This is a genomic window from Haloarcula sp. S1AR25-4, assembly GCF_031624555.1.
GTDB classification, from domain to species: Archaea; Halobacteriota; Halobacteria; order Halobacteriales; family Haloarculaceae; genus Haloarcula; species Haloarcula pellucida.
Genome location: NZ_JAMQOR010000003.1, coordinates 335,157 through 389,492, shown reverse-complemented (window position 1 = coordinate 389,492; position 54,336 = coordinate 335,157). Strand labels below are relative to the sequence as shown.

Sequence of the window (54,336 nt, the reverse complement as noted above, 5' to 3'; positions counted from 1 at the left end):
CGAGTTCCTCGCGACCGGTGTGTTAGACGAGTACCGCTACACCATGGCCAGCAAACTCGGGACCAGCGAGGGGTTCGACCTCTCGCGGATGCAGGCGACGATGGGGGAGTTCAACACCGCCAAACTGCTCGTCGACTCGGGCAACGACATCGAACCCGAGGTGGAACTCGGGTCCGGCCACTCCGTCGACTTCCGCGTCGAGGACACTCTCGTGGAGGTGACGCGTCCCCGTCCGCCGACTCGCCGGCAGGTCGACACCGCCATCGGCGCGCTGAAGGCCTCCGGCGACGCGAAGACCCGCGACCAACTGGCCGCTCATCCGGGGGCCGTACTGGTCGTCGACTGCACCTCCTTCCGCGACGACGAGTGGCACCGCGTCCACGCCGAGAAACCCGGCGTGGGCTACGAACCGCTCGTGGTGTTTCGCTACCGCCCCGACGGCCGCGTCGAGGGGTACTCCCGCGGGTCGGTACCGTTCCCGCTCCCGTTCTGACGTGCGCTCCCGTTTGTTTCATCGCTGTCCCGGTAAATGACGCCGCCCGACGGGAGAAAGGTTTCAACCCCCCGCGTCGAACGGTGGCCGTGGCCGAGCAATCGGCCGAGATACCATGGACGTCGATACATTCATCAACGCGAACCGACCGGACGAGGGCGGCGACACCTTCCAGCTAGAGAGCAGCAAGCTCCTCGACATCGCCGTCGACGGGACCGTACTGACGAAAGCCGGCGCGATGGTCGCCCACGACGGGGACCTCACCTTCACGGGGAAGTCCAACGCCGAGGGCGGCCTGACTGGCTTCATCAAGTCGAAGGCGACCAGCGAAGGTACCCCCGTGATGGAGGTCGAAGGCACCGGCCACCTCTACGTCGCCGATCAGGGGAAAGAGATACAGATAATGGACCTAAACGAGGACGAGTCCATCTCCGTCAACGGCAACGACGTACTCGCCTTCGAGTCGAGCATCGACTACAGCATCTCCACCATCGGCAGCCTCGCCGGGTCCGCCACCGGCGGCCTGACGAACGTCTTTCTCGAAGGCCCTGGCAGCGTCGCCATCACGACCCACGGCGACCCGCTGGTGCTCACCCCGCCGGTCAAGACCGACCCGGCGGCGACCGTCGCCTGGAGCGCCGACAACTCCCCCTCTAGCAGCGTCAACCGGAGCCTCTCGGACATGATCGGCCAGTCCTCCGGCGAGCAGTACCAACTGGAGTTTTCGAACCCCGACGGGTTCGTCATCGTCCAGCCCTTCGAAGAAGTCGGCCCGCAGCAGTAAGTCGGTGGGCCGCTTTTAGTCCCGGCCGTCGTACCTCGGGCCATGCCCCACATCGCGGACACGCACATCGTCAATCGCGAGCGAGTTCAGCCGACCCACGCCAACAACTACGAGAGCGCCCACGGAGGCATCGTCATGAAGTGGATGGACGAAATCGGCGCGATGTCCGCGATGCGGGCCGCTGAAGAGACCTGTGTCACCGCACAGATGTCCCGCGTCGACTTCGAGCGCCCCATCCCCATCGGCGACACCGCCCTCGTCGAGTCGTGGGCCTACGCCACCGGCCGGACGAGCGTCCGTGTTCGCATCGAAGTGTCGCGCGAGAACCCCCGAACCGGCGAGACCGAGGAGACCACGAGCGCCTACGCCACCTTCGTCGCCGTCGAGGACGGGACGCCGGTCCCGGTGCCCGAACTGACCGTGCACGGCGAGAAGTGCAAGGAGTTGCGGGACCGAGCGCTCGCCGAGGAACCCGAGCGGGAGTGAGCGGCGATTGACAGGGAGTCACATCCCGCGTACAGCTTTCGCTCCTCACGTCCGTTCGTCGCAGAAAGCCTAGGCCGGAATTTGAATCCGGGGTCTCGTCCTTACCAAGGACGCGCTTTACCGCTAAGCTACCCAGGCGCGTTTCGATGTACCCGGCAATTGTCTTTAGGCGTTTCGATTCGGTGCCGGCGTGGCGATTGTTCTCAGTGGTCGGCGGCGGCCTCGGTGCCGTCACTCGGAGGGTGGTCGGTCCGGGTGTGGGCCGTCAGCGCGTCCGCTATCTCGTCGCCGACGAGACGGCCGTTCTCGGGTAGCCCGTCGCTCCCGAGGTCGGTAGCGAACTCCCGCAGCGTCGGCGTGGGGTGGACGCCGCCGGCGGTGACGCCGGCGACGACGGCGAGTTCGCAGATGTCGACCTCGAGAGTGCCGTCGAGGCGCTCGTCGCCGGTGGTCCGCTGGACCGTCTGGTCGTGGCCGAACGAGCGGACGACCTGCACGGCGGCGTCGGCGGCCTCCGTGCGAGCCAGTAGGTAGAACCCCCGCGAGACGAGGATGTCGGCGATGAGGATGTCGAGGTCGGCGGCGTCGCGGTCGCCGCCCGCCCACGGGTCCTCGTGGGCGAGTTGGCGAGTGAGCCGGAGTCCCTCGTAGATGAGTTGTACGCCGGCGGCGCGGTCGGCGTCGCCGTCGGCGGGGTCGGTGGGATGCTCTCTGGCGGCGCTGGCGCTGACCAGCGTCAGCACGCCGGGCGAGAGCGAGGCGTCGTCGAGGCGTGCCGTGATGCGTTCGCGGAGACGTTCGGGCTCGACGTCGTCGACCGCCGCCAGCGCGGCTTGGCGGACCGCCGCCACTTCCTCCATTGGTGTGACCTAGCGGCGGCAAGGGCAAAGACCTTTGGAAACAGCGGAGTCAGACAGCGCATGGTCCGAACGACGGCCGAGGGTGACGTTCGGGTGCTGACACTCGACCGACCAGACCGACGCAACGCCCTCGACCGCGAGGCGCTCGGCGAGTTGGAGACGGCAGTCGCCGAAGCGACAGAACCGGTCGTCTACCTCCAGGGCGCTGGCGAGGCGTTCTGTGCCGGGGCGGACTTAGACGTAGTCGAGACGCTGGACGCCGAGGGTGCCGGCGAGTTCGCGGCGCTGGGACAGCGTGTCGCGACCACCATCGAGCAGTACGACGGCGCGGTCGTGGCCGGCGTCGACGGGGCGGCCCGCGGCGGCGGCGTCGAACTGGCGCTGGCCTGTGACCTCCGGGTGGCGACGCCGGATGCGACGTTCGCGGAGACGGGCGTCAAACTCGGTCTGTTCGGCGCGTGGGGCGGCACGGGACGGCTCCCCAGAATCGTCGGCGAGGGCGAGGCGCTGGACCTCGCGCTGTCGGGTCGCACCGTCGACGCCGAGACGGCTCTGCGGATGGGACTGGTCTCGCGCGTCGTCTCCGACCCACGAGCGGTCGCCGACGAGGTGGCCGCCGTCGACCGCGGGGCACTGAGAGAACTGAAGGCGCGAATGCGCGACGCGGCGGACCAGCGGACGTTAGAGGACCGCGAGCAGGCGGCGTTCGCGCGACTGGTCGAGACCGCCGACTTCGGAAGCGCCGCTGCCCACGACGGCGAGTAGCGCGTCGGCGGTCGGGACCCGCCCGCCGGAACGAGATTTATAGTCACGCATCACCTAGCGGGGTGCGTGAACCGCACGGCAGCGCTCGACGCCGTCGTCTTCGGGGTAGACATCCAGAGCGGCGACGTGCGCGGTGACGCCCCCTCCTACGCGTTGGTGGTGTTCGACGGCGAAGAGATAGAGCGGGACGTGGTGTCGCGGCGGAAGCTCCGGCGCCTCGTCGACGACGAGGAGCCGGACATCCTCGCGACGGACAACATGTACGAACTGGCGGCCGACAAGGACCAGTTGGTCCACTTGCTGGGCTCGCTCCCCGACGAGACGAAACTCGTACAGGTGACCGGCGACGAGCGCCCGGAACCGCTCTCGCGGGTCGCCAAGCGCCACGGCGTGCCCTACGGAAAGAAGCCCATGAAGGAAGCGGAGGCCGCGGCCCGACTCGCCGCCGCGAACGTCGGACAGGAGGTGTCGGCCTTTACCGACACGACCGAAGTGAAAGTCTCGCGCGGCCGCTCGACCGGAAAGGGTGGCTGGTCCGAGGACCGGTACACCCGCCGCATCCACGGCGCCGTCAAGAAGCAGGCCCGCGAGGTCGAGTCCGAACTCGACGGCGCAGGACTGGCGTACGAACGCGACGTCACCGAGAAGTACGGCGGCTTTTCGAGCGCCGTCTTCCGCGTCCAGGCCCGGCCACAGGACATCCCCGTCTCGACACACCGCTCGGGCGACACGCGCGTCGAGATAGAGCGGGTCCGCCGGGACGGCATCGAGTTCCGGCCGCTGGCGAAGCGCCGGGACCACGTCGTCGTCGGCGTCGACCCCGGGACGACGACGGCCGTCGCCATCGTCGGGTTAGACGGCGAGGTGCTGGACGTCTACTCCTCTCGCACCAACGACCGGGCGGACGTGGTCGAGTGGATAATCGAGCGCGGGCGCCCGGTCGTCGTCGCCGCCGACGTGACGCCGATGCCCGAGACAGTCGAGAAGTTCCGCCGGTCGTTCGACGCCGCCGGGTGGGAACCCGAACGCGACCTGCCCGTCGACGAGAAGAAACACCGGACCCGCGAGGAGGCCTACGACAACGACCACGAACGGGACGCGATGGCGGCGGCGCTGTACGCCTTCGACCACCACGAGAGCCAGTTCGACCGCGTGGCGGGGAAGGTCCCGCCACAGCACGAGGTCGGACCGGTCGTCGCCCGCGTCGTCGCCGGCGACGAGTCCGTCGAGTCGGTGCTTCGCGACATCGAGGGCGACGACGAGAGCGAAGCGGAGTCGACCAGCCACCAGCCACGCGAGTTGAGCGACGAGGAGAAGGAGATCAAACGGCTGGAGGCCCGCATCGACCGCCTCGAATCCCACGTCGACGACCTGAAAGACACGATCCAGCAGAAAGACGAGCAGTTACGCGAGAAGGACAAGCAACTGGAGAAGGCCAGACAGGAGGGCCGCCGGGAGGTCCGCAAGGACCGCGAGGTCACCAGACTCGAACGGCGTAACGAGGCCCTCGAACGGAAAGTCGAGGACGAACAGGCGAAACGCGAGGAACTGGCGGGGAAACTCGACCGCTTGAAGTCGCTGTGGAAACTCGACCACTCGAACTTCGCCGACGTCGCCGACGAACGGGACGGACTGGTGCCCGTCAAGGTCGTCGAGCAGTTCACCCGCGACGCCATCGAGGCCGCCGACGAGCAGTTCGGCCTCGTGGCCGGCGACGTCGTCATGCTCCGGGACGCCTCCGGCGCGGGGCGGTCGACGGCGAAGCGCCTCGCCGAGGCCGACCCCCGCGTCGTCCTGCGCGACGGCAACCTCTCGGACGCCGCCGACGAGGTGCTGTTCGACCACGACGTCCCGGTCGCGCCCGTCGAGATGGTCACCGTACAGGAGATAGACGAACTCGCCATCGCTCGCGAGGCAGAGGTCGAGGCCGCCATCGCCGACTGGGAGGACCGGGCGGAAGACCGGGAGCAAGCACAGAAGGCGGAGATGGTCGACCAGATAATCAGCGAACACCGGGCCGACAGGCCGGTGGAGGACTAGGGAGTGACTGAGCGAACGCGACGGGATGGTGCCGACGGACGTCGTCGAGGAATCCGACGACCGGCCGTCGAGACGGACGGCGGGGCGTGCTTCGCGTTCGGTTTGCGGGCCGCTTAGGGCATCCCGCCGCCCATCCCCATCCCGAAGGAGGCCAGCAGACTCGTGACGAGGCCGTAGACGACGAGGCCGAGGCCGCCGACGACGAGTGCGATACCGGCCGCTACGATCGGTTGCTTCCATGCGACGAGGCCGATACCACCGAACAGGACGACGACGCCCGCGATACCGGCGGCACCGAGTTTGTCGAGCATACCCGAGTTCGCCCGGCGGGCGGACAAAAGCCCGTCGGTCAGTACTCGAACTCGGTGTCGACGCCCTGTGCTGCGCCGACCATCTCCGCGACGGCGTCCTGTCGGCGCAGGAGCGTCATCGTATTGCCGGTCACGTCGAAGGTGCCGTTCATCACGGACTCGGAGACGTCGAGGTCACCCTGTAACATCGCCACCCAGGCCTCGTAGGGCCCGCGGAGCGCGAACTCGTAGTCGGCGTCGCCGTCGACGAGGTGAGCGTCCGTACAGACGCCGTCGCCGATAGTGACCAGGAACCGTATCGGGTCACCGTCGTAGACGTCGTCGGCCTGAATCTCGAAGCAGAACGTCGCGTCGAAGTCGGCAGCGGCCTCGGCGAAGGCGTCGCGGTCGTTGATCCGGTCGCGCCACGCCTGCGCCCAGTCGTCGGCCTCGGCGGGCAGCCTGAGAGTCATGCGCGGCGCTTACGGTGGCCAGACCTTGTGCCTTACCACTCGGGCGTCTCGCTTGGCGACGGGCAATCGTACAAAACTTAACCCTCCCGGGGCCGAACACTCAGCTATGAGCGACAACGAGGGCCGGAAAGACCTGCGGATGCCGGACGACGACGAGGTGTTCGCCGTCGTCACGAACATGCTCGGCGCGAATCGCGTGAAAGTACGCTGTATGGACGGCGTCGAACGCACAGCCCGGATTCCCGGCAAGATGCAAAAGCGTATCTGGATCCGCGAGGACGACGTCGTCCTCGTCGAACCGTGGGACTGGCAAGACGAGAAAGCAGACATCACGTGGCGCTACGAGAAGCAAGACGCTGACCAGCTCCGCGAGGAGGGCCACATCAAGGAGTAGCGCCGTAATGCACCGCGCCACAGCCTCGACGGAGGCCCAGACGTGAGCGACAGCGAGGCGGAGTTCGGGCTGCTCGAAACCGACGAGGCCGAGGGCGTCGGCGACGAGTGGGAGGAGATCGACGTCTCCGACACCGAGGCCGACCGCATCGCCAGAAAGCGGGACCGCGAGTTCAGCGAGTTCCGGAAACGCATCAAGGACGCCGACCAGTTCAAGGTCGAGGCCAGCGTCTTCGACGACGCCACCTACGGCGCGCTGTACAAACTGGTGCAGGACGGCCACATCGACGCCTTCGGCGGCCCCATCTCGACGGGGAAAGAAGCAAACGTCTACACCGCGCTCTCGGGCGACGAGGAGGTAGCGGTGAAGGTGTACCGCATCAACGCCTCCGATTTCAAGGACATGCGGGGGTATCTGGACGGCGACCCCCGGTTCGAGGGCATCGGCTCGGACAAGAAGAAAGTCGTCACCGCGTGGGTCCGCAAGGAGTCCTCGAACCTCAAGCGCGCCCGCCGCGCGGGCGTTCGCACGCCCGAACCCATCGCCGTCGAGCGCAACGTCCTCGTGATGGAGTATCTGGGCACCGAGGAGGGCCGGGCCAAACGGCTGAACGAAGTCCACATCGAGAACCCCGAGACGGCCTACGAGGTCGTCAAGGAGTACGTCCGCCGTCTCTACGACGCCGGCCTCGTCCACGGGGACCTCTCGGAGTACAACGTCGTCTTCCACGAGGGGCAACTGTACATCATCGATTTGGGGCAGGCGGTCACCATCCACCACCCCAACGCCGACGAGTTCCTCGAACGGGACTGCCGGAACGTCGCGAACTTCTTCGCCCGGCAGGGCGTCGACACCACGCCCGACGAGCTGCTCGCCTACGTCAAGGAGTACGCGACGCCGAAAGACGACGACGACACCGCACCCGGCAGCGACGACGACGCCGTCCCGCAGGGGACGCCCGAGGACCGACGCGAGGACTAACCGAGACGTTCTCCAGCGACCGCATGACGGCCCGGAGACGAGATACGGGTGGGACTGAAAGGGGCCGGACGCTCGTCGCCGCCCCGAGGAAGCAAGCACGCGAGCGAAGCGAGCGCGCACAGCGACTCGCGGCGGTACGAGCGTCCGGGGGCTTTCTGGTGGTTTGCAGTCGGCTGTTCGTCCGGAGACACCGCCGAGACTAGACGCCGAAGTCTTAAACAGGCAGAACCCCGTACTCCGAAGCATATTATGAAACACGTGAAGATTCCGCAGGACCGAATCGGCGTGCTGATCGGCGAAGGTGGTGAGACCATGCGCGAAATCGAAGAGCGGGCGGAAGTCCGTCTGGACATCGACTCCGAGGACGGGACCGTCAAGGTCGAGTCCGTCGGCGACCCCGTGACCGCGCTGAAGGGGCCGGACATCGTGAAGGCCATCGGCCGCGGGTTCGCGCCCGAGGACGCGCTGGCGCTGCTCGAAGACGACATGATGATGTTCGAGATGATCGACATCGAGGCCGCCGCCCGCAACAAGAACGACCTCCGTCGCCAGAAGGGCCGACTCATCGGCGAGGGCGGGCGGACCCGGGAACTCATGCAGGAACTGACCGGCGCCGCCGTCGTCATCTACGGGTCGACGCTGGGTATCATCGGCGGCCCCGAACAGGTCGACGCGGTCCGCGAGGCCGCCGAGATGCTGCTCGACGGCGCACCCCACGGCTCCGTCTACTCGTTCCTCGAACGCAAACACAACGAGATGAAACACAAGGGACTGGAGTACCACCAGTTCACCGGGTGAGCGGGCGACGCGGCTTTTTCCTCCCGTTCGGGCGTAACATATAACGCCGCGGGCCGTCAACGATAGCGGAGAACGACCGTGTCAGACGACAGCGACGGCGCCGGCGGGACCGACACCGGCCAGAGCGTCGGCGACGTGATGGACCGGCTGGAACGGCTTCGGGCCGAGGACGAAGAGCGCTCGGAGACGGTCTCGGAGGGCGTCCTGCTGGACCAGTTGCGCGAGGTCGAACAGCGTCTGCTGGCCTTCGGGGAGGCGCTCGGCGGCGACCCCGAGGACGTGACGGACCTCCCCTTTACCGAGGAGGCCGGCCTCGATCACATGCCCGAACCGCTGTACGTCCGCCACGACACGGCGATGCTGAATCAGGTCACCTCGTGGCTGTTACAAGACCAGCACATCGGCCTCGTGAGCCCCTACGGGACCGGGAAGTCGGCGTTCCGCGAAATCGTCCTGCGGGACCTCTCGAAGCACGACGACTTCGTCGTGACGCATCTGGACAATCCCCGAGAGACGACGGCGCGGGCGCTGTACCAGACGGTGCTCGAAGCGGCCTACGCCGCCGGCTTCTCCGTCGACTTCGGACACTACTCGCAGGTGCGCAACGGCATCCCGTGGGCGACGGCCGAGGCGAAGACGGCGGTCCGTGAAATCGTCGAGCGGGTGCGCGAACACGGGAAGACGCTCCTGCTGGTCGTCGACGAGATAGAGGTGCTGGAGGCTGACCTGCTCTCGCCGTTGCAGGTGGCCGGCGACGCCGGCGTCCGTCTGTTCCTGACCGGGACCCCCGAGGGGAAACGCCGGGTCGCAGAGATTCGCGGGACGCTCGACTCCCGACTGCGCTACTACGAGGGCATCGAACCGTTCTCCCCGGACGACGTCGCGGAGTACGTCGCTCGCTCGCTGGCGTACTTCCGCGGAGAACCGTACGACGGCGAGACCCCGGACCTGTTCACTCGGGCCGCGATAGCGGACATCCACGAGCGAACCGAGGGGGTCCCCCGAGAGGTGCGCATCGAGTGCCGCGAGTTGTTCACGCGGGCGGCGTTCGTCTGGTACCGCACCGGACAGGACGTCGACCGGATACAGGTGACGCCGGAACTGCGCCACCGGCGGTTCGGGATGGGGCACTGAGAAGCGCCGACGCCACGTCAGCCTGATCAGACGCGGGTGATGAACGTCACCGCCTCGACTTCGAACGCCGTGTCACAGCGGGACGTACCGACCGACTCCGATGCGAACAGGTCGGTGATGCTGTCGAGGACGCCCACGTGCCCTCCGTGCGTTCGTTCGGACGAACGCGTGAGGAATCCTCTCGACAGTTCACGCTTACCCGCCCAGACGTCCGAGAGAGACTATTTAAACACACCACGACAGACAGTGCCACACCGCCGAGAGCGATAGACAGTACGGTGATACATCGTCCGCCAGCAAAAGCATTATATAGAAGCACATTCAATCATCGTCTGACTATGGCTCAACAGCAGATGGGCAACCAGCCCATGATCGTACTTTCCGAGGAGTCCCAGCGCACCTCAGGGAAGGACGCCCAGTCGATGAACATCACGGCCGGCACGGCCGTGGCAGAGGCCGTTCGGACGACACTCGGCCCGAAGGGCATGGACAAGATGCTCGTCGACAACTCCGGGTCGGTCGTCGTCACGAACGACGGCGTGACCATCCTCGACGAGATGGACATCGAGCACCCGGCGGCCAACATGATCGTCGAAGTCGCCCAGACCCAGGAGGACGAGGTCGGGGACGGCACGACGACGGCCGTCGTCATCGCCGGTGAACTGCTGTCGAAGGCCGAGGAACTCCTCGATCAGGACATCCACGCCACCATCCTGGCGCAGGGGTACCGTCAGGCCGCCGAGAAGGCCAAGGAGATTCTCGAAGAGAACGCCATCGAGGTCGACGCCGACGACACCGAGACCCTAGAGAAGGTCGCCGGCACGGCCATGACCGGCAAGGGCGCCGAATCCTCGAAGGACGTCCTCGCCGACCTCGTCGTCCGCGCCGTCCAGTCCGTCGCCGAGGACGACGGCACGGTCGACACCGACAACATCCAGCTCGAGACCGTCGTCGGCGGCGCCACGGACGAGTCCGAACTCGTCGAGGGCGTCATCGTCGACAAGGAGCGCGTCCACGACAACATGCCGTTCGCCGTCGAGGACGCCGACGTCGCGCTGCTGGATACGGCCATCGAGGTCCCCGAGACGGAACTGGACACCGAGGTCAACGTCACCGACCCCGACCAGCTCCAGCAGTTCCTCGATCAGGAAGAGGCCCAGCTCAAGGAGATGGTCGACAAGCTCGTCGAGGCCGGCACGGACGTCGTCTTCTGCCAGAAGGGCATCGACGACATGGCCCAGCACTACCTCGCACAGGAGGGCATCCTCGCGGTCCGCCGCGCGAAGAAGTCCGACATCGAGGCCCTCTCGCGCTCGACGGGCGCCCGCATCGTCTCGAACATCGACGACGTCACCAGCGACGACCTCGGCTTTGCCGGCTCCGTCGCCCAGAAGGACATCGCCGGCGACGAGCGCATCTTCGTCGAGGACGTCGAAGACGCAAAGGCCGTGACGATGATCCTCCGCGGCGGCACCGAACACGTCGTCGACGAAGTCGAGCGCGCCATCGAGGACTCGCTCGGCGTCGTCGCCGCCACGCTGGAGGACGGCAAGGTCCTCCCCGGCGGCGGTGCCCCCGAGACCCAGCTCGCGCTGGGCCTGCGTGACTACGCCGACTCCGTCGGCGGGCGCGAACAGCTCGCCGTCGAGGCCTTCGCCGACGCCATCGACGTCATCCCGCGCACCCTCGCCGAGAACGCGGGTCACGACCCCATCGACTCGCTGGTCGACCTCCGCAGCAAGCACGACGGCGGCAACGTCACCTTCGGGCTGGACGCCTACTCCGGCGAAGTCGTCGACATGGAGGAAGACGGCGTCGTCGAGCCGCTCCGCGTCAAGACCCAGGCCATCGAGTCCGCCACCGAGGCGGCCGTCATGATCCTCCGCATCGACGACGTCATCGCCGCTGGCGACCTCAAGGGTGGCCAGGGCGACGACGACGACGAGGAAGGCGGCCCCGGCGGCCCCGGCGGCGCGCCCGGCGGTATGGGCGGCGGCATGGGCGGCATGGGCGGCGGCATGGGCGGCATGATGTAAGAGAGGCGAGCGTACGCGAGTCTCTTCGAACGGGCGAACGGGCCGTCGTCTCGTGAGCCGAGTGCGGGTCCGGGGCTCCAGACCCCTCGGGCGCGCACACGGTCAGTAGCCCGCGAGCCCCATCGAGCCATCCCCCGACCGCCTGCCGCTGTATCGCTTCCGAACGATTTTCTCTCCGTCCCTCGCGTCCGTAGCCGGTGGCCCGTCCAGTGACGAGGCCCCAGTCCCCTCCCGGACTCGACCGACGACGTCTCGACGCGCCGTCCGAGGCCGAGTCACACTGCCGGTCGGTTGGAACGACAGCACGGACACTGGTGTGTGACTGGGCACCATGCCAGACTCATCTACGCACTGTCAGTATCGATATGATAGGTATCCGGTGAGTAATCGACGATACGACGAAATCAGCTGGGATAGAGATCGCCATCGGCGAGGGGCGATGCTGTGATAGCTGGCACGCAAAAGTGTGTACCCGGTACATACAGTTTTTTCTCCGGGCTGGCTGCCTCCGCTATGGTCGGGTCAACAGTCGGCGGGGAACGGAGCGAGACACGATGTCTGTGGTGAAGTGGGTCACGCGAGTGTTACACGGGGCACAGTCCTGCATCCTCTATGAGTGTCGCATCTGCGGGTCGACGATGGACCAGCGACTGGACGCCTGCCGTGAGTGCGGGTCGCGAGAGATCGCACGGTACAAGCTCTGCTGACCATCGGCGGCCGACGGTAGCGAGCGAAGTCGAAAGGGTTCTTGCCGTCGCTACGAGAGTGTGCGCGTGTCACTGCTGAGTATCTTCGCGTCGGCCATCCTTCCCGTCGTCGGCGTCGCGGCCATCGGCTTCCTGCTGGGTCGCCACGAGGGCATAGAGGCAGACGGCCTCACCACCGTCACCGTGTACGTCCTCGCGCCGGCGCTCGTGGTCCACAGTCTGACCACCTCGGAACTGGCCGGCGGGACCATCCTACAGGTGGTGCTTGCCGTCTTCGGGTTCACCGCGGCGATGCTGTTCGTCGCCGAACTCGTCGGCCGCCTCTCGGGCCACTCGGAGCCGCTGTTGGGGGCGTTCGTCCTCGTCACCGTCTTCCCGAACACGGGCAACTACGGCATCCCGCTCGCCGACTTCGCGTTCGGGGAGACAGGGCGGAGCGTGGCGGTGCTGGTGACGGCGTTACAGGGCGTCCTCCTGTACACCCTCGGCATCTACGTCGCGGCCCGCGGGGGCGACAGCAACCCGCTGTCGGACATGCGCCGGGTGTTCGGCGTGCCGCTGGTGTACGCCGTCGTCGTCGCGCTGGCGGCCCGATGGCTCGGCGTCGTTCCGCCCGAGTCCTCGACACTGATGACGACGCTGGAACTGCTCGGCAACGCCTCCATCCCCGTGATGTTGCTCATCCTCGGCATCCAACTCTCGACTGTCGACGGGACGGACACGCTCCGCCCGGTCGGCACGGCGAGCGGGCTTCGCCTCCTGCTCGCGCCCGTCGTCGCCACCGGTGTCGTCCTGCTGGCCGGCTTCGCGAACCCCACCGTCGCCCGCGTCGTCGTCCTCCTGCTCGCGACGCCCACCGGCGTCACGACGCTCATCCTCGTCGGCGCGTTCAGCCGCGAGACGGACGGTGTCGCCCCCGGCGAGTTCACCAGCGCGACGGTGCTGGTGACGACGGTGGCGAGCGTGCTGACCGTGACGCTACTGGTCGCAGCGTTGCAGTCCGGGCAGGTGGTGTGAGATACGACAGTTATCGTTATGTCAACTCGTACCAAACAAATCCGGTATGGAGCGTGGCACCGACAGGGAACGGGCAGCGGTTCGGGACCGCTGGGAGGCCATGGAGCGCCAGCGGACGCTGACGACCGACCTGCTGGCCGGGCTCTCGCTCGTCGCGGCCGGCGCCATCGTGCTGGGTCTGGCTGCCGCTCGCAGCGTCTGTGAGACGAGCCTCAGGGGGCACGTCCTCGGGTGTACGCCCCTCGCCGGCAGCGAGTCGGCGCTCCTGTTGGTCGCCGTGGGTGTCGCTGCGCTGGTCGCCGGGCTGTGCCGTTTCTGGCGGGTCACCCGGACGTGACCGCCCCCTCGCTCGTCGCGGTTACAGCGACTGCACGAGTCGCCAACAGTCACGCCGCACTGCGGCGGCCGTCTCGTAGCGCCGGAGTTTGTCCTTGGCCGTCGCCTTCGTGACGATTTCGTCGACGGCCGCCGGGAGTCGCGGGTCCACCGACGTCGGGGCCGGCGGTCGCTCCTGAAGGACGCCGCGGCGAACCGCATCGTACTCGCCGGAAAACGGCGGGCGGCCGGTCAGCAGGCGGTAACACACCGTCCCCAGCGCGTACACGTCCGTCGCGGCGTCGATACCCCCGTACTCCCGCGAGAAGTACTCCGGAGCGGCGTAGCGGGGGTCTAAGTACGCCGACGGTTCGAAGTGTGCGCGCACGGTGTCCATCAGGCCGACGTTGTCGAGCCGTGGGGCCGGCACCCCCTCCAGCGACGACACGGGGTAGACGACAGTCTCGGGGTCGATACCGCCGTGGACGAGGCCGTTTCGGTGGCAGTTCGCGAGCGCGCCCGCGAGGTGAGCCACCTCGCGGAGGGCGCGTTCGGTGCTGGGCCGGCCCCGGTCGGCCAGCGAGCCGTCGAGGTACGGCGTCGCCACCCACGGCCGCGGATGGTCGCCCCAGTCGTGGACAGTCACCAACCCGTCGTGGTCGGCGACGCCGGCCCAGCGAGCCAGCGACTCGGCGACGCCGGCGGCGAACTCGGTGCGGGCGTCGGCCTCGTCGGGCAGGTCGAACAGGCGCAGGGCGACGCCGCGTTCCTCGCCGTCGAGGGTCGCACGTGTACGCAGGACAGACCCGTATCGAATCGCCTGCTCGGGTTCGACGACGGCGAGGTCGTCGAACTCGCCGAACAGTTTGATGGCCCGGAAGGCGCGGGACTGCTCGGCACGGGCCAGTCGGTCGCGTCTGTCGACGGCCGCCGGGTCGCCGCGGTGTGCCCGTTCGGCCGCGCGGTCCGCATCGGCGGCCGGCCCGTCGTCGGTACTCGCTCGTTGTGCCACGCCCGGCCCGGGGTCGCGCGTGTCGTCCGTCTCGACGACCTGCCGAACCGCGTCGGTGACGCTGCCGCCGTCGGCCCGTTCGGCGAACGACCAGCCGTCGGCCTCGTCGATAGCGGTCCGGACCCGGCGGGGCGCGTCGCAGTCGGCCAGCGCCGTCCGGACCGACTCCCGGTGGTCCGTGGCGAGAGTCGCCAGCGTCCGAACGAACGGGCGGCGGTCGTCGGCCGCCGAGAGGTGGTCGAGGAGTCGCGTCGCGAGCGGGCGCGAGAGCGACTCGTCGGCGTCGGCGAGCAGACAGAGTGCGCGGGCGGCCTCACGCGGGGCGTCGCCGTCGAGCGCCGCGAGCAGGGGCCGCCCGAACACCGCGAGCAGTCGCTCACCGTCCCGGTCCCCCGACTGTGCGCCGCTACTCATGCGTCGATGATTACGGGCGTTCCCCCATGAACGTACGTCAGACGGCCGTCACACGACGTGGCGCGGCAGACCGACCGTCGTCGGTATCTGCTCACGGGGTCGGCGAATACCGGGAAACGGCCACGGCAGTCCCCGTCAGTCGTCGGCGATAGCGACACCCTCGGCACGGGGGTCGGCCTCGCGCCACGTCCCGCGGAGGAACCACGCGGCGGCGATACCGGCCGCGAGGACGTTCGAGACGCTGAATGCCAGCCAGATGCCCTGTTCGGCCAGAGAGAAGGCGAAGGCGTCGACGACGGTCGGGCCGAGCCACGCCGGGACCACCACCGACCGAGAGGCGACCCACGCGACGGGCAAGCGAATGACGCCGAGCATCGTCACCGCGAGCGCCGCCGCGGTGAGCGTCTTGCCCGACCCGCGGAACCCGCCTGAGTACGAGCGGACGATGCCGATGAACCCGAAGGTGGGCGCGACCCACTGGAGGAACTCGGCGCCGATTTCGACGACCGCGGGGTCGTCGCTGAACACGCTGACGACGGTCGGCGCGGCGAAGATGGTGACGGCGCCGAGCGCGGTCAGGATGACGAAGGAGAACTTCGCGGCGAAGTGGTTGGCCTTCGCGGCGCGGTCGGGTCGGTCCGCGCCGAGGTTCTGGCCGGTCATCGTCTCGACGCCGCGGTCCATCGCGATGGCGGGCATAAACACCAGCGAGAACACGCGGATGCCGACGCCGAACGCGGCGACGACGGTCACGGAGAACGTCCCGACGATGAACAGCATCGCGTTGACCGACAGCGCTCGCCCGGTCCCCTCGACGGAGGCCGGGATGCCCAGTTCGAGCAGTTTCCGGAAGTACGTAAAGTCAGGCACCATGTCTCTCGGGTTGACGCGGATGCCACGGTTCCCGCGGAGCATGAGTGCCACGCCCACGGCGAACGCGAGCCCACGGGAGAAGACGGTGGCGACGGCCGCGCCGACGACGCCCAGTTCGGGGAGCGGCCCCCACCCGAAGATGAGGAACGGGTCGAGGGCGATGTTGAGGACGACCGTGCCGAACATCACGAGCATCGGCGTGACGGTGTCGCCGGCCCCGCGCATCAGCGAGATGAACACGAAGAAGCCGAACATCGTCGACAGGCCAAGCGAGACGACCTGCAGGTAGCCCGTCGCACCCGGCAGGACCTGCTGTGAGGCCCCGAGCAACGCGAGGAAGTCCTCGACGAAGAAGTAACCGACGGCGCCGAGGACGACCGAGGCCCCGACGGCGAAGGTGAGCGTCTGGGAGGCGGCGTACTCCGCCTCCTCGGGTTCGTCGGCCCCGGTGTGCTGGGCAACGAGGACGCTCCCGGCCACCGAGAGGCCCATCCCCAGCGATATGAGCAGGAATATCATCGGGAACGCGAAGGAGATGGCCGCCAGCGCCGTCGTGGAGTACTGCCCCAGCCAGAAGGTGTCCGCGAGGTTGTACGCGACCTGCAGGAGGTTGGTGATGACGATGGGAAAGGAGAGATACAGCAGGGGCTTGCCGATGGGGCCGCTGGTGAGTTCGAGGTCCTCTTGACCTTTGAACAGACCGCCCAGTCGCTCGCCGAGGGCGGCCATCCGGTCGCGGACGGTCACGCCTCGACCTCCCGTTCGGTCGCCAGCACGTGGGTCTCGACGTACTCGGCGAGCATCCGCCGCGTACACTCGACGGAGCGGCCGGACGTGACACGTTCGGTGGCCGCACCGGTCAGCACCGTGACGACGAACCGCGCGGTGTCCTTGGGATCCATCTCCGGGTCGAAGGTCCCGTCTTCGACGCCGGCTTCGAGGACGGTCGTGAGTTCGTCCGCGAGGTACTCGTCGAACCGCGTCAGCCGTTCGCGGAAGCGGGGTTCGTAGGGTGCCTGTGCCCGGATTTCGAGGATCGCCGTCCCGAACTGCTCGCTGTCGTCGTCGGGCTTGTCCAGCACCGCGTCGACGAGTTCGAGGAGGGTCTCGTGGTGGTCCTCCCCTCCGACGTCGGACGTTCGCTCGACGAACCCGTCGTAGAGGTAGTCGAGGAAGGCACACAGCAGGTCGTGCTTGCTGTCGTAGTGGTAGTGCAGCGCCGCCTTGCTCTTCTCGGACTCGTCGGCGATGTCCTGCATCGTCAGGTCGGCGTACCCGTGGGCACACAGCGCGCGGTAGGTCGCGCCCATGATCTCTTCGGAGGTGTCGCCGTCGCTCATTATCAGTAACTAACTGACCAGTCAGTCAAGAACCCATCGGTCTCACGGGTCCCCGGGCAGACGAACGGCAGAAAGGGTTACTCCTGAAGGTCCAGTTCGAACTGCTCGTGTTCGGTCGCCGTATTGAGGACGACCGACGTGTTGGACTCGTTTATCTCGGGGTCGGTGAGCAGTTCTTTGATCTGGGCGTTCATCCCATCGGTGTCCATGAACTTCCCGACGGCGATGATGTCGTAGTCACCGGTGACCTCGTACACCGATATCATCTGCTTGTGCTGTTTGAGACTCTCGGTCACGTCGGGGAGCGAGGACCCCTCTACCTTGAGTTGGATGATAGCCGTGACGTCGTATCCCAGCGCGTCGTAGTCGACCTTCGGTGTGTAGCCGTTGATGATGCCGTCCTCTTCGAGCGCGGAGAGGTGGTTCGAGACGGTCGTGACGGAGACGTCGAGGTCCTCACCGAGACTTCGGAGACTCGCCCGTCCGTCCCCCAGAAGCGCATTTACCAACTTGCGGTCGAGATTTTCGTACGTCATTACACCCACACACGTTCTCGGGGGATTAGAATTTTACGAATGTCCAACTGCTGGGCACAGCCTCGGAATCCTTGCGTAAAACGGCAGTATTTTAGTGGTAGCAATGTTCCTACCCGGTGTCCAAAGATGACAAGCGAACTCTCACCGGAAGCACAGGAGGTACTCGACGAGATCGAAGAAGAGAACGTCGACTTCCTGCGACTGCAGTTTACAGACATCCTCGGCACCGTCAAGAACGTCTCCATCACGGCCGATCAGGCCGAGAAGGCCTTCACCGAGGGCATCTACTTCGACGGGTCGTCCATCGACGGCTTCGTCCGCATTCAGGAGTCCGACATGCGACTCGACCCGGACCCGACGACGTTCGCGGTCCTGCCGTGGCGCGAGAGCGTCGAGGGCGGCTCCAGCGCTCGCCTCATCTGTGACGTCATCAACACGTCGACCGGCGAGCCGTTCTCGGGCGACCCGCGCGGAGTCCTGAAAGACGCCATCCAGCGCGCCAACGACCTCGGCTACGAAGTCAACGCCGCCCCCGAGCCGGAGTTCTTCCTCTTCGAGGAGGACGAGGACGGGCGCGCGACGACGAAGACCAACGACGCCGGCGGCTACTTCGACCTCGCGCCGAAGGACCTCGCCTCCGACGTCCGCCGTGACATCATCTACGGCCTCGAGGAGATGGGCTTCAACATCGAAGCGTCCCACCACGAGGTCGCACAGGGCCAGCACGAGATCAACTTCACGTACGACGACGCCCTGACCACGGCCGACAACGTCGCCACCTTCCGGTCCGTCGTTCGCGCCATCGCGGCCGAACACGACCTGCACGCGACGTTCATGCCAAAGCCCATCCCGCGCATCAACGGCTCCGGGATGCACACCCACATCTCGCTGTTCACCGAGGACGGCGAGAACGCGTTCCACGACGAGGACGACGAGTTCAACCTCAGCGAGGAGGCCAAGCAGTTCACCGCCGGCATCTTAGAGCACGCCCCCGCGCTCGCCGCGGTCACGAACCCGACCGTGAACTCCTACAAGCGACTCGTCCCCGGCTACGAGGCACCCGTCTACGTCGCGTGGTCCGACCGCAACCGCTCGGCGCTCATCCGCAAGCCGGCCGCCCGCACGCCGGCCGCCTCGCGTATCGAGGCTCGCTTCCCCGACCCGTCGTGTAACCCGTACCTCGCCCTCGCCGCGCTCATCCACGCGGGTCTCGACGGTATCGAGAAGGAGCTCGAGTGCGACGACCCGGTCCGCGAGAACATCTACGAGTTCGACGAGCAGAAGCGCGAGGAGTACGGCATCACCACGCTGCCGGAGAACCTCGGCGAGGCCGTCGACGCCCTCGAAGCGGACGAAGTCGTACAGGACGCACTGGGCGAACACGTCTTCGAGAACTTCGTCGAAGCCAAGCGCCAGGAGCACAAGGAGTACCTCGTCGACGTCTCCCAGTGGGAACTCGACCAGTACCTCGAGAAGTTCTAAGCGGGATCCGTCTTCACGTTTTTTTCGCGACGCGCTCGCCGACGAGCGGCAGCGCCAGCGACAGCGCCATCCCGGTACCTGCCAAGAGCGCGACCAGCGGCGGGACGGACTCGGCGGCGGCGATGCCGACCGCGAGCACCGCTATCGAGAGTGCGCCAAGCACGACCGTCACCACCGCACCCCGCCGGGTCGGTTCGGGGACGCTCGGCAGGAACGGCCACGCGAGCGCGCCGCCCGCCGCGAGCCCCAGTCCGGCGGCCATGTCGCGGGTCAGTCCGCCGGCCGCGACGCCGACGAGCGCCAGCGCCGCGGCGAACGCGAATACTCGGTCTGGCCGTCGCAGGTACGTCAGGACCACCCAGAGCGCCGTCCCCGCGATGGCCACGCCGGCCAGAACGTCGACCAGATAGTGGACGCCGATTACGAGTCGGGACAGAGAGACGAGCACGACGGCGACCCCGGCCACGGCGTAGCGGGCGCGGCGGGTGCCGGCTCGGAGCGTCGCGGCGAACCCGCCCCACACCAGCACGGCCGTCGTCGCGTGGCCGCTCGGGAAGCCGTAGCCGTCGCCGGTGGCCATCGACTCGTAGACGCCTCTGAGGACGGCTGGAACGAGGTGAGCGTTCGACGCCGTCCCCGCACCCGGCGGTCGTGGGAGGACGAACACCGCTTTCAGTCCGACGGCGAGCGCGACGGCACAGGAAAGCAGACCGAGGAGTCGCGCCGCTCGGTCGCGTGTCAAGCCCCGACCGAGCCATGGCGTCTGCGTGCCGACCCAGTAGGCGAGCAGACAGGCCGACGCGGCGAACCAGAAGTCGCCGAGTTGCGTGACCAGCGCGAAGCCCACGACGGCCACATCCGGAAGCTCCGAGAGGAGGTCCGTGACGCCGACGGTTCGGCTCATCTACGCCAGTCGCGGACCTTGTCGATGGCGATGCCGGGGAGCCCGGTCACGCGGAAGGTGACGCCGACGAGCAACATGACGACGTACAGACCGAGCGTCGAGAGCCAGATGACGAGCATCGCCAGTACGGCCCAGAGCCCCTGATCTTGCAGGTAGTAGAACGCCCCGAGAGTCATAATCGTGCCATAGAGGAGGACGACGTAGGGACCCCAGCCACGGGCGTGTCCCCGGCGCATCCGCCGACGGACGTACTGCTTCAGGTCGTCTTTGACGTCGTCCTGGTGGAGCGTGCGGTCCTCGATGTCGTCGCGGAACGACTCGAACTCCTCGCGTAACTGTTCGAGTTCCTCGTCGGTCAGGTCGTCGCCGGCACCGGTAGCGTCCGGCGGTGGCGTCTCGCCCGACGGCCTGTCGGCGTCCTCGCTCATCGCTTTGCTGGACCGTCGAAGCGGTTCCTGTTGTAGTTGCCGGTCCATATCGCCCAAGAGGACCTTGTTGAACGCCGCCCCGACGAGCAGAATCTGGCCGGCGAAGTAAAACCACGTCACCAGCAAGAGCGCGCCGCCGATGACGCCGTACAACTGGAAGCTCCCGGCCTGCGAGGCGTAGATGCTGAAGGCGGTCCCGAACACCGTCCAGGCGACGGCGGCGAGCAACGCCCCGGGCAGGGCCTCGCGGAGCGAGAGGTCCGCGTCCGGAAAGAGGTAGTACAGCGGCAGGAAGGCGACGGTGAGGACGGGGATCAGCGCCAGTCCGCCGAGAGCGACGGTGACGCCGAAGAACGCGCCGAGCGACCCGACGACGAACAGACCCGCGAGCGCCAGTCCGATACCCGCCAGTGCCGACGCGGCGTCGACCACCGTGCCGACGAAGGAGTCGTCCCCCGACGTACCGTAGATTTGCGAGAACGCGAGATCGAGTCCGCGGAACACCTTCAGCGCGCCCCAGACGGTCACTGCCAACCCGAACACCGTCGCACCGCCCCGTCCGACGGCGCTCGTCAGGGCGTCTTCGAGGAGGTCGGCGGCGGCGGGCGACAGCGCCGACCCGACGGCGCCGACGACGCTCTCGGCGAACGCCTCGCCGCCGACTATCGACCCGACGACCAGCGAGAGCAACAGGAGCGGGAAGACGGAGACGAACATGTAGTAGGCGATGCTGGCCGCCAGAAACGAGATCTGGTCCTCGCGAACCGTCTGGACGAGTTCGCTGACGACGGCGACGGCGCGTTTGCGGTCCACGTCGGTGTCTCGGGCGGCCGATACAAATATGTCGGCGCTACGCCACGGCGTCGCCGGTGAGACTCGCTAGTCGTCCAGCGCGGCGTCGGGCCGATAGGCCCGACTGACCACCCGCCACGTCCCGGAGTCGAACCGGTAGTAGGTGATGGCGGCGGGGACGGCCGTCTCCACGAGCAGGGAGGCGTACAGCGCGAACAGGCCGATTCGCGGGACGAGCACACCCACGTAGGCGACTGGGAGCGCAAAGAGGTACATCCCGGCGAGTTGGGAGTACAGCGGCCACCGGGTGTCGCCGCTGGCCCGGAGCGGTCCCGTCGCGCCGCCGTCGACGCCGCGGAAGACGACGCTGGCGCAGGCGACGGCGACGAACACCGTCACCAGTCCGATCACGGCCGGGTCGTCGACGAACAGACGGCTAATCTGGCGGGAGAAGGGCGTGAGCGCGGCGGCGACGAGGACGTAGACGCCGATGCCGAGACGGAGGACGGTCCGCGCCCACTCGGTCGCCTCGCGCTCGTCGTCCTCGCCCAGCGCCTGCCCGACGAGGCTACTGGAGGCCAAACTCAGCCCCCAGTTCGGCGTGTCGAGCAGCATTCGGACCCGCAGAGCGACGACGTACGCCGAGACGACGGTCGGGCCGAACAGGCCGACGATGAACAGGCGCGGAAACTGCGCGCCCGTCCGGGCGAGGTTCGTTCCGACGAGCGGCGTCCCCATCGACGCGAGGTCACGGGCCAGCGACGCATCGAGGAACGGTCGCGAGAGCGGAATCTGTACGGGGAACTCGACGCCGGGCAGACCGCCGCGGGCGAGGCCGACGGCGAAGGCGGCGGTGACGAGGACGTTCGCGACGACGGTGCCGACGGCGGCCCCGACCACGCCCATCCCCAACCCGAAGATGAGCGTGGCGTTGAACACGACGTTGACGACGGCGCCACCCCCGCGAACGAGCATGGGCGCGTAGGCGTCGTCGGCCCCGACGAGGGTGCGACTGCCGACGAGGTTCAGCGCGGCGAACGGGACGCCGATGGAGACGACTTTGAGGTAGCGTTCGCCGTAGCCGACGGCGGCGTCTCCGGAGCCGACGAGTTCGACCAGAAACCCGGGGTAGAGCCAGTACGCCGCCGTCACCGGGAGCGTGATGGCGAGGACGACGGCGGCGCTCGTCGTCACCGTCAACCCCAGTTCCTCGCGGGCGTCGGCGCCGAACCGTTGGGACACCATCCCGATGGTCCCGCCAGCGACGCCGCCGCCGAGCGCGAACGCCAGCCCCCAGAACGGCGAGGCGAACCCGACACCGGCGATGGCCGTCGGCCCGATAGCCAGCCCCACCATCGCCACGTCCGCCGTCGACTTCGACATCCGGGCGAGTCCCGTGACGATGCGGGGCCACGAGAGGTCCGTCGCCCGTGCGATTCGCTCGCGTTCGGCGAGGCCGGCGCGAGCGAGGAGGCCGCCGACGAACAGCAGGAGGGCACGGACGGGGTTGTAGCGGGACGACACGAACACCACCTTGTCGGTCGACCCTCAAATGGGTTAAGACCCGACCCGGCCACACAGGGTTTATACTCGGGCCGAGCGAGCACCGAGACATGGAGACGGAGATGGCCATCCGGTCGGCGACGATGCAGGTGACGATACTGTTGCTCGTCGCGGCCGGCCTGTTGCTCGCACTCGGCGTCGCCGGCGTGCCGGCGTCGCTCCCGCTGGTCGTCCTGTTGCTCGCGCTGGCCGGCGGCTTGTATCTCACCCGTCCCGACGAGGGCGAGGTCGGCTTCGTCGTCGGCATCGACGTCGACAGCCTGCTGGACTCGCTGTGGCTGGCGCCGGCTATCGCGGCCGCCCCGCTCGTCCTCGAACTGGGCGCGACGCCCGAAGAGGTACAGGCGCTCGGCGGGTTGCTCGGGTTGGCCGGGATGGCGAACTACTTCCTTCGACCGGTGTACCTGCTGGCCTACGGCCTCGTCCGATCGCTGACGGGCGATAGCGGCCGGCAGGTCAACGGGCGATAACCCGGCTACTCCGCCGTCGCGTCCCGAATCTCCGTCACGTCGGCGTCCGTCTTGAACGTCGTCCCGCCGTAGTGCGAGCGGGAGGCGTCGTAGCCCGCGTCTCGGAGTTTCTCGATGAACGTGTCCATCGCCTCGGCACCGCGACCCCACCGCTTGCAGAGGCGGTGCTGGTCGTAGTGGGTCGGCGTGTCGAGTTCGGCTCCGAGCGTCGCCAACAGCTCCTCGGCCTTCTCGGCGGTGCCCATGTCCTCGGTGAGGTGGTCGCTGACCGACGCCGCGAAGTCGGGGTCACAGGTCCGGCCCAGCCAGATGGGGCCGGCGGTCTGAAGGTGTTCGTCACAGACCGGGCAGGCGTCGGGCGCGTCGGCGATGAGGCCGTAGTCGTGGTCGCGCCACAGGCAGTGCTGGCAGTGGTGGACGTAGCCCAGTTCGTCGATGCAGTCGTTGGCGACCCGCGCGCCGTGTTCGAAGTCGAGGTACGTGCGAGCGTAGTGTTTCGTGGCGTGGCTGAGAATCGGCCGGGCCGCGATGTCGTAGCGGGCGGCGGTCCGCACCATCGCCGAGAGCAGGACGCGCATCCCCATCTCGGCGTGGAACTCGGTGTTTCGCGGGACGGCACCGTAACTCCGGACGCCGCTCTCGAAGTGAGCGCCACACAGCGGCGCGGTGTCGGTGGCCGTGACACAGAGCAGGTGTTTCGTCCCCTGCACGGCGGCGTCGGCGAATGGAATCGGCGTCCCGAACGGGTCGACGTCGACCACGTCGAACGCCTCCGAGTGCATGAGGACGTTGGCGTTCTGGTGGCGAACCTCGGCCGCGAGGTCGTTGCGATCGAGGTTGTCCTCACAGAGCGCGACGGCGTCGTCGTCGACGTCACACAGCGTCGTCTCCCACCCGTCGGCGGCCGCTCGCACCCCGCGGATGCCGCTGGCGGCGGTGGCGTCCAGATAGCGCTCGACGCGGTCGTCGCGCTCCCGGTAGGCCCGCAGCGCCGCCACGGTGAGGTCACGGTTCAGTTCCTGTACGGGGTTGAAGAACACGTCCGCTCCCTTGCCGGCATCCGGTTGTTCGGGGACCGAGACGGTGACCTGCCCCTCGCTGACGCGCATACCCGTCTCTCCGTGCGGGCGCCGTTAAGTCGTTCGAAGGTGGGTCAGGCCGCGGCGGGATCGCTGACGACGGCGCGTTCGCGCGGGAGTCGGACCGTCGCCGTCGTCCCGTCGCTCGTGTCGAAGGCGAGGTCGCCTTCGAGCGTCTGGACCGCCCAGTGAACCAGCCACAGACCGATGCCGCTTCCGTGGTCCAAATCCGTCTCCCGCCCCCGTTCGATCACCGACAGTTCGTGTTCGGGAACGCCGGGGCCGTTGTCGGCGACGGTGAGGACCACGTCGTCACCCTCGATGCGAGTACTCACTTCGACGGTCGCCTCGGGGACGTGCTGCAGCGCGTTCTCGACGAGGTTGGTGACGACGACGCCAAGTAACACTGGCTGGGTCCGGAGCGTGAGGCCGTCGGGTACCTCGACGTCGACGGTCCCCCCGTACTCCTCGGCGAGCGGTCTCACGGTGTCCTCGATGCGTTCACGGAGGGCGACCGGTTCGATATCCTCGGCGTCGACGCCGGCCGTCGAGAGCGTGCGGGCCTTATCGCCGGATTCGACGAGGCGGTCGACGGCCCGTTCGATGGTCGCGGCGTGGTCGGCCGGTTCGCCCTCCAGTTCCGCCGCCAGCAACTCGGCGCGGGCCTGAATGACGACGCTCTCGTTGCGGACGTTGTGGCGGAGAAAGCGGTTCAGCACCGCCAGTCTGCGCTCGCGCTGTATCTCGTCGGTGATGTCCTGAAAGACGGCGGTGTACCCCAGATGGGTGTCGCCCGCGTCGCGTAACTCCGTCTGCTGGACCTTGTAGACGTCCCGCCGGCCGCCGTTCTCGACGGCGAACCGGTCGTAGGCCTCGCCGACGGTAAACGTATCACCGACGAGCAGTCCGTCCAGCGGGTCGGTCAGCGCCGACCGCTTCTCGACGCCCAGCATCGACTCGGCGGCCGGATTGAGGTTGACGATGCGGCCGTCGACGTCGACGATGGCCACCGGCGTCGCGATGTCGTCGATGGCCGCCCGCTCGCCCGCCCGACGAGTCGCCGGGTGGAACTCGAACATACCGCTCCGAATGAAGGCATACGAGTCCAACGCGATGTGTGGGAGGAACGCGAGCGTCGTCAGGTTCGCCGTCGGGCCGATGCCCAGCGCCCACACCAGCACCGCGAGGCCGGGCGGGACCGGACTCAGTCCGACGGCGATGGCCTCGCGACGGTACAGCGGGCCGTAGCTGATGACGGTGTCGAACACCAGCACCGTCCCGAACACGACGAACAGCATGGCGACGAAGACGACGACGTACCCCAACGGCTGGAAGGTGTACTGGACGAGCGAGGCCCCATCGACCGCCAGCGGACGAAAGTCGTCCCACAGGAGCGTATGGAACGGATTCGTCAGCGCCAGTAGGGAGCCAGCGGCCGGGACGGCGGCCAAACCGGTGAACAGCCGACTCTCCAGTATCGTCGTCCGGCCGGTGTACCCCAGCGCGAACGCGAGAAAGAAGAACCCGATCCACACCAGACACACCCACGTCACCGCCTCCAGTCCCCGGCGGACGAGCGGCGTCGAGGCGAGGACGGCGACGCCGTAGGTGCCACACCAGACGGTGATGGTCGCGATGGTCGCGACGAACCACTTCGCACCCGGCTTGTCCCAGTGGTCGCGGAGTTGAGCCAACAGATACAGCGACCCCACCCCCGACGCGAACGATCCCAGTGCGAGCCAAGGGACAGCGCCGACCATGACACATCGTGGGTTCGCTCCCTGTTTATGGTTCCGGGGCCCTCGCGGACCGAGGGAGACGACGCTGTTTTGTCACACCTCTGCCTAGCCAGCGTGTGACCGCCGTCGACGACTGGGTTGCGCTGCTGGAATCCGAGGGGACACTCTCCCCGGAGGCAGTGACAGCTATCGTCGACGCCCACGGCGACCGCGGACAGCGCGCCATCGAGGCCGTCGGCGAGAGTCGCGTCAAAGGCTATCGCGATTTCACCGTCGTCGTCGGCTACGAGGACGAGTACATCGTCGAGGACGGCGGCTGTCCGTGTGCCGACGCCGAGTACAACCTCGACAGCGAGGACCCCGACGACCTGTGCTGGCACGCCATCGCCGTCCGCATCGCCGAGGCCATCGACGCCGTCGACGACCACGACATGTGGTACTCGGACGTCCGGGACTTCCTATAGTACCTTTTTCCGGCTCGGGTGTCCTCGGCCGCCTCCGGCGGCCTGTGGACACCACTCGCCGCAAAAATCTACGCTAAAAAGGCCGGAATCGCCGTCGGCGATTCCGGGGAAACCGCGCCGTCGGCGCGGTATGCTCGCCACTGACGAACGGCATCCCGGATACCGACAGCAGGCGTGTAGACCGAGGGAGCGTCGGCCACGGGGACGGTACGGTCCGGTACTTGACGACACTACTTTATTCGCACCTCGTGTGTTGGAAATATGCCCGGACTGCCACTCCTGTTCGGTCCGATGCCGAGCGAGTCGGATTTCCTCGTCACCGGACTGCTGACGATCGTGCCGGCAGTGACGCTAGCGTTGTTCGTCCGTGTGAGCGCGACCGAGAACGACGTTCCCCATTCGCTCGCCTGGCCGGTCGCAACGCTGTTTGCCGGCCTCAGCGACGCGCTCGCGTTCGGGAGTTGGGTCGTCCTCTTTCTCTATCTGACCGTCAGTGAGCGGGACTCCGAGCGGGAAGGGCCGATCAGTCGGTGGCTGATCCACCGAGGGCGAAACTGAGTCGGCCGTCCACTCCCGCTCGACCGTGTGGTTACCGCTGGTCGACGCAGTAGTCGACGTAGTTCCGCAGGATGCGCAGACCCGTCTCGCCGGACTTCTCGGGGTGGAACTGGGTGCCGAAGACGTTGCCGGCCTCGTTAGCGACGATGGAGGCGAAGTCGACGCCGTAGTCGGTGGTGGCGACGACGCTCTCCTCGTCGTCGGGGACGGCGTAGTACGAGTGGACGAAGTAGGCGTACTGGCCGTCGACGGAACCACGGGTTCCGTCTGCCCGTGGGGTCGAAGACCCCACGCTGTCGACGCCCTCGACGAGGGGGTGGTCGCGCTGGACGTGCAGTTCGTTCCAGCCCATGTGGGGCACCGTCTGGTCGCGGGAAAAGCGGACGTTCTTCCCGGGGACGAGGTCCAGTCCCTCGGCGTCGCCCTGTCCGGCGTGGTCGGCCTCCTCGCTGGTGGTCAGGAGCATCTGCATCCCGAGACAGATGCCGAACAGGGGTTTGCCGGCCTCGGCCTGTTCGACGAGTGCGTCGCGGAACGGCCCGGCGTTGTCCATGCCCTCGGAGAAGGCCCCGACGCCGGGGAGAACGATGCCGTCGGCGGCGTCGAAGTCGGCCGGGTCCTCCGAGAGCGTGACGCTCGCGCCGGCGCGTTCGAGGCCGCGCGTGACGCTCCGGAGGTTCCCCAGTCCGTAGTCGACGACGACCACCTCGGCGGCGGTCTGTCTGGTGTTCATGTGCGCGAGTAGGCCGAGGCGGGCTAAGTGCGTTCTCCTTCGGTCAGGTTTCGCGAGCGGTAGCGGTGTGGTGGCCAGGCGCGCGCTCCGTCGCGCGCCGGCGGGGAAGGGCAGGCCCGAAGTGTGAGCATCCCGCGCCGGCGGCACGGTTTCACGGGACCGAGCGAAGCGAGGTCCCGCCTTTTTCCCAGGTTTTTGCAAGGAGTGGTGCCCGCAGCGCGCTCGGAAAGCGCTCGGAGAGCGCGCGAGGACACCCGACGCAGCAAAAAGTGGTCTAGTAGTCCCCCAGCCGTCGCTGCCCGCTCTCGCCGTCCGTGAAGTCGGCGGCCTTCGCCAGCGTCGACGCGAACGTCTCCTTCTGACTCGGGTCGTACAGCGTCGCCGCCGGGTGGACACAGACCATCACGCGCCGCGGTTCGCCCTCGATTGTTACGTCGACCACGTCGCCGGCCTCGCCGGTGACCGCCACGTCCCGGCCAAGCAGGTGTTCGGCGGGCACCTTCCCGAGCGTGATTACGAGTTCCGGGTCGACGCGGTCGATTTCGGCCTCCAGGTACTCGCGGCAGTTGGCGAGTTCCCCCTTCCTCGGGTCGCGGTTCTCCGGCGGGCGACAGCGCACGCAGTTCGTGATGCGGACGTCGCCGCGGTCGAGTCCCACCTCGCGCAGGCCGTCGTCCAGCACGTCGCCGCTGCGGCCGACGAACGGTTCGCCCTGTTCGTCCTCGTTGGCGCCCGGCGCCTCGCCGACGAACAGCAGGTCCGCGTCGGCCGGGCCGACGCCGTTGACGATTCGGGACCGCGACGCACAGAGTTCCTCGCAGCGCTCGCAGGCGACCACGTCCAACCCGTCCATCTGCTCCATACTCGTCGTTCGGCCCGGGTCGTATCAAGACCGGCGGTTGTCGGTCACTCGGCGTCGACAAGCCCACGGGCGGCCAGTCTGGCGACACGCAGTGGTTCGGGCCGGCCGCCCTCCGGGGTGAACGCGCGGACCACGTCGGCGGCCGCGTCGTCCTCGATACCGACCGCCCGAACGTACACCGTCTCGCCGTTGACGGTGACCGGGCGGCGGTCTGGCTGGGCGCGGTACGTGTCGAGGCGGGCCGCGACGGCGTCGGGGTCGTCGAACGCCTCGCGGATGGCCCCCTCCAGTCCCGGCGAGGACTCGAACGTGACCGAGATGGTCGGCAGGTCGGTCCGGCCCTGAATCGCGTGCAAATCGAGGACGTTGAACCACGCCGGCGCGATGCCGGCGACCAAGAGATAGCGGACGTCCTCACGGTCCAGTCGGTCGACCATCGCACAAATAGTCTCGGTCGCGTCGCGCCCGCCGACGGTGCAGGTGTCGAAGACGAACCCGTCGACGACGCGGCTGGCGCGGACGACGGTGCCCGCGAGGTGGCTGGTCGACTCGCGATACGATTCGGCGACGCCGAGCGCACGGACGCCGGCTTTCACGTGTTCGTGTTCTCGTCCTCCTTGATGTCTTTCAGCCGGTCGAGTAGTTCGTCGTTCGACGCGGTAAATTCGTATTCGACGGCGCCCTCGTGGGCGTTCTCCTCGGCGTCAAGCCCATCCTCGTCGTCGAACTCTGTGTCGTACTCCTGATTGTCTTGTTCCGACTCGTCGTAGCTCCCGAACCCCATGGTACGTGTACAACTATGTAGTTCACCGTGAAAAATCACTCGCCGGTCGCACCCCCGCTCTATCTTTTCCGAGGTCTACGCGCGTGGGCGCGTAAGGCGGCCGTTTACGACCAGCTACCGAGGACGGGTTACAGCGACTCGCGCGGGTCGACGTTCCGGTTGCCGGCGTGGGCGTCGGCCCCCTCGTTCGGCGTGGCCCACCGGACGGCGTTGTCCAACACCTGCTGGACGTCCTCGCGGTGGTAGATGGGATACGTCTCGTGGCCCGGCCGGAAGTAGAAGATGTTCCCGCGGCCCCGCCGGTAGCAACACCCGCTCCGGAACACCTCGCCGCCCTCGAACCACGAGGTGAACACGAGCCTGTCGGGTTCCGGGACGCCGAACGGCTCGCCGTACATCTCGGCCTCCTCGATGACCAGCGAGTCGTCCAGGCCGTCGGTGATGGGGTGTCCGGGGTCGACGACCCAGCACCGTTCGCGCTCACCCTCCTCACGCCACGTCAGGTCACAGGGCGTCCCGAGCAGTCGCTTGAACGGCTTAGAGGCGTGTGCCGAGTGGAGGACGAGCAGGCCCATCCCGTCGTAGACGCGTTCGGCGACCCGCTCGACGACGTCGTCGTCGACCTCGTCGTGGGCGACGTGGCCCCACCACACCAACACGTCCGTCTCGTCGAGTACCGACTCGGTGAGGCCGTGCTCCGGGTCGTCGAGCGTCGCCGTGCGGGTGTCGTGACCCCGTTGGTCGAGCGCCTCGGCGATGGTCGCGTGGATGCCGTCGGGGTACACCTCGGCGGCGTCCCCGCCTTCGCGTTCGTGGACGAACTCGTTCCAGACCGTGACGGATGCCATGTGGTGACCCTCCGCCTCTCGACGTATAGCTTCGGCGACTGGCACGGCCCGACGGCGACGCCACCGCGCCGCCACAAACACTCAAGCGACTCCCGCCACACGGCACGGACATGGAGGTCCACAACGTCACCGCCGACGCCGAGACGTTCACCTGTAACGCCTACCTCGCCATCGGCGAGCGCACCACACTCGTCGACGCGGGCGCGATGGAGGGCGTGGTCGACGCGATTCGAGACCACACCGACTCGCTGGACGCCGTCGTCCTGACCCACCAGCACGGCGACCACGTCGAGCGACTGGACGCGGTGCTCGATGCGTTCGACGCGCCGCTGTACGCCTACGGCGACCACGCGCGCCGGGACCACGCCATCGAGGACGGCGACGAACTGCTCGTCGGCGACGAGGCCTGCGACGTGGTGTACACGCCCGGCCACGCCGACGACCACGTCTCGCTGGTCTCGGCGAACTCGCTGTTCTCGGGCGACGTGGTGGTCCACGACGACGGCGCGTTCGACGACGGGTCGTTCGGCCGCACGGACTACCCCGGCCAGTCCCGCGAGCGACTCATCGAGAGCATCCGAGAACTGTTAGACCGGATGCCCGACGGCGTCGAGCACATGTACTCGGGTCACGGGAGCGTCTTCCACGGTGACGTGCGTGAAGTGGTCGAACGGGCCTTAGATCGGGCCGAGCGCCGCGAGCCGAAGTACCCCGACGAGTGAGAGTCGGTAGAGAGCGCCGTCGCTGGTCGACTCGCGGCGAGTGAGAAGTGAGACTGTCTCAGGCGCTGCGCGTCTCCTTCGCCTTCGGGCGAAGGTTCCCGTAGCCGCACTTCCGGCACTGCTGTGCGCGCTGGGGGTTCCGGGCGTTACAGCGCATGCAAATCTGTTTGTTCAGGATTCGATCTGATGCTTCCTCGAAGCTAGCCATGCGAGTCGGTTGCCAGCGTGGCCGTTTAAGCTTTGAGTTTCCGACCGGCGCGGTTTTCAGGCGGGCGGCCCTCCTGCCTCCATGTACGACCGAGTCGCGGACCTCCCGCTACACGTCGAGGACTGTGCGTTCGAGTTGCGCGAGCGAGCCACCTCCAGCGGCTTCGATAGAGCGACGACCACCGTCGTACTCTCCGGCGGCGGCGAGACCGGCCGGGGCGAGGACGTCACCTACACGAACGAGGCCCACTACGCGCTGGCCGACCACGCGGTCGACCTGTCGGGCGAGTACACGCTCGATTCGTTCTCGGCGGTACTCGACGACGCCGACCTCTGGCCGGAGCCCCCGGACGAAGAGCGGTTCTACCACTACCGCCGGTGGGCGTTCGAGAGCGCCGCGCTCGATTTGGCGCTGAAGCAGGCCGACACCAGCCTCGGGGCCGCGCTCGGCCGCGAGTACGACCCCGTCTCGTTCGTCGTCTCGACGCGCCTCGCCGAGTCCGAGGACGACGACCCGCCGACGACCGACCGACTGGACGCACTGCTCGACGTCCACGGCGAGTTGGCGTTCAAACTCGACCCGACGCCGGACTGGAGCGACGACCTGTTGACCGCACTCGCAGCGTACGACGTCCGCGTCCTCGACCTGAAAGGGTTGTACGAGACGGAGGGCGTCGAGGTGACCGTCGACGCCGACTTCTACCGCCGCGTGGTCGACGCCCTGCCCGACGCACTAATCGAGGACCCGAACCTGACCGACGAGACGCGGCCAGTGTTCGACGGGCGAGAGGACCGGGTGACGTGGGACGTGCCCATCACCGGCGTCGAGAGCGTCGAGGCGCTGCCGTTCGAACCCGAGTGGCTCAACATGAAACCGTCGCGGTGTGGCACCGTCGAGTCGGTGCTGGAGACGGTCGCACACTGTGAGACGCGGGGCATTCGACTCTACGGCGGCGGTCAGTTCGAACTGGGCGTCGGCCGCGAACACATCCAGGCGCTGGCGTCGCTGTGCTACGCCGACGCGCCCAACGACGTGGCACCGGGCGGGTACAACGACCCGGACCCGTCGCCCGACGTGCCGGCCAGTCCACTCGCCCCGCCGTCGGACCCGTCGGGTATCGGCGTCGGGTTCGGCGACCCTGATAAATGATGGGGAATCTACAAGACCGTCGGCGTGGTAGCTCGTAACATGCGCTGTCCGAACTGCCGCGAACGAATCGACGACGTCATCGAGGCAGAGACCCGCAAAGCGTGCCCGCACTGCGACGCGTCGCTTCGTGACCCGGTAATCAGTTGACTCACTCCTCGGCCAGATAGTCGTCCTGCACGGCGACGACGGCCGAGGAGTCCGCACAGTCGGCGTAGCGGGCGAGGGGTTCCTCGTTGAGTTCGAGGAAGGTGTGGCCCCACGAGAACTTCGAGAGAATCTCCTCGGCGTGGTCGCGTTCGCCGAGGATACACAGCGCCCCGGCGAAGGCCTCGACGGTGTTCAACTGGAACGCCGTCCCGTAGTTGACGGGGTTACCGGCGACGAGGAACGGAAGGGAGCGGTGGACGCCCTGTAAGTCGAACGCCTCGCGTTCGGCCGTCTCCCACGAACAGTCGAGTGCCACCAGTCTGCTGTGGCGGGCGCCGTCGCCGGCCGTCGGTGCGTCCGCCGGCGAGAGGGCTTGCTCGGCGAAGGGGTTGAGGACGATACCCGGTGGTGTCGAGCGGGTCGCCCGGTGCAGTTCGGCGAGGTCGAAGCGTGCGAGTTTCCGGGCGCTACACTTATCAGGGTCGTCGTCACCCTCGTAGCGAACGTGCAGTTCCACACCGTCAGTTCCACCTCAGCGGGCAAAAGCGGCTCGTTCGCCGGGTCGATGTCAACCACCCTTAAGTATCGGTAGGTATAGATGCAACTGTGATTGGGGAGGGGACGGTAGCGCCGACGTTCGAGTTACCGGCGCTCGTCGACGGTGAGCGCCGACGGGTCGCCTTAGAGGAGTACCTGGGCGACGACGTCGTCATCCTCGCGTTCTACCCGGCCGACTTCAATCAGGCCTGTGACGAGACGTCGTGTGACCTCGACGAACTCGACCTCTTTACGATGCAAAAGGACGTCACCATCCTCGGCATCAGTCCCGACTCGGTGTACAGCCACCGGGCGTTCGCCGACCACTACGACCTCAAGGTGCCGTTGCTGGCCGACACCGCCGGCGACGTCGCAGCGCAGTACGATCTGACGATGGTCGACGACATCGGTCAGCGACTGGTCGAACGGGCCGTCGCCGTCGTCGACCACGACGGCGTCGTCCGGTACGCGTGGCACACCGACGACCCGACGGCACTCCCTCGGGTCGAGGAACTCAAAGACGCCATCGCCGACACCGGCGGCGACGACACCGCCTTCGCCCGCTACCGCATCGGCTACGCCCACTACACCGAGGGACGGCGGGCGTTCACCGCGGCGATGCACGAGTTCGGCGACTCCGAGTGGATGCTGGCCCAGTCGGACTTCCAGCGCGCCCGCGAGGCGTTCGAGGAGGCCGAGTCCCAGTTCGACACCGCGGTTCGGTTCGTCGACGACGAGTCGCTGGAACCCATCTACGACGGGGCCCGGACGAAAGCCAGTTCGCTGTGGCAGGCCGCCGACTGGCTGACACAGGCCGCGAGCGCCTACTCCAGCGGGAGCGGTGCCGAGGGACAGCAACTCCGCGACGACGCCGAGCGACCGCTCGAAACCGCCCGCGGGTACGAGGAACCGCCGGACCCGGACGGCGAGTGGCCGCCGGCAGTCGACGACGTAGAGAAGGCCGAGGCGGAGCTATCGACCATCCTCCCGACCGCTCCGGAGACGGCGGACGTGGCACTCGACGTGGACATCGACGACGAGGTGGCCGAGACGAGCGACGCCGCGGACGAGAGCACAACCGTCACCGACGACCCGGGACCGACGACGGGCGACTCCGAGACGGCGGCGTCTGATACGTCTGAAACGGCGGCGTCTGCGGACAGCGAGGGCGACGGCGAAATCGACGACGACGAACTGGCCGAGATACAGGCCGAACTAGCGGCGAGTACCCCCGAGTCCGAACCATCGACGGAGGCGGGGGCCGAAGAGCCAGCGACGATGGTCGAGACACTGCCGGGGGCCGCCGAGGACGACGGCCCCGATAGTGACGACGAGGCGACCGACGACACCGACGAGAGCGACGGTGCGGCGACCGTCGACGACGAGACGGCCGTCGACGGTGAACTGGACCTGACCGACCCCGCGTCCGACGAGCGCGAGGGCGACGGAGGCGCCGATGACTGACGGCGACGAGACGCCGGCCGACCCCGCTCGCGCCTACTACCGGGCGCTGGACGAGGGCGACTACGACCTGCTGAGCCGACTGCTCGCGCCGGAGTTCGTCCACGACCGGCCGGACCGGACCATCGAAGGCCGCGAGCGGTTCGTCCAGTTCATGCGCGAGGAGCGACCCCAGACGGACACCAGCCACCCGATCGACGGAGTCTTCCGACAGGCCGACGGTAGCGGCGTCGCGGTGCGTGGGCGGTTGCTCGACGCCGATCGCGACCCGATCGCCCGCTTCGTCGACGTGTTCCAGTTCGCCGAGGGACACATCGAGCGAATCGAGACGTACACGAAGTGAAGCGCCGGTTTCACCGACAGGGAGAACGTGTCACGGCGGCCGAGTCAGTACCGACGGACCGGTATCGGGTCAGCAACGGTAACGCATAATACGGGGCTAGACGGGGTACGGCCGTCATACTATTCCATCGCGGCGCCGAGTCCTGCCGTCGCCCGGTGAGCATTAGGAAGCGTTTATTTATACGTTCCAGACGGGTCTGAGTAGTGCATGGCGAGACGGCCGAGTCCCCATAGCGAACCGGCGTCCGAGCGCCGCCACGGGTCATTCCGCCTCAGAGACGGTGCGAAAGGGCTGGTGACGTCGGCATCGAAGGTGCTGCTGGTCAGAGAGCGCCACGCCGACGGGACGCCGTTCTGGACGCTACCCGGCGGCGGCGTCCATCGACACGAGGACGCGGCCGAGGGACTCCGGCGCGAACTCGGCGAGGAACTCAACTGCCGGGCCCGAGTCGGCAGACCGGTGACAGAGTTCTGGTACGCCCACGACAGCCTCGACGACACCGTCTCGGTGTACACGGTGTTTGACTGCTCGGTCCTCTCGGAACCGGACGCCGACCAGCGAGAAGGCATCTTCGAGTGTCGGTGGGTCGACCCCGACGCGCTCCCGGCGTCGACGCTTCCGCAAGTGCGACACGTCTGTCAGCAGGTGGCCGACCTGTCGGCTTCGACCGCGGGTGACGACTGACCGTTACTCTTTCTCGCCGGCGCCGACGGCGCTCTCGCCGACCGGTTCGGAGCCCTCGATGACCTCCTGACCGCCCATGTACGGCCGAAGCGGCTCTGGCACGGTCACGGTGCCGTCCTCGTTCTGGTAGTACTCGAGGATGGCGACCATCACGCGAGGTACCGCGAGGCCGGACCCGTTGAGCGTGTGGAGGTACTCCGCGGACTCGTGGCGCTCGGGTCGATAGCGCAGTCCGGCGCGCCGGGCCTGAAAGTCCTCGAAGTTCGAGACGGAGGAGACTTCCAGCCAGCGGCCGCCAATATCGGGGCCGTCCGCCATGTCGTCGCCGGGCGACCAGACCTCGATGTCGTACTTCTTGGCCTGCGTAAAGCCCATGTCGCCGGTGCACATGTCCAGCACGCGGTAGGGCAGTTCGAGGCGGTCGAGCACCTCTGCGGCCTCCTCCAGCAGCGATTCGAGGCGGTCGTAGCTGTCTTCCGGGCGAACGAAGTTGACGAGTTCGACCTTGTGAAACTGGTGGACGCGGACGTACCCGCGTGTCTCGGTGCCGTGTTCGCCGGCCTCGCGCCGGAAGTTCGGCGAGAACGCCTGATGTTTCACCGGCAGGTCGTCGTCCAGCAGGATCTCGTCGCGGTACATGTTGGTGACGGGGACTTCGGCCGTCGGCAGGAGCCACAGGTCGTCCTCGTCGTAGTCGTCGTCCTGTCGCGCCCCGACCCGATAGGCGTCGTCGTCGAACTTCGGCAACTGGCCGGTCCCCTCCATCGACGCGGAGTTGACCGGAATCGGCGGGAGGATGTCGGAGTACCCCTGTTCGCGGTGGACATCCAGCATGAACTGGATGAGCGCGTGTTCTAAGCGTGCGCCCTCGCCCTTGACGAACTGGTAGCCGCCGCCGGTGACCTTCGCACCCCGCTCGAAGTCGAGAATATCCAGTTCCTCGCCGAGGTCGTAGTGCGGGATGACCGCCTCGGGGAGATCACGCAGGTCGTCGAACCCCTCGCGGTAGGCCTCGACGTTGTCTGCCTCGCCCTCGCCGGTCGGCACGGACTCGTGGGGGACGTTCGGCAGTTCCAGCAGCGCCGCCTCCAGTTGGGACTCCAGTTCGTCGGCGCGGTCCTCGACCGCCTGCAGTTCGTCTTTGAGTTCCTGCGAGCGGTCGATGGCCTCCTGGGCCTGCTCCTCCTCGCCCGCCTGCTTGTACTCCCCTATCTTGCTCGAAATCTCGTTGCGCTCCTGTCGCAGGCCGTCGCCTTTCGCCTTCAGTTCGCGCCACTCCTCGTCGATAGCCAGCACCTCGTCGAGGTCGACGCCCGTGACGCCTTTGCGTTCGATGGCGTCACGGACCGTCTCGGGGTTCTCCCGGACGAACTGTCTCGATAACATGGCCGACGGTTCTCGACGGGCGAAATTAGGCGTGTCGGTCCTAGCATTCACGGCAGGCCGGACCCGGAGAGGGGAAGTGAACAGCCAGAAAGCCCCCACTCGCTGTTCGGCGTCGTCCCGTCGGGACGACGACCGACGGCCGTTCCCGGCGAACACAACCGTTTTCTGCACCCCAATCACCACCCTACCTATGGCAATCGGTGACGTGTACGAGGCCGAGGCGTGCGAGGACGTCTACTACGTCGACACCGGGATGTACGACGTGCCGGAGTACGGATCGGTGTACATCGTCGACGCCGAGCGACCGGCGCTGGTCGACACCGGTCTGGGCACCAACTACGAGCGCATCCTCGATGCGATGGCCGAAGTGGGTCTCGCACCCGAGGAGTTGGAGGTCATCGCGCTCACGCACATCCACCTCGACCACGCCGGCGGGGCCGGGTTTCTGGCCGAGGCGTGTCCGAACGCGACGGTGTACGTCCACGAACTCGGCGCCCGGCACCTCGTCGACCCCGAACGAATCTGGGAGGGGACGAAAGGTGCCGTCGGCGACCAGATAGAACACTACGTCGAACCGGAACCGGTTCCCGAGGACCGTCTCGTCGAGGTCAGCGGGGGCGACGAAATCGACCTCGGCGATCACACCTTCGAGGTAGTCCACGCGCCCGGCCACGCCCCGCATCAGGTCGTCTTCCACGACCCGACGATAGACGGCGTGTTCACCGCCGACGCCGCAGGGATCTACACGCCCTCGACCGACGAGATGCACGTCACGAGTCCGCCGGTGAACTTCGACCTCGAACAGGCGCTCGCCGACGTCGAGACCATCGCCGAACTGGACCCGGAGACGCTGCTGTTTGGCCACTTCGGCCCGGCGCCGACCGGCGACAAACTCGACGTCTACGCGGAGATGCTCGCCGACTGGGTGGCCGCCGTCGAGTCGAAACGGGCGGAACTGGGCGACGACGACGCGGTCGTCGACCACTTCGTCGAGACGGTCGAGACGCCGGACATCTGGGGCGAGAGCAAGGCCAGCGCGGAGGTGGCGATGAACGTTCGGGGCATCATCGTCGCGCTCGACCGAGACGACTGAGAGTCGAAGCGGGCGACAACGGTACGTTCGGCCGGAGTGAGTGCGTTTATACAGGGGGGTACCCTTGTCCGGGCTAGATGGAGGACAGCAGTGGCTGGTAGCTCGACACTCCTGATTCCGTTGGTTGCCGGCATCATCGGGCTGGGCGTCCTCGCACAGGTGCTCGCCGCCCGACTGCAGGTTCCGAGTATCATCTTCTACCTGCTGGTCGGCGTCGTCATCGGCCAACCGGGACTGGGACTCGTCGGGAGTGAGACGTTCGGCGGTGCGCTGTCGGCTATCGTCGGGCTAGCCGTCGCTATCATCGTCTTCGAAGGCGCGTATCACCTCCGGTTCGAGCGCATCCGCGAGGCGCCGACGGCGACGTTCCGACTGGTGACGCTGGGGGCCGCCATCGCGCTGGTCGGGACGGCCGTCGCGGTGAAGTTCGCCTTCGCCGAGGAGGCCGTTTCGTGGAACCTCGCGTTCCTCGTCGGCGCGCTACTGGTCGCGACGGGACCGACGGTCATCACGCCCATCCTGAACGTCGTCCCGGTCCGTGACCGGGTCGCGACGGCCTTAGAGACGGAGGGCATCGTCAACGACGTGACGGCGGCCATCATCGCCGTCGTCGTCTTCGAGACGGTCAACCCCGGGGCGAGCAGCGAGGGCCTGTTGCAGGCGTTCGCGCTCCGACTCGGGACCGGCCTGCTCGTCGGTCTCATCGTCGCGGGCCTGCTGTACTACCTGTTGCAGTACATCGACCTCTCGCCGGGCGACGCCCCGCGGAACTCCCGCCTCCTGGTCTTGGCCGGCGCGCTCGTCGCCTACGCGGCCGCAAACACCATCGCGACGGAGGCCGGCGTCGCCGCCGTCGCCACGGCCGGGATAGCGCTGGGGAACGTCGACCACCCCTACGAGGAGGACATCGAGGCGTTCAAAGGCGACATCACGCTGCTGGTGCTCTCGTTCGTCTTCATCGCGCTGGCGGCCCAGTTGAGTCTGGACGCCCTCATCGACGTGGGACTGGCCGGCATCGCCGTCGTCCTCGCCGTCGCGCTGGTCATCCGGCCCGTACTCGTCTTCATCTCCACCGTCGGCGACCGCTTTACCCGAGCCGAGAAGCTGTTCGTGAGTTTCGTCGGGCCGCGCGGCATCATCCCGGCGTCCGTCGCGACGCTCTTTGCGGTGGAACTGAACAGCGTCGCGGGGGAACTTCGGAACGAGGCGGCCGAAGCGAGCGGGCAGGAGGCGACCGAACTGCTGGCGCAGGCGGACCTGCTGACCAGTCAGGCCGAGATTCTGCTCGGAACGGTGTTTCTGGTCATCTTCGCGACCGCCCTGCTGGAAGGCGGGCTGGCGCGATACATCGCGGAAAAACTGGACGTGATACCAATGCGAGTCATCATCGTCGGCGGCGGAAAGGTGGGCCGGGCGCTCGCCGAACGCCTCGAAGACCGAGGCGAGAACGTCGTCATCATCGAGGAGGACGAAGAGATAGTCGAACGAGGGCGCAACGAGGGGTACACCGTCGAAATCGGTGACGGTACCGATACGGACGTGTTGCGCTCTGCAGGCGCCGAAAACGCCAAGACGATTGTGGCCGCCACGGGCAACGACGACGCGAACTTGCTGGTCTCACAGCTAGCGAGTTCGAAGTTCGGCATCGACCACGTCATCGCCCGGGCGAACAACCCGGACAACGTCGAGGCGTTCGAAGACCTCGGGGTCCGCACAATCTCCTCGGCGATGGCGACGGCGTGGGCCATCGACAACCAGATAGAACGGCCCGCCATCGCCCACTGGATGACGGACGTGGGACGGACCGGCGACGTACAGGAAGTCGAGGTCCGCAACGAGGAACTCATCGGCGAAGCCGTGCGTGACATCGGGCCGATGCTCCCGGAAGCCTGTCTCATCGCGCTCGTCAGCGGCGAGGACCACACGGAAGCGCAGGTACCGACCGCCGACTACGTCCTGCAGAAGGGCGATATGGTGACGCTACTGGGTCGCCGAGAGTCGGTGCGCGACGGTATGCGGATGGTCGGTGGCGACTAGTCGGAGAGTTTTTCGACCGACTCCGCGTCGACGCCCTCGGTCCACGGGGACTGCCCGCCGTCGCCGTCGGTCTTGTACGTCCCGCGAGCACTGGCGACGTGGTGGTCGTCAGCGTCGTACACTTCTACGTCGACGACGGCGACGCTCCCGCCGTTTCTGACGACCTCGGCCGTCGCTCGCAGGTCGTCCGTCGCGGGCGCGAGATAGTCGATACGCATGTCTACCGTCGGGGAGATACGCTCCGAGAGCGAGACGACGGCGGCCCCGCCGACGGTGTCGACCAGCGAGTACGTAACGCCGCCGTGGGCGATGCGAGCGTTAGGATTCGAGGAGTGTTCGTCGCGTAACGGAAGGCGTGCTTCGGCGTGTCCGTCACCGACGTCGGTTAGCTCTATCCCGAGTTCCTCGACGAACGGGATGTCGTTGAACAGGGCCTGCAGGCTCATACCGAGCAGTGTACCGCCGTCCGTATAAGTCACAGCGAACGCGAAACAACCGAAGAGACGTGGTCGATGGTGTGTCCACCGACAGGTGCCATGCCTCGTCGTCCGCCGTCGTCAGACGACGACGAACGCTGACAGCCCCCGGCACCGGCAGTATGGAACGCATTACGTGTAAGTATTTCTATTATTTCTCTCATCAGATATACAACGACATCGCAAAGGCGGCAAAGGGGTACCTCTTTGCCGACTGGATTGCAGGACCCACTAGAGGCATGGGGCCACTCATCGACCAACTCGAACAGTTCGGCTTCTCGCAGACGGAAGCAGAAACCTACCGAGCGGTGCTCGAACTCGGCCAGGGGACAGTCGGTGAGGTCGCGACCGCGGCGGACCTCTCGAAGGGGTACGCCTACGAGGTCATCGGTGACCTGCAGGAACGAGGCGTCGTCACCGTCGACGACCACCTCACACCGACACAGGTCAGAGCCCAACAGCCAGAAGAGACGGTGCGGGACCTGGCGGCCGGCCTCGACCGACTGGAGTCGTCCCTGCGAACCCACTACTCACACACCGACCCGGACCACCCCGAGGTAGAGGTCGTCAAGTCACGTCAGCCGGCCGGCAGACGGCTTCGGCGGGCAATCGATGCCGCCGAGACCGAACTGTACCTCTCGGTGCCGTACCCGGCGCTGGAACGGGTCGTCGACGCGCTCGAAGCGGCCGTCGGCCGCGGCGTGTTCGTCCTGCTGTTGCTGAGCGACTGTGGCCCGGCGTCCGTCACCGACGGCGTCGAGGGCCGGGTCACCGCGGCCCGGCGTTGTCCGTGCGACATCCCGTTCGTGACGATGACTGACGGCGGCACGGCGATGGTCGGTGACGCCGGCGTGCTGTACGGCGAACACGACCGGTCGGAGTTCGCGCTCCTCGTCCGCAACAGCCCGAAACTGTCGGGCGCGATCGGCGCGTTGTTCACGAACTTCTGGATGAGCACCAGCGATGCCTACGTCGCCCCGCCCGACGACCTGCCGGCGACGTACGACAGTTTCAGCGAGGCCGTCTTCCAGACGACGTTGCACCTGCGGGGGGGAAGCGACCTGTACGCGACGGCCGAGTTGCTGTCCGGGGCGACTATCGAGGGCCACGTCGTCGACGTCGAGCAGAGCCTGTTAGGCCCGATGACCGCACAGTTCCCGCTGCAGAACACGATCGTGCTGTCGACGGCGGACGGGACGGTGAGCGTGGGCGGCCCCGGCGCGTTCGTCGAGGAGTACAGCGCCGGTGTGGTGCGGTTGCGGCGAGCGGACGACAACTGAGTTACCAGTCCCCGCTCCAGCAAAATCGGAGGTGATCTGCGGCGTCTTCGACGGCGTCGGGCACCGTATCCAGCGACCGTGAGAGGTCCCGGACGAGCAGTGCGTCCGCGACAGCGAGGTCGTCGAACGCCCGCGAGGTGACCGCGTGGCGGCGGTCGTCACACTGTGATTCGATACCCGCGATGCGGTCGACGGTCCCCGAGACGTGGGGCGACGGACCGGCGGTCGTCAGTGACTGGACGTAGCCTCGCGTCGTCGAGACGAGGAGCCGAGTCGCTCTGGCCGCCAACGCGGCGACGTCGGTAAACGTCGCGAGCGTCTGCGGGTCGAGTTCGGGCGAGACGGCATCGAGGTCACGGACGAACGTCTCGGCCGCGTTCGGTATCTCGTCGATACAGGCGTACAGTTCCACCAGCGCGTCGGCCCGGAGGTAGACGTCCGTGAAGTTCGGTGTCGCTCTGGCGATGTCGGTCCGGAGCGACCGGAGATGGTCGTCACAGTCCGACTCGCGGTCGGCGAGTCGCGTCGTCAGTGCCTCGCGCCGCGCCGGGTCGTCGTCGTACGCGGCGAGTATCTGTGGCAGCAACAGGACGCAGTCGGCGACTGCATCGAGATAGGTCGCCGTCCGCGTCGTGACGGTGTCCGCGTACTCCGCTGTCGGTATTGCCATCACCGACCTGTTTCGAAATCCCAGTTGAAAACGCTACTATGACCGATATATAGCCGTACAGCGACCGGCCGAGAGCTATCCGAGCGTCGTCGTCATCGACCCGCCGGTCGGTCGCTGGTGCGACAGCGACAGCGGTTCGATCCTGACCGTCCCGCTGGACGTCGCGGTAAATGGCACGAGCGTCGGTCGGAACGAGTCTGGAACCGTCAGCGACGGCGCGATGCGGTGCCACGTCGTCCCGTCCGTGCTGTACCGGCCGACACACCGGCGGCCGGTCAGTGTCAGTTCGAGCGTGACCGGGAGCGAGGCGTCGAGCGTGGTCGTCGGGTCCGGCGGCCGCGAGGGCGACGCCCCTCGGCCGATGGCGACCCCGTGGGCCGGTGACGCCCACACTGCGACGATACTCGGATCGTCGGCGGCGCTCTCACCGTCTCTGAGTGCGATGCCGCCACATCCCCACGGGTCTTCCGCCGCGGCGCGAACGACCCTGACGACCCCGACGACGTTTGGTTCGGTATCGTCCATCCGACCACCACCCCCCAATTGCCCACACATACCACACCGGTCACAAGGCGTGATGAAAAATGTTTTCATAAATATTATTGGAGAATTCCGCCAGAGATGCAATCAGCGAGGGCTACCGGAGAAACCGCGTGAACGGTGCAATAAAGAGGGTCGCTGTCCTCGGATGGCGTAAATGGATTCGACAGTCGACCGCCTGACGCAGTTCGGTCTCTCCGATACGGAGGCAGAGACCTATCTCGCGGTCCTCGAACGGGGATCTGCGACGGTCGCAGAGATAGGGTCTGCGACGGACATCTCGACGGGGTACGTCTACGACCTCGTCGAGAGCCTCGCCGAGCGCGGATTCGTCGTCGTCGACGACCACCGGACGCCGACGCAGGTACGTGCCGTCGACCCGGAGTCGGCCATCGAGTCGATGACCGAGGAACTGACCGACCTCGAATCGAACCTCTCCGAACGCTTTACCGACACGAAACGTGACTACCCGGCTATCGAACTCGTTCGGGCGAGACAGACGCTCTATCAGCGACTGGAGACGCTCATCGACGGGGCCGACGAGGAGATATTCATGATGGTGCCGGCCCCCGTCGCCGACCGCCTCACCGAACCGCTCGGACGGGCCCGCGACCGTGGGGTGTTCATCGCCCTCTTGCTCGGTGGGGAGGACCGCGAGACCGTCGACCGGACGGCCGAGGTCGCAGACGTCGTCCGGACGTGGGAACCGCCGGTCGAGAGCATCGTCATGATAGACAACGAAGTCTCGGTCACCAGCGACTCCTCGCTGTTGCGGGGCGAACACCGCGACGGCGACTACGGCCTCGTCCTCGAACAGAGTCCGAAGGCGTCCGGGGCCATCGGGTCGCAGTGGTTCAACTTCTGGGCCGCCGGCGACGAGGTCGCCAGCGCGGACCCGCTTTCACTGCCGGCCGAAGACCTCTCGTTCCGACACGGGGTCTTCGTCGCGACCAAACACGCGGCGGAGAAAGACATCGAGGTGACGGTCGACCTCTTTCCGGGGCAGGACTACGGGACGCTCACCGGCACCGTCGCCGACATCAAACAGGGACTGCTCGAACCGGCCACCTACGACTTCCCCGTCCAGAACACGCTCGTTCTAGACGTCGACGGCGAACAGGTCAGCGTCGGCGGTCCCGGGGCGTTCGTCGAGGACTACTCCGCGAAGACGGTGACAGTTCGGGAACAGACGGACTGAGTGGCGACGCCACTCGCGTTCACGGGCGCTTTGGGTCCTTGTGACGGCCGGTGGTGCTCGTTGGCTACGCGCGTCACCGTGTTCATCGCCGGGTGCGTTCGCGTCGCTCGCACACCGCTCGGTCGTGGTAGCGGCATCAGTGTCAGCGAGGCAGAACGTCCCACCGTCGCCGTTCGGCCGTCGCCTACAACGCTCGTCGCAACGAGATCGTGACAGTGTTGCCGCTCTCGTCGGCGGTGTGGTCGATGCTCCCGCCAGCCAGGTCGACGATCCAGTAGACGAGCCAGAGGCCACAGCCACGGCTGTGGTTGACAGCCGTCATCTCGTGATCGCCGAGCAAGACTCGCCGGTCGTACTCTGGGATAGGCGGAGCCTCGTCGGTGACCGACAGTTCGACGTCGTCAGCCGTCGTTCGGACGCTGACGGTGACGGTCGGGCGGTCCGAGCGGGCGTGACGGATACCGTTCTCGACGAGTTCGGCGACCGCGATCGACAGTTCCCCGGGCCCCTCGACGATGACAGACTCCGAAGCCGCGGTGTCGATGGTCGCGTCGGAGTACTGGTCGCGGAGGGGTGCGACCGCGTCTCTGACCGTGGCAGCGACATCCGTCGTCGTGGACTGTGGCATCGTCGTGAGGACGTTGACGATGTCGCGTTGCTTCTCGGCCGTCTCCAGAAGCGTCTCGCCCGCCCGCCGAATCATCGCAGTGCGGTCCTCGCGTTCGCCGTCGAGGTCGGCTTCTAGAGCCGCCGCGTTGCCGATGACGACGTTCAACTGATTGCGGACGTTGTGCCGGAGGAAGTTGTCGATGACGAGCAGTTGGCGTTCCCGACGGCGCCGGTCGGTGACGTCTCGGCTGAACCCGGCGATACGAACCACCTCGCCGTCCCGAACTATCGGTTCGCCTTGCACCCAGAGCCAGCGGTTGTAGTCAGTCGACGGGTTGACTCGCATCACCAGGTCGGTCTGAACCCCGTTCGAGAGGCGCTCCATCGCTTCTTCGGCGACCTGCCGGTCCGGCGGGTACACGGCCTCGAGGAAGCTCTGTGGGTCGCTCTCCAGTTCTTCGATGGGGCGACCGAAGACGTCCTCGTAAGCCGGGTTACAAAACAGGAGTTCCGACCAGTCGCCGTCGAACATCCACAACACGTCGTCGGTCGTATCGGCGAGTTCCTGCAACCGCTCCCGCGTCTCGCGGCGGTCGCGCTCGGCCTCGACGCGGTCGGTGACGACCCGCGAACTGACGACGTACCCGCTTAGCTCCGAGTCGGTCAGGTTCGACATCCGACTCTCGAGCCAGACCCACGACCCGTCGCTGGCCCGGTGGCGGTAGGTCGCAGTGTCGGCAAGGAACGCCTCGTCAGTCCTGACGATCGACTCGAACTGCGCCTGTACCTCGGCGCAGTCTTCAGGGTGGATGTACTCGAAGACGTTCTGCCCGACGAGGGTGTCGGGGTCGAACCCGAGGATACGCTCGGCGGCGGCGTTTACGTACGTGTACGCCCCCGATTCGTCGAGCACCGCGATCTTGTCCTGCGTGTACTCCAGCAGGATCGCCGAGGGGGCCGTATCGTTCATTCTAGTCACGTACTCGTAGCGAAGACCCAAAGTACCGGCGGCGAGCACAGTGCTCGCGGGGACTCGGCGACACCGACCGGTACAATCATTCCACAGGCGAGCGAACGGCGAGCCATGGACCTCGCACACGTCGCCGTCTGCGTCTCGGACCTCGACCGCGCGATGGCGTTTTACGAGGCGCTCGGCTTCGAAGAGACCCACCGGTTCACGCTCGACGGCGTCGAGAACGTGTACCTCGGTCAGGACGGTGACCCGGCCCTCCAGTTGCGCTACGACGCCGACCGAACGACGCCCATCGCGCCGACCCGGGCCGACGTCGACCACATCGCCTTCACCGTCGACGACGTCGAGGCCCAGTTCGAAGCGGCCGTCGACGCCGGCGGCGCTCCGGTCCTCGAACCGACGGAAATCGAGGCCGCAGACGCCTACGCCGCTTTCATCGAGGATCCCGAAGGATACACGCTGGAGTTCTACCGCACCCAGTAGCCCCGATGGGGCTACCCGTCTTCGGCCCGTAACGCCGCCATGGTCACGCCCGGAGAGATGTACGTCCTCGTCGTGACCGGGTTGGCGTTCATCGCCCTCGCCGTGGCGATTCCGGTCTTGCTCCGTATCGTCGTCGACGGCCGCGAGCGGTGGCGCGAGGGGCCGCCAACCCACGCAGACGAGGGGGAGACCCCCGATGAGGACGGCCAGTCAGCCGACCCGGATCGCCCGCGATGCCCCCACTGTGGCACCGAGAACGACGCCGACTTCGTCTACTGTCGGGTGTGTCTAGAACAGTTGTGAGCGACGCGAGCACGCCCGACGACGAAAAAGGTGGGACGCCAGGACTGGGATTTGAACAGATGGTAGACGTTCCGGGCGTGCGGCCTCACTGGCTCACGGCGTTGCCGTTCGCCTATTCGAGACCCCTCGCTCCGCTCGCGTCTCGTATCGCTCGGCCGTTCCGGGCTGCGACTACCGTGCGCAAATCCCAGTCGCCACCGTTTCAGGACTGCTGGCTCGTTCGTCGCTGCCGCTCCTCACTCGCAGTCAGTGGCAGAAAGCGCCAGGACTGGGATTTGAACCCAGAATCCCGAAAGGGAACACGCTTTCCAGGCGTGCGCCTTGCCGTTCGGCCATCCTGGCACGCAACCGAGTGTGCGTGGTCGGTCGGTTAAGGGCTTTCGTTTCCGGGCAGACGGCCGTCGACCGCGTAGGTGAGAACAGTGGCCGCCACAGCGACGAGGAGGGTAACGCCGACCTTGGCCCCGACCGAGACGGGCGTCGCCGCGAGTAGTTCGTACCCCTGCAGGAGGACGAGGAAGGCGAGACCGGCGACCACGCCCCACAGGAGGCTGGATTTCGTCTGTGCGTCCATCACTTCGTGGCGACGGCCTCGATCTCGACGGCGGCACCCTTCGGCAGGGCATCGACGGCGACGGCCGACCGGGCGGGCGGGTCGGTCGCGAAGAACGTCTCGTAGGTGGCGTTCATCTCGTCGAAGTCCTCGATATCGGCCAGATAGACGGTCACCTTCAGCACGTCGTCCACGCTCGTTCCCGCCTCGGTGAGGACGGCACGGAGGTTCGAGAGGGCCTGTTCGGTCTGCTCGGCGACCGACGCCTCGTCGCGCATCTCGCCGTCGGGTGTGAGCGCTATCTGGCCCGAGGTGAACACGAGGTCGTCGGTGGTCGTCGCCTGACTGTACGCGCCGACGGCAGCGGGCGCGTCGTCGGTGTGGACGGTCCGTTTCATACTGGCAGGGGTCGCGCCAGCCGTATAAAACGACCGTCAGACCAGCACTTCGACCTCGTAGCCGTTCTCCCGCAGGGCTGCAAGCAGTTGGTCGACGTGGTCGGGGCCGCGGGTTTCGAGGTCCAGTTCCACCTCGGCGTCGTTCATCGCCACGTCGCGGTTGGTGCGGTCGTGTTCGATGCCGTAGATGTTTATCTGTTGGGCCGAGAGAATCTGGACGAGTTCCTCTAAGGCACCGGGTCGGTCCTTGAGGACGGTCCGTATCTTCAGGTACCGACCCGTCTCGACGAGGCCGCGCATGATGACGTTCGTCAGCGTGTTGAGGTCGATGTTCCCGCCACACAGCGCCGGGACGATGGTCTCGTCGTCGGCGTAGTCGAACGTCTCCTCGGTGACGGCGGCCAGCGCGACGGCGCCAGCCCCCTCCGCGAGCGTCTTCGAGCGCTCCAACAGCGTCGTCAGCGCCACCGCGATCTCGGAGTCCGAGACCGTGACCACCTCGTCGACCCGTTCCGTGATGACCTCGAAGGTTCGTTCGCCGACGGTGCGGGTGGCGATGCCGTCGGCGATGGTCTCGACGCCGTCGCGTTCGATGCGGTGGCCCTTCTCTAGGGACTCGGCCACGCTCGACGCGCCTTCGGCCTGTACACCGACCACACGGATGTCCTCGTCTTTGCCCTTGAGTGCGGTAGCGATGCCGCTGATGAGGCCGCCGCCGCCGATGGGGACGACCACCGTCTCGACGCTCGGAAGGTCCTCGTAGATTTCGAGGCCGATAGTCCCCTGCCCGGCCATCACGTAGTCGTCGTCGAAGGCGTGGACGTAGGTTCGACCCTCCTCGCGCTCGATTTCGTGGGCCTTCTCGGCGGCCTCGTCGTAGTCCTCGCCGTGGAGGACCACCTCGCCGCCGTAGCTTCTGGTCGCCTTCACCTTCGAGATGGGGGCGTGTTTCGGCATCACGATGGTCGAGTCGACGCCGATGCGGGTCGCAGCGAGGGCGACGCCCTGTGCGTGATTGCCGGCGCTGGCCGTGACGACGCCGTTCTCGCGTTGCTCTTCCGAGAGCGTGGCGATGCGGTTCGTCGCGCCCCGAATCTTGAACGAGCCGGTGCGCTGGAACAGTTCCAGTTTCAGGTGGATATCGGCGCCGGTCATCGCGGAGAACGTGTGCGAGTAGTCGAGTGGCGTGTGCCGGGCCGTCTCGGCGACCCGGTCCTGAGCGGCCAGTACGTCCTCGAAGGTCAGCATGGCCCCGCCTACTCGCTGGTGCGTGTTATACTGTCGGGCCACAGCGCTCACGGCGACGGCGTCGGCGGAAAACGGGTGGGGAGCGTGTGACTGCGGTCGAATCGAGCGTGCGAGAACACTTAAACTCCGTCGTAGCGGAGCGAAAGTGTAACCGCACGACAGAGCCGCCGTCGATCGCCCGTCAGCCCGGTGTCAGACGGCCGTCGGACCGATACCGGCCACACGGGCGAATCAAGCCGTCGTCGCGGCTGTCAGAACTGTTTTACACCGCCTCGGCAACTATGTGGTAGATGGATACCTGGCAGCGACGGACGCTGTTGTACGTCGTCGGACTGGCCGGGATAATGCTCGGCTACGCCGTCGCCTACGACTACGGGATGAGCGCCTTCGAGAACGACCCGCGAGAGTTTCTCCACTCCCTGCAGGTCGTCGTCGAGACGTTCACCACGACCGGATTCGGTTCCGACGCGCCGTGGGAGAGTACCGGGATGCGCCTGCTGGTCATCGTGATGGACATCACCGGTGTCGTCCTCATCTTCCTCGCCCTGCCGGTCCTCCTCTTTCCGCTGTTCGAGGAGGCGATGGAGACGGAAGCCCCGAGCCACGTCGAGCAATCTCTCTCGGACCATATCGTCATCTGCCACTTCACGCCGCGCGGGGAGACGCTGGTGACCGAACTGGAGACGTGGGACGTCGACTACGTAATCGTCGAACCGGACCGGGACCGGGCCGACGACCTCTACGACGAGGGGTACCACGTCATCAACGCTGACCCCCAGTCCGTCGAGGGACTGAAACAGGCCCACCTCGAAAGTGCGCGAGCGCTGGTCGCCGACGCCTCCGATCAGGTCAACACCAGTATCGTTCTCACCGCCCGCGAGGTGGACGAGGCGGTCCGGACCGTCAGCGTCGTCGAGGAACCAAACCGAGCGAAGTACCACGACTTAGCGGGCGCCGACGCCGTCGTCTCGCCGCGACAACTGCTCGGCGAGAGTCTGGCGAGCAAAGTCACGACCGGCGTCTCGACGACGCTCGGCGAAGACTTCGAAATCGGCGTCGACTTCGACATCGCCGAACTCCCCATCCACCGCGGGAGCGACCTCGTCGGGACGACGCTGGCCGAGAGCGGCATCCGCGAGGAGACGGGCGTCAACGTCATCGGGGCGTGGTTCCGCGGCCAGTTCGTCAGTCCGCCCGGCCCCGACGCCGAACTCGACGGCAGTACGGTCCTCCTCGTCTCCGGGACGGCCGCCCAGTTAGAGCGGCTGAAGTCGAAGACCCTCTCCAGCGTCCGGGGGTTCCGGCGCGGCCAGACGGTGGTCGTCGGCTACGGCGAGGTGGGCCAGACTATCGCCGAGGAACTCGCCGTCGCGGGGGTCCCCTACACGGTCCTCGACCGGACCGAGAAGGCCGGCGTCGACGTGGTCGGGGACGCCACCGAACCCGACGACCTGCGGGCCGCCGGCGTCGAGGACGCCCGCACGGTCATCCTCGCGCTCTCGTCGGACACCGACACGGAGTTCGCCACGCTCGTCATCCGCGATTTGAACCCCGAAGTGGAGGTCATCGCCCGCGCCGAGGAGACGGAGAACGTCAAGAAGATGTACCGGGCCGGCGCCGACTACGTCCTCTCGCTGGCGACGGTCAGCGGCCGGATGCTCGCCTCGACGATTCTGGAGGACGAGAACGTCATCTCGATGGACCAGCAGGTCGAAATCGTCCGGACCGACGCCGGGCACCTCGCCGGCGATACGCTGGGCGAGGCCGACGTGCGCTCGCGAACCGGCTGTACCGTTCTCGCCGTCGAACGCAACGGGGCCGTCCTCACGGACCTCGGCCCGGACGTCGAAGTCGAGTACGGCGACAAACTCGTCATCGCTGGCACCGACGACGGCGTCAACCTGTTCACCGACATCTACAACTGACACGCCCTCGGGACGGCGGCGAGCGTCGCTGACGGCCGCGGAAAGCCCCCACTATCCTGTCAATTCTGTGTATACTATTGAGGGTCGCCGCCGTCCCCCGGGTATGGACCCCGTCAGGAGCAGTCTCGTCGCCGGCGTCGCGGCCACCGCCGTCCTGACCGCGTTCTTGCTTCTCGCCGGCGTCGTCTTCGACGGGACGACCCTATTGGTACTCGCCACGTTCACGAGTCTGTGCGCCGTCGGCGGCCCCCCGTACTGCGAACTCGGGTCGCCGACGGCGACGGCCCTGACAGCCGTCTGGTTCCTCGCGCTGTTCGCCCTCGCGTGGCCCCTGCTGTTCGCCGGGTTCACGTGGGGCCTGCCCGGCGAATCCGGTCCAACCCACGGTGTCGTCTTCGGCCTCGTCCTGTCGACCGGATACCTCGCCGCCGCCCTCGTCGGACTCGGGCCGGCCAGTCAGGTCGCTCGGCCGGACGTCGGCCTCCTCCTCGTCACGGTACTCGCGTACGTCCTCTACGGAGTCGTCCTCGGCGGCGCGTACGATTATCTGGCCGAACACCGGACGCTCCTCGTCGTCGAGGCGGGTCCATAACGTCGCGACTGGCCGGCCGGGAAAACGGGATCGTGAACTGTCGCCGTTACCGCTCGTCCAGCGGCACGAACGTCGTCTCGTCGGGGTCCGGACCGGTGTACCGGGCACGCGGCCGAATCAGGCGGTTGTCCTCCACCTTTTTCGTCGTCGGGTGTACTCGCATCGCTCGGACACCGCTCCTCGAAAAACGTGGGCGAAAAAGGCGCGAATCGCAGAGCGATTCGCGTGGGCTATACTACCGCTCGTCCAGCGGCACGAACGTCGTCTCGTCGGGGTCCGGACCGGTGTACCGGGCACGCGGCCGAATCAGGCGGTTGTCCTCGATGTACTCGATGACGTGGGCGACCCAGCCACCGACGCGAGACATCGCGAAGATGGGGGTGTAGATGTCGATGGGGATACCCATCTGGTAGTACGTCGACGCGGAGTAGAAGTCGACGTTGGGGGCGAGGCCCTTCTCCTCGGCCATGTACTCCTCGATAGTGGTGGACATCTCGTACCACTTCAGGGAGCCGGCGGCCTCACCGAGTTCCTTCGAGCGCTCGCCGAGAATCTTCGCACGGGGGTCCTTGACGTTGTAGACGCGGTGGCCGAACCCGGAGACGCGGCGGCCCTCTGCCAGTGCGTCTTTCACCCAGTCCAGCGGGTCCTGGTCGGCGTCGTCGACCTCCTTGAGCATCTCCATGACGTCCTGATTGGCGCCGCCGTGGAGCGGGCCGGCGAGCGTCCCGATAGCCGAGGTCACCGAACTGTAGACGTCAGACAGCGTCGAGGCGGTGACCATCGCAGCGAACGTCGAGGCGTTCAGGCCGTGGTCGGCGTGCAACACCAGCGCCTGATCGAAGACGTCGGCCAGCACGTCGTCCGGTTCCTCGCCGTTGAGCATGTACAGGAAGTTCTCGGCGTGGTCTAAGTCTTCACGCGGTTCGACGGGGTCCTCGCCGTCGCGGATACGCGTGAACGCGGCGACGATAGTCGGAATCTTCGCGGTGATGCGCCGACCCATCGCGAGGTTGACCGTCTCGTCTGTCGGGTCGGCCTCCTCCGGTGCGGGGTCGTACGCCGAGAGCATCGACACCGCGGTCCGGAGCGCGGCCATCGGTTCCTCGTCGGCCTCTGCGAGTTCGCGGACGGTCGCCATGACGCCGTCGTCGACCTCCCGTTCGGCTGCCATCTCGGATTCGAACTCCGCGAGTTCCCCGGCGTCGGGGAGGTGGCCGTGCCAGAGCAGATACAGTACCTCCTCGTAGCTGGCACCGTTCGCCAGGTCCTCTATCGTGTACCCCCGGTAGACGAGCTTACCCACGTCACCGTCGATGACACTGAGGTCAGACTCGGCGACGAGGACTCCCTCCAGCCCTTTCTTGAGGTCGTCGGACATACGACAATGGTTCCCGACCTGCCGGGAAAAGCATTTTCTTTCCGGGCGTCTGTGTCACACGGTCGGCGGGAGTGAAACTGGACATTCCACCACTGCTGTAGGTATTTGCGTGAATAGATGGTAGATATCCGCCACCTAACACTCGTTCTGTGGTACCGCGTGCCGACTTGTCGCTCGTGACCGGCTGTCACGGGACGGCGAACGCTTTTGAGACGTGCTGTCAAAGCAGCGTACATGGAGCTGACGGGAACCGTCGAGTACGAACCGGTGAGCGTGAAGGCGGTGCTGGCAGAGATGAAAGACACCGCGGAGCTGCTCATCGACCTCTCGTACTCAGCGGTGCTGTTGCGAAGCGACGACGTGGCCGCCGAGGTGTTGGAGTTAGAGGCGAAGATGGACGTCCTGCAGATGCGAGCGCGGATGAGCCTGCTAATGGCCTGCCGGTCGACCGACGACGCCGAGACGCTGGCCCCGGTACTCGGGATGGTCGGCGCCGCCGAGAAGATCAGCGACGCCGCCGGCGACATCGCGAAGATCGTCCTCGAAGACATCGGCCTGCCGGATACGCTGCGGGCGGCTCTGCCGGAGGCCGTCGAGACGCTCGTCAGGGCGACTCTCGCCGCCGACTCGCCGCTGGCCGGCCAGACGCTCGGCGAGTTGAACCTAGAGACCGAGACGGGCGTCCGTGCGCTGGCGATTCGCCGACAGGGCAACTGGCTTCTCAACCCCGACCGGGAGACGCGACTCGAAGCCGACGACGTGGTCCTCTTCCGGGGCCCCGAGGCCGGCGTCAGCGAGGTGTACGCCGACGCCACCGGAGCGGCCTACGAACCGCCGGCACCGCCCGAGGGCGAGGACAAGGACCTCGAACGCGCCATCGACTCGATAATCCTGATGAAGGACATGGGCGAACTCGCGGTCGATCTGGCCTACGGCGCGGTGCTGTTCGACAGCAAAGCCGTCGCCGAGGAGGTCGTCGAACTCGAAGCGGAGGTCGACGCCCTCCAGTCCCGGTTCGAGGCGTGGACCTTGCGGGCGGCCGCGGACGTGGCGGACCCCGTCTCTCTGCGGGGGCTGGTTCATCTGGCCCGGTCGACGGAGGTCATCTCCGACGCCGCCCTCGAGATCAGCGAGGGCGTCCTGCGCGGCCTCTCGACGCACCCGGTCGTCGCCGAGGCCGTACAGGAGTCCGACGAGATAATCGTCCGCACCACCGTCGACGCGGCGAGCGACCTCGCGGGCCAGACCATCGGCGAAGCGGCGATCAAAACCGCGACCGGGATGCGCATCATCGCCGTCCGGCGGGCCGCAAGCGAGAGCGAACGGACCGGCCGCGAAGGCGCCGATTGGGTCGTCTCGCCCGGCCCCGAGACGCCGCTGCAGGCGGGCGACGTACTCATCGCGAAGGGGACTCGAACCGGTGCCGAGCGGTTCACCGCGCTGGCCGAGGCTACCGGCGAGCCAACCTGACCGCCGAGACGATGGT

60 protein-coding genes and 2 tRNA genes (2 of these 62 running past the window's edge) are annotated in these 54,336 nt (G+C 67.0%); 31 read left to right on the top strand and 31 right to left on the bottom strand.

Features of this window, described 5'->3' with window-relative positions; all coding sequences use genetic code 11:
- From NDI85_RS15290 to NDI85_RS15280, 3 genes are all read left to right on the top strand, one after another.
- Window positions 1-493 carry the 3' portion of a DUF5784 family protein gene (locus NDI85_RS15290; RefSeq protein ID WP_310916269.1) on the top strand. It extends 482 nt beyond the left edge of the window, so 493 of the gene's 975 nt are visible here — the last part of the coding sequence; its start codon lies off the left edge, out of view; it ends in the stop codon at window positions 491-493.
- Window positions 494-608: 115 nt separating this feature from the next.
- Window positions 609-1,277 carry an AIM24 family protein gene (locus tag NDI85_RS15285; protein WP_166967668.1) on the top strand — a complete coding sequence of 223 codons (669 nt, stop codon included), beginning with the start codon at window positions 609-611 and terminating at the stop codon, window positions 1,275-1,277.
- A gap of 42 nt (window positions 1,278-1,319) precedes the next feature.
- Entirely contained in the window at window positions 1,320-1,763 is a 444-nt protein-coding gene (locus tag NDI85_RS15280) for an acyl-CoA thioesterase (protein WP_166967666.1), read from the top strand.
- Between the two features lie 66 nt (window positions 1,764-1,829).
- Here the strand turns inward: NDI85_RS15280 and NDI85_RS15275 are convergent.
- A tRNA-Thr gene (locus NDI85_RS15275) sits at window positions 1,830-1,901 on the bottom strand.
- 65 nt (window positions 1,902-1,966) lie between these two features.
- Complete coding sequence (locus NDI85_RS15270; protein ID WP_189000204.1) at window positions 1,967-2,623, bottom strand: hypothetical protein; 657 nt, start codon at window positions 2,621-2,623, stop codon at window positions 1,967-1,969.
- A gap of 60 nt (window positions 2,624-2,683) precedes the next feature.
- On the opposite strand from NDI85_RS15270, the gene NDI85_RS15265 reads away from it, so the two are divergent.
- Both NDI85_RS15265 and NDI85_RS15260 read left to right on the top strand, forming a co-directional pair.
- Entirely contained in the window at window positions 2,684-3,388 is a 705-nt protein-coding gene (locus NDI85_RS15265; RefSeq protein ID WP_310916268.1) for an enoyl-CoA hydratase/isomerase family protein, read from the top strand.
- Window positions 3,389-3,454: 66 nt separating this feature from the next.
- Window positions 3,455-5,428 (top strand): DUF460 domain-containing protein, encoded by a 1,974-nt coding sequence (locus tag NDI85_RS15260; RefSeq protein ID WP_310916267.1) that lies wholly within the window; start codon window positions 3,455-3,457, stop codon window positions 5,426-5,428.
- A 113-nt stretch (window positions 5,429-5,541) separates the two neighbouring features.
- Here NDI85_RS15260 and NDI85_RS15255 read toward each other — a convergent pair whose 3' ends face one another.
- Window positions 5,542-5,739, bottom strand: a complete 198-nt coding sequence (locus NDI85_RS15255) for a hypothetical protein (protein ID WP_166967657.1) — start codon at window positions 5,737-5,739, stop codon at window positions 5,542-5,544.
- A gap of 38 nt (window positions 5,740-5,777) precedes the next feature.
- Window positions 5,778-6,191 carry an SCP2 sterol-binding domain-containing protein gene (locus tag NDI85_RS15250; RefSeq protein ID WP_189000212.1) on the bottom strand — a complete coding sequence of 138 codons (414 nt, stop codon included), beginning with the start codon at window positions 6,189-6,191 and terminating at the stop codon, window positions 5,778-5,780.
- 106 nt (window positions 6,192-6,297) lie between these two features.
- Between NDI85_RS15250 and eif1A the strand changes: the two genes are divergently transcribed.
- From eif1A to NDI85_RS15210, 8 genes are all read left to right on the top strand, one after another.
- Window positions 6,298-6,585 (top strand): translation initiation factor eIF-1A, encoded by a 288-nt coding sequence (gene eif1A, locus NDI85_RS15245; RefSeq protein WP_166967653.1) that lies wholly within the window; start codon window positions 6,298-6,300, stop codon window positions 6,583-6,585.
- 42 nt (window positions 6,586-6,627) lie between these two features.
- Window positions 6,628-7,566 (top strand): serine/threonine-protein kinase Rio1, encoded by a 939-nt coding sequence (rio1, locus tag NDI85_RS15240; RefSeq protein ID WP_310916266.1) that lies wholly within the window; start codon window positions 6,628-6,630, stop codon window positions 7,564-7,566.
- Between the two features lie 249 nt (window positions 7,567-7,815).
- Complete coding sequence (locus tag NDI85_RS15235) at window positions 7,816-8,364, top strand: pre-rRNA-processing protein PNO1 (protein WP_166967649.1); 549 nt, start codon at window positions 7,816-7,818, stop codon at window positions 8,362-8,364.
- Window positions 8,365-8,502: 138 nt separating this feature from the next.
- Window positions 8,503-9,498, top strand: coding sequence for an ATP-binding protein (locus tag NDI85_RS15230; protein WP_310916429.1), 996 nt, complete (start codon window positions 8,503-8,505; stop codon window positions 9,496-9,498).
- Window positions 9,499-9,851: 353 nt separating this feature from the next.
- On the top strand, window positions 9,852-11,534 hold the full coding sequence (gene thsA, locus NDI85_RS15225; protein WP_189000441.1) for a thermosome subunit alpha: 1,683 nt from the start codon (window positions 9,852-9,854) through the stop codon (window positions 11,532-11,534).
- Window positions 11,535-12,088: 554 nt separating this feature from the next.
- Entirely contained in the window at window positions 12,089-12,241 is a 153-nt protein-coding gene (locus tag NDI85_RS15220; protein WP_189000218.1) for a hypothetical protein, read from the top strand.
- Between the two features lie 66 nt (window positions 12,242-12,307).
- Window positions 12,308-13,258: an AEC family transporter gene (locus NDI85_RS15215; protein ID WP_310916265.1), complete on the top strand. Its 951-nt coding sequence runs from the start codon at window positions 12,308-12,310 to the stop codon at window positions 13,256-13,258.
- Between the two features lie 46 nt (window positions 13,259-13,304).
- The gene (locus NDI85_RS15210) at window positions 13,305-13,595 is read left to right on the top strand and encodes a hypothetical protein (protein WP_189000223.1); all 291 of its coding nucleotides are present in this window, start codon (window positions 13,305-13,307) and stop codon (window positions 13,593-13,595) included.
- A 21-nt stretch (window positions 13,596-13,616) separates the two neighbouring features.
- On the opposite strand, the gene NDI85_RS15205 is transcribed toward NDI85_RS15210, so the two are convergent.
- The 4 genes from NDI85_RS15205 to lrp all read right to left on the bottom strand — a co-directional run bounded on the left by NDI85_RS15205 (window position 13,617) and on the right by lrp (window position 17,748).
- Complete coding sequence (locus NDI85_RS15205; protein WP_310916264.1) at window positions 13,617-14,999, bottom strand: protein kinase domain-containing protein; 1,383 nt, start codon at window positions 14,997-14,999, stop codon at window positions 13,617-13,619.
- Window positions 15,000-15,134: 135 nt separating this feature from the next.
- Window positions 15,135-16,619: an MATE family efflux transporter gene (locus NDI85_RS15200; protein ID WP_189000228.1), complete on the bottom strand. Its 1,485-nt coding sequence runs from the start codon at window positions 16,617-16,619 to the stop codon at window positions 15,135-15,137.
- A complete protein-coding gene (locus NDI85_RS15195; protein WP_310916263.1) occupies window positions 16,616-17,212 on the bottom strand; it encodes a TetR/AcrR family transcriptional regulator in 597 nt (198 codons plus the stop codon). The genes NDI85_RS15200 and NDI85_RS15195 overlap by 4 nt, the downstream gene beginning before the upstream one ends.
- A 77-nt stretch (window positions 17,213-17,289) precedes the next feature.
- Complete coding sequence (gene lrp, locus NDI85_RS15190) at window positions 17,290-17,748, bottom strand: HTH-type transcriptional regulator Lrp (protein ID WP_166967637.1); 459 nt, start codon at window positions 17,746-17,748, stop codon at window positions 17,290-17,292.
- Between the two features lie 126 nt (window positions 17,749-17,874).
- Here lrp and glnA point away from each other — a divergent pair, with 126 nt between their 5' ends.
- Window positions 17,875-19,230 carry a type I glutamate--ammonia ligase gene (gene glnA / locus NDI85_RS15185; protein ID WP_189000235.1) on the top strand — a complete coding sequence of 452 codons (1,356 nt, stop codon included), beginning with the start codon at window positions 17,875-17,877 and terminating at the stop codon, window positions 19,228-19,230.
- 13 nt (window positions 19,231-19,243) lie between these two features.
- On the opposite strand, the gene NDI85_RS15180 is transcribed toward glnA, so the two are convergent.
- The 3 genes from NDI85_RS15180 to NDI85_RS15170 all read right to left on the bottom strand — a co-directional run bounded on the left by NDI85_RS15180 (window position 19,244) and on the right by NDI85_RS15170 (window position 22,878).
- Window positions 19,244-20,134 carry a phosphatase PAP2 family protein gene (locus tag NDI85_RS15180; protein ID WP_189000252.1) on the bottom strand — a complete coding sequence of 297 codons (891 nt, stop codon included), beginning with the start codon at window positions 20,132-20,134 and terminating at the stop codon, window positions 19,244-19,246.
- Entirely contained in the window at window positions 20,131-21,375 is a 1,245-nt protein-coding gene (locus NDI85_RS15175; RefSeq protein ID WP_189000255.1) for a YihY/virulence factor BrkB family protein, read from the bottom strand. Before NDI85_RS15175 ends, NDI85_RS15180 begins: the two co-directional genes overlap by 4 nt.
- 66 nt (window positions 21,376-21,441) lie before the next feature.
- Window positions 21,442-22,878 (bottom strand): MATE family efflux transporter, encoded by a 1,437-nt coding sequence (locus NDI85_RS15170; protein WP_189000258.1) that lies wholly within the window; start codon window positions 22,876-22,878, stop codon window positions 21,442-21,444.
- 89 nt (window positions 22,879-22,967) lie between these two features.
- Here NDI85_RS15170 and NDI85_RS15165 point away from each other — a divergent pair, with 89 nt between their 5' ends.
- The gene (locus NDI85_RS15165) at window positions 22,968-23,387 is read left to right on the top strand and encodes a hypothetical protein (RefSeq protein WP_310916262.1); all 420 of its coding nucleotides are present in this window, start codon (window positions 22,968-22,970) and stop codon (window positions 23,385-23,387) included.
- Between the two features lie 5 nt (window positions 23,388-23,392).
- On the opposite strand, the gene NDI85_RS15160 is transcribed toward NDI85_RS15165, so the two are convergent.
- Together NDI85_RS15160 and NDI85_RS15155 are read right to left on the bottom strand one after the other, a co-directional pair.
- The gene (locus NDI85_RS15160) at window positions 23,393-24,496 is read right to left on the bottom strand and encodes a tRNA (guanine(26)-N(2))-dimethyltransferase (protein ID WP_310916261.1); all 1,104 of its coding nucleotides are present in this window, start codon (window positions 24,494-24,496) and stop codon (window positions 23,393-23,395) included.
- Window positions 24,497-24,540: 44 nt separating this feature from the next.
- Complete coding sequence (locus tag NDI85_RS15155) at window positions 24,541-26,226, bottom strand: histidine kinase N-terminal 7TM domain-containing protein (RefSeq protein WP_189000266.1); 1,686 nt, start codon at window positions 26,224-26,226, stop codon at window positions 24,541-24,543.
- Window positions 26,227-26,321: 95 nt separating this feature from the next.
- Here NDI85_RS15155 and NDI85_RS15150 point away from each other — a divergent pair, with 95 nt between their 5' ends.
- Entirely contained in the window at window positions 26,322-26,669 is a 348-nt protein-coding gene (locus NDI85_RS15150; RefSeq protein WP_310916260.1) for a hypothetical protein, read from the top strand.
- Between the two features lie 261 nt (window positions 26,670-26,930).
- Window positions 26,931-27,227, top strand: a complete 297-nt coding sequence (locus NDI85_RS15145) for a hypothetical protein (protein ID WP_189000272.1) — start codon at window positions 26,931-26,933, stop codon at window positions 27,225-27,227.
- Window positions 27,228-27,258: 31 nt separating this feature from the next.
- Here NDI85_RS15145 and hisH read toward each other — a convergent pair whose 3' ends face one another.
- The 5 genes from hisH to NDI85_RS15120 all read right to left on the bottom strand — a co-directional run bounded on the left by hisH (window position 27,259) and on the right by NDI85_RS15120 (window position 30,454).
- A complete protein-coding gene (gene hisH / locus NDI85_RS15140) occupies window positions 27,259-27,960 on the bottom strand; it encodes an imidazole glycerol phosphate synthase subunit HisH (protein WP_310916259.1) in 702 nt (233 codons plus the stop codon).
- Between the two features lie 274 nt (window positions 27,961-28,234).
- Window positions 28,235-28,822, bottom strand: coding sequence for a uracil-DNA glycosylase (locus NDI85_RS15135; RefSeq protein ID WP_310916258.1), 588 nt, complete (start codon window positions 28,820-28,822; stop codon window positions 28,235-28,237).
- 44 nt (window positions 28,823-28,866) lie between these two features.
- On the bottom strand, window positions 28,867-29,418 hold the full coding sequence (locus NDI85_RS15130; protein ID WP_310916257.1) for a DUF99 family protein: 552 nt from the start codon (window positions 29,416-29,418) through the stop codon (window positions 28,867-28,869).
- Window positions 29,415-29,606 carry a DUF5786 family protein gene (locus NDI85_RS15125; protein ID WP_166967614.1) on the bottom strand — a complete coding sequence of 64 codons (192 nt, stop codon included), beginning with the start codon at window positions 29,604-29,606 and terminating at the stop codon, window positions 29,415-29,417. Before NDI85_RS15125 ends, NDI85_RS15130 begins: the two co-directional genes overlap by 4 nt.
- 128 nt (window positions 29,607-29,734) lie before the next feature.
- Window positions 29,735-30,454 carry a ThuA domain-containing protein gene (locus NDI85_RS15120; protein WP_310916256.1) on the bottom strand — a complete coding sequence of 240 codons (720 nt, stop codon included), beginning with the start codon at window positions 30,452-30,454 and terminating at the stop codon, window positions 29,735-29,737.
- Window positions 30,455-30,564: 110 nt separating this feature from the next.
- Here NDI85_RS15120 and NDI85_RS15115 point away from each other — a divergent pair, with 110 nt between their 5' ends.
- Window positions 30,565-31,176 (top strand): MBL fold metallo-hydrolase, encoded by a 612-nt coding sequence (locus NDI85_RS15115; protein ID WP_310916255.1) that lies wholly within the window; start codon window positions 30,565-30,567, stop codon window positions 31,174-31,176.
- Window positions 31,177-31,234: 58 nt separating this feature from the next.
- On the opposite strand, the gene NDI85_RS15110 is transcribed toward NDI85_RS15115, so the two are convergent.
- Window positions 31,235-31,384, bottom strand: a complete 150-nt coding sequence (locus tag NDI85_RS15110; RefSeq protein WP_166967608.1) for a 50S ribosomal protein L40e — start codon at window positions 31,382-31,384, stop codon at window positions 31,235-31,237.
- Window positions 31,385-31,465: 81 nt separating this feature from the next.
- On the opposite strand from NDI85_RS15110, the gene NDI85_RS15105 reads away from it, so the two are divergent.
- The gene (locus tag NDI85_RS15105; protein WP_310916254.1) at window positions 31,466-32,533 is read left to right on the top strand and encodes a hypothetical protein; all 1,068 of its coding nucleotides are present in this window, start codon (window positions 31,466-31,468) and stop codon (window positions 32,531-32,533) included.
- A gap of 148 nt (window positions 32,534-32,681) precedes the next feature.
- On the opposite strand, the gene NDI85_RS15100 is transcribed toward NDI85_RS15105, so the two are convergent.
- Complete coding sequence (locus NDI85_RS15100; protein WP_166967604.1) at window positions 32,682-33,197, bottom strand: DUF367 family protein; 516 nt, start codon at window positions 33,195-33,197, stop codon at window positions 32,682-32,684.
- Between the two features lie 89 nt (window positions 33,198-33,286).
- Here NDI85_RS15100 and NDI85_RS15095 point away from each other — a divergent pair, with 89 nt between their 5' ends.
- The 3 genes from NDI85_RS15095 (at window position 33,287) to NDI85_RS15085 (ending at window position 35,705) form a co-directional block, all read left to right on the top strand.
- Entirely contained in the window at window positions 33,287-34,681 is a 1,395-nt protein-coding gene (locus tag NDI85_RS15095) for a redoxin domain-containing protein (RefSeq protein WP_189000294.1), read from the top strand.
- The gene (locus NDI85_RS15090; RefSeq protein WP_189000297.1) at window positions 34,674-35,021 is read left to right on the top strand and encodes a nuclear transport factor 2 family protein; all 348 of its coding nucleotides are present in this window, start codon (window positions 34,674-34,676) and stop codon (window positions 35,019-35,021) included. The genes NDI85_RS15095 and NDI85_RS15090 overlap by 8 nt, the downstream gene beginning before the upstream one ends.
- A gap of 207 nt (window positions 35,022-35,228) precedes the next feature.
- Entirely contained in the window at window positions 35,229-35,705 is a 477-nt protein-coding gene (locus tag NDI85_RS15085) for an NUDIX hydrolase (protein WP_189000300.1), read from the top strand.
- Window positions 35,706-35,708: 3 nt separating this feature from the next.
- Here NDI85_RS15085 and serS read toward each other — a convergent pair whose 3' ends face one another.
- On the bottom strand, window positions 35,709-37,091 hold the full coding sequence (gene serS, locus NDI85_RS15080; RefSeq protein WP_189000304.1) for a serine--tRNA ligase: 1,383 nt from the start codon (window positions 37,089-37,091) through the stop codon (window positions 35,709-35,711).
- 190 nt (window positions 37,092-37,281) lie between these two features.
- Between serS and NDI85_RS15075 the strand changes: the two genes are divergently transcribed.
- Window positions 37,282-38,184 (top strand): MBL fold metallo-hydrolase, encoded by a 903-nt coding sequence (locus NDI85_RS15075; protein ID WP_310916253.1) that lies wholly within the window; start codon window positions 37,282-37,284, stop codon window positions 38,182-38,184.
- A 90-nt stretch (window positions 38,185-38,274) separates the two neighbouring features.
- Window positions 38,275-40,221, top strand: coding sequence for a cation:proton antiporter (locus tag NDI85_RS15070; protein WP_310916252.1), 1,947 nt, complete (start codon window positions 38,275-38,277; stop codon window positions 40,219-40,221).
- On the opposite strand, the gene NDI85_RS15065 is transcribed toward NDI85_RS15070, so the two are convergent.
- A complete protein-coding gene (locus NDI85_RS15065) occupies window positions 40,218-40,667 on the bottom strand; it encodes a PaaI family thioesterase (protein WP_310916251.1) in 450 nt (149 codons plus the stop codon). The genes NDI85_RS15070 and NDI85_RS15065 overlap by 4 nt on opposite strands.
- 152 nt (window positions 40,668-40,819) lie before the next feature.
- On the opposite strand from NDI85_RS15065, the gene NDI85_RS15060 reads away from it, so the two are divergent.
- The gene (locus NDI85_RS15060) at window positions 40,820-41,977 is read left to right on the top strand and encodes a TrmB family transcriptional regulator (RefSeq protein ID WP_310916250.1); all 1,158 of its coding nucleotides are present in this window, start codon (window positions 40,820-40,822) and stop codon (window positions 41,975-41,977) included.
- A gap of 1 nt (window position 41,978) precedes the next feature.
- Here NDI85_RS15060 and NDI85_RS15055 read toward each other — a convergent pair whose 3' ends face one another.
- Both NDI85_RS15055 and NDI85_RS15050 read right to left on the bottom strand, forming a co-directional pair.
- On the bottom strand, window positions 41,979-42,647 hold the full coding sequence (locus tag NDI85_RS15055; RefSeq protein ID WP_189000318.1) for a DUF47 family protein: 669 nt from the start codon (window positions 42,645-42,647) through the stop codon (window positions 41,979-41,981).
- A gap of 75 nt (window positions 42,648-42,722) precedes the next feature.
- Entirely contained in the window at window positions 42,723-43,172 is a 450-nt protein-coding gene (locus NDI85_RS15050) for a hypothetical protein (protein WP_310916249.1), read from the bottom strand.
- Window positions 43,173-43,344: 172 nt separating this feature from the next.
- On the opposite strand from NDI85_RS15050, the gene NDI85_RS15045 reads away from it, so the two are divergent.
- On the top strand, window positions 43,345-44,385 hold the full coding sequence (locus NDI85_RS15045; RefSeq protein ID WP_310916248.1) for a TrmB family transcriptional regulator sugar-binding domain-containing protein: 1,041 nt from the start codon (window positions 43,345-43,347) through the stop codon (window positions 44,383-44,385).
- Between the two features lie 184 nt (window positions 44,386-44,569).
- Here the strand turns inward: NDI85_RS15045 and NDI85_RS15040 are convergent, their stop codons facing one another.
- Window positions 44,570-45,964 (bottom strand): PAS domain-containing sensor histidine kinase, encoded by a 1,395-nt coding sequence (locus NDI85_RS15040; protein WP_310916247.1) that lies wholly within the window; start codon window positions 45,962-45,964, stop codon window positions 44,570-44,572.
- Window positions 45,965-46,078: 114 nt separating this feature from the next.
- Between NDI85_RS15040 and NDI85_RS15035 the strand changes: the two genes are divergently transcribed.
- Window positions 46,079-46,450 carry a VOC family protein gene (locus NDI85_RS15035; protein WP_310916246.1) on the top strand — a complete coding sequence of 124 codons (372 nt, stop codon included), beginning with the start codon at window positions 46,079-46,081 and terminating at the stop codon, window positions 46,448-46,450.
- Window positions 46,451-46,489: 39 nt separating this feature from the next.
- Complete coding sequence (locus NDI85_RS15030) at window positions 46,490-46,753, top strand: hypothetical protein (RefSeq protein WP_310916245.1); 264 nt, start codon at window positions 46,490-46,492, stop codon at window positions 46,751-46,753.
- 260 nt (window positions 46,754-47,013) lie between these two features.
- Here the strand turns inward: NDI85_RS15030 and NDI85_RS15025 are convergent.
- The 4 genes from NDI85_RS15025 to ilvA form a co-directional block, all read right to left on the bottom strand.
- Window positions 47,014-47,095: transfer RNA gene (locus tag NDI85_RS15025), tRNA-Ser, on the bottom strand.
- 28 nt (window positions 47,096-47,123) lie between these two features.
- The gene (locus NDI85_RS15020; protein ID WP_189000338.1) at window positions 47,124-47,327 is read right to left on the bottom strand and encodes a hypothetical protein; all 204 of its coding nucleotides are present in this window, start codon (window positions 47,325-47,327) and stop codon (window positions 47,124-47,126) included.
- Window positions 47,327-47,704: a Rid family detoxifying hydrolase gene (locus NDI85_RS15015; RefSeq protein WP_189000340.1), complete on the bottom strand. Its 378-nt coding sequence runs from the start codon at window positions 47,702-47,704 to the stop codon at window positions 47,327-47,329. Before NDI85_RS15015 ends, NDI85_RS15020 begins: the two co-directional genes overlap by 1 nt.
- A gap of 36 nt (window positions 47,705-47,740) precedes the next feature.
- Window positions 47,741-48,952 carry a threonine ammonia-lyase gene (gene ilvA, locus NDI85_RS15010; protein ID WP_189000444.1) on the bottom strand — a complete coding sequence of 404 codons (1,212 nt, stop codon included), beginning with the start codon at window positions 48,950-48,952 and terminating at the stop codon, window positions 47,741-47,743.
- Between the two features lie 290 nt (window positions 48,953-49,242).
- Here ilvA and NDI85_RS15005 point away from each other — a divergent pair, with 290 nt between their 5' ends.
- Together NDI85_RS15005 and NDI85_RS15000 are read left to right on the top strand one after the other, a co-directional pair.
- Complete coding sequence (locus tag NDI85_RS15005) at window positions 49,243-50,877, top strand: NAD-binding protein (RefSeq protein ID WP_310916244.1); 1,635 nt, start codon at window positions 49,243-49,245, stop codon at window positions 50,875-50,877.
- Window positions 50,878-50,980: 103 nt separating this feature from the next.
- Window positions 50,981-51,469 carry a DUF6789 family protein gene (locus NDI85_RS15000; protein WP_189000359.1) on the top strand — a complete coding sequence of 163 codons (489 nt, stop codon included), beginning with the start codon at window positions 50,981-50,983 and terminating at the stop codon, window positions 51,467-51,469.
- Window positions 51,470-51,704: 235 nt separating this feature from the next.
- Here NDI85_RS15000 and citZ read toward each other — a convergent pair whose 3' ends face one another.
- A complete protein-coding gene (gene citZ / locus NDI85_RS14995) occupies window positions 51,705-52,850 on the bottom strand; it encodes a citrate synthase (protein WP_310916243.1) in 1,146 nt (381 codons plus the stop codon).
- Window positions 52,851-53,084: 234 nt separating this feature from the next.
- On the opposite strand from citZ, the gene NDI85_RS14990 reads away from it, so the two are divergent.
- Window positions 53,085-54,320: a TrkA C-terminal domain-containing protein gene (locus NDI85_RS14990; RefSeq protein ID WP_310916242.1), complete on the top strand. Its 1,236-nt coding sequence runs from the start codon at window positions 53,085-53,087 to the stop codon at window positions 54,318-54,320.
- On the opposite strand, the gene NDI85_RS14985 is transcribed toward NDI85_RS14990, so the two are convergent.
- A protein-coding gene (locus tag NDI85_RS14985; RefSeq protein ID WP_166972886.1) for a hypothetical protein crosses the window boundary here: on the bottom strand, window positions 54,301-54,336 show its 3' portion. It continues 180 nt past the right edge of the window; 36 of the gene's 216 nt are visible here — the last part of the coding sequence; its start codon lies off the right edge, out of view; it ends in the stop codon at window positions 54,301-54,303. The genes NDI85_RS14990 and NDI85_RS14985 overlap by 20 nt on opposite strands.

Bases quoted from the DNA above. Each gene is read 5' to 3' on its own strand.
- NDI85_RS15285 (WP_166967668.1), top strand. From the start codon at position 609: ATGGACGTCGATACATTCATCAACGCGAACCGACCGGACGAGGGCGGC.
- NDI85_RS15280 (WP_166967666.1), top strand. From the start codon at position 1,320: ATGCCCCACATCGCGGACACGCACATCGTCAATCGCGAGCGAGTTCAG.
- NDI85_RS15270 (WP_189000204.1), bottom strand. From the start codon at position 2,623: ATGGAGGAAGTGGCGGCGGTCCGCCAAGCCGCGCTGGCGGCGGTCGAC.
- NDI85_RS15265 (WP_310916268.1), top strand. From the start codon at position 2,684: ATGGTCCGAACGACGGCCGAGGGTGACGTTCGGGTGCTGACACTCGAC.
- NDI85_RS15255 (WP_166967657.1), bottom strand. From the start codon at position 5,739: ATGCTCGACAAACTCGGTGCCGCCGGTATCGCGGGCGTCGTCGTCCTG.
- NDI85_RS15250 (WP_189000212.1), bottom strand. From the start codon at position 6,191: ATGACTCTCAGGCTGCCCGCCGAGGCCGACGACTGGGCGCAGGCGTGG.
- eif1A (WP_166967653.1), top strand. From the start codon at position 6,298: ATGAGCGACAACGAGGGCCGGAAAGACCTGCGGATGCCGGACGACGAC.
- NDI85_RS15235 (WP_166967649.1), top strand. From the start codon at position 7,816: ATGAAACACGTGAAGATTCCGCAGGACCGAATCGGCGTGCTGATCGGC.
- NDI85_RS15230 (WP_310916429.1), top strand. From the start codon at position 8,503: ATGGACCGGCTGGAACGGCTTCGGGCCGAGGACGAAGAGCGCTCGGAG.
- thsA (WP_189000441.1), top strand. From the start codon at position 9,852: ATGGGCAACCAGCCCATGATCGTACTTTCCGAGGAGTCCCAGCGCACC.
- NDI85_RS15220 (WP_189000218.1), top strand. From the start codon at position 12,089: ATGTCTGTGGTGAAGTGGGTCACGCGAGTGTTACACGGGGCACAGTCC.
- NDI85_RS15210 (WP_189000223.1), top strand. From the start codon at position 13,305: ATGGAGCGTGGCACCGACAGGGAACGGGCAGCGGTTCGGGACCGCTGG.
- NDI85_RS15205 (WP_310916264.1), bottom strand. From the start codon at position 14,999: ATGAGTAGCGGCGCACAGTCGGGGGACCGGGACGGTGAGCGACTGCTC.
- NDI85_RS15195 (WP_310916263.1), bottom strand. From the start codon at position 17,212: ATGAGCGACGGCGACACCTCCGAAGAGATCATGGGCGCGACCTACCGC.
- lrp (WP_166967637.1), bottom strand. From the start codon at position 17,748: ATGACGTACGAAAATCTCGACCGCAAGTTGGTAAATGCGCTTCTGGGG.
- glnA (WP_189000235.1), top strand. From the start codon at position 17,875: ATGACAAGCGAACTCTCACCGGAAGCACAGGAGGTACTCGACGAGATC.
- NDI85_RS15180 (WP_189000252.1), bottom strand. From the start codon at position 20,134: ATGAGCCGAACCGTCGGCGTCACGGACCTCCTCTCGGAGCTTCCGGAT.
- NDI85_RS15165 (WP_310916262.1), top strand. From the start codon at position 22,968: ATGGAGACGGAGATGGCCATCCGGTCGGCGACGATGCAGGTGACGATA.
- NDI85_RS15160 (WP_310916261.1), bottom strand. From the start codon at position 24,496: ATGCGCGTCAGCGAGGGGCAGGTCACCGTCTCGGTCCCCGAACAACCG.
- NDI85_RS15155 (WP_189000266.1), bottom strand. From the start codon at position 26,226: ATGGTCGGCGCTGTCCCTTGGCTCGCACTGGGATCGTTCGCGTCGGGG.
- NDI85_RS15145 (WP_189000272.1), top strand. From the start codon at position 26,931: ATGCCCGGACTGCCACTCCTGTTCGGTCCGATGCCGAGCGAGTCGGAT.
- hisH (WP_310916259.1), bottom strand. From the start codon at position 27,960: ATGAACACCAGACAGACCGCCGCCGAGGTGGTCGTCGTCGACTACGGA.
- NDI85_RS15135 (WP_310916258.1), bottom strand. From the start codon at position 28,822: ATGGAGCAGATGGACGGGTTGGACGTGGTCGCCTGCGAGCGCTGCGAG.
- NDI85_RS15125 (WP_166967614.1), bottom strand. From the start codon at position 29,606: ATGGGGTTCGGGAGCTACGACGAGTCGGAACAAGACAATCAGGAGTAC.
- NDI85_RS15120 (WP_310916256.1), bottom strand. From the start codon at position 30,454: ATGGCATCCGTCACGGTCTGGAACGAGTTCGTCCACGAACGCGAAGGC.
- NDI85_RS15115 (WP_310916255.1), top strand. From the start codon at position 30,565: ATGGAGGTCCACAACGTCACCGCCGACGCCGAGACGTTCACCTGTAAC.
- NDI85_RS15110 (WP_166967608.1), bottom strand. From the start codon at position 31,384: ATGGCTAGCTTCGAGGAAGCATCAGATCGAATCCTGAACAAACAGATT.
- NDI85_RS15105 (WP_310916254.1), top strand. From the start codon at position 31,466: ATGTACGACCGAGTCGCGGACCTCCCGCTACACGTCGAGGACTGTGCG.
- NDI85_RS15090 (WP_189000297.1), top strand. From the start codon at position 34,674: ATGACTGACGGCGACGAGACGCCGGCCGACCCCGCTCGCGCCTACTAC.
- NDI85_RS15085 (WP_189000300.1), top strand. From the start codon at position 35,229: ATGGCGAGACGGCCGAGTCCCCATAGCGAACCGGCGTCCGAGCGCCGC.
- serS (WP_189000304.1), bottom strand. From the start codon at position 37,091: ATGTTATCGAGACAGTTCGTCCGGGAGAACCCCGAGACGGTCCGTGAC.
- NDI85_RS15075 (WP_310916253.1), top strand. From the start codon at position 37,282: ATGGCAATCGGTGACGTGTACGAGGCCGAGGCGTGCGAGGACGTCTAC.
- NDI85_RS15065 (WP_310916251.1), bottom strand. From the start codon at position 40,667: ATGAGCCTGCAGGCCCTGTTCAACGACATCCCGTTCGTCGAGGAACTC.
- NDI85_RS15060 (WP_310916250.1), top strand. From the start codon at position 40,820: ATGGAACGCATTACGTGTAAGTATTTCTATTATTTCTCTCATCAGATA.
- NDI85_RS15055 (WP_189000318.1), bottom strand. From the start codon at position 42,647: ATGGCAATACCGACAGCGGAGTACGCGGACACCGTCACGACGCGGACG.
- NDI85_RS15050 (WP_310916249.1), bottom strand. From the start codon at position 43,172: ATGGACGATACCGAACCAAACGTCGTCGGGGTCGTCAGGGTCGTTCGC.
- NDI85_RS15045 (WP_310916248.1), top strand. From the start codon at position 43,345: ATGGATTCGACAGTCGACCGCCTGACGCAGTTCGGTCTCTCCGATACG.
- NDI85_RS15040 (WP_310916247.1), bottom strand. From the start codon at position 45,964: ATGAACGATACGGCCCCCTCGGCGATCCTGCTGGAGTACACGCAGGAC.
- NDI85_RS15035 (WP_310916246.1), top strand. From the start codon at position 46,079: ATGGACCTCGCACACGTCGCCGTCTGCGTCTCGGACCTCGACCGCGCG.
- NDI85_RS15030 (WP_310916245.1), top strand. From the start codon at position 46,490: ATGGTCACGCCCGGAGAGATGTACGTCCTCGTCGTGACCGGGTTGGCG.
- NDI85_RS15020 (WP_189000338.1), bottom strand. From the start codon at position 47,327: ATGGACGCACAGACGAAATCCAGCCTCCTGTGGGGCGTGGTCGCCGGT.
- NDI85_RS15015 (WP_189000340.1), bottom strand. From the start codon at position 47,704: ATGAAACGGACCGTCCACACCGACGACGCGCCCGCTGCCGTCGGCGCG.
- ilvA (WP_189000444.1), bottom strand. From the start codon at position 48,952: ATGCTGACCTTCGAGGACGTACTGGCCGCTCAGGACCGGGTCGCCGAG.
- NDI85_RS15005 (WP_310916244.1), top strand. From the start codon at position 49,243: ATGGATACCTGGCAGCGACGGACGCTGTTGTACGTCGTCGGACTGGCC.
- NDI85_RS15000 (WP_189000359.1), top strand. From the start codon at position 50,981: ATGGACCCCGTCAGGAGCAGTCTCGTCGCCGGCGTCGCGGCCACCGCC.
- citZ (WP_310916243.1), bottom strand. From the start codon at position 52,850: ATGTCCGACGACCTCAAGAAAGGGCTGGAGGGAGTCCTCGTCGCCGAG.
- NDI85_RS14990 (WP_310916242.1), top strand. From the start codon at position 53,085: ATGGAGCTGACGGGAACCGTCGAGTACGAACCGGTGAGCGTGAAGGCG.